The organism is Flavobacterium oncorhynchi (genome assembly GCF_002217355.1).
In the GTDB taxonomy this organism is placed as follows: Bacteria; Bacteroidota; Bacteroidia; order Flavobacteriales; family Flavobacteriaceae; genus Flavobacterium; species Flavobacterium oncorhynchi.
On sequence record NZ_MUHA01000024.1, the window covers coordinates 173014 to 218718 of the forward strand.

The following is a 45705-nucleotide window of genomic DNA, read 5'->3' on the forward strand; positions in this document are numbered from 1 at the left end:
GAATCTAACAAATATGGAAAAGGAAAATGGACTGTGAAAGACAATATGATTACCTTTTCTACCAACAAAAAAGAAGATCTTAACGAAAAATACACCTTAGATTTTAATACTTCGAAAGCGAGATTTGTAACCAAAAATCCTAGAGATAAAACAGACCAAATTGTTAAAACAAAACTTCAATTTTTAGATTCGCAAATTCCGTGGATGAAAAAAATCGATATTTTTAAGATATAACAACATACAAGAGCAAATGCTTATCAAGAAAGCTGCAGGAAATTATTTTCTGCAGCTTTTTTTTAGTTTATTAACAAAAAAAATCAATCTTTGCGAATGAGATTGTAAATTCATAAAAAATCAAGTTCCAGCAAGTAACTTTCTAACACCTATTTTAATTATGGAAACAAATTTTGAAGCAGGAATAAATATCGCAATTAAAATTCCGAAGCAAAAATACGATCAAACTGTAGCTTTTTATCGCGACATTTTAAAACTAGAAGTAAAAGAAGTGGCAATAACAAATCCGACCGTTTCAAAAACACATTCGGTTAAATTTGGTCACAATGTCATTTGGCTGGATTGTGTGGATAATTACACCCATTCTGAAACTTGGCTGCAATTAACCGTTCCCGATGTCGATAAAGCGACGGATTATTTAAAGCAAAATGGCGTAGAAACCTGCGACGAAATTGAGGAAATTCCAAAAGACATGCATTGGATTATGGATCCAGCAGGCACGGTTTTTAATTTGCAGAAAAACTCAAATCGTGAATAACTAAAAAAACAATTTTACAAGCATCACAACTACTACTAAAAGCAAACGCTAAAAAAAATCTAATCTATAAACCACGAAAAAAAAATAACCTATTAACATGACAAAATCTGATACCGAAATTTTAAAGACCAAACAACATTTTGAAATCCTAGACGGCTTAAGAGGAATTGCGGCTTTGGCAATCGTAGTTTTTCATTTTATGGAAATCGTTTATCCGCCCAAAGAAAATTTTATTGCGCACGGTTTTTTAGCCGTTGACTTTTTCTTTTGTCTCTCAGGATTTGTTATCGCCTACGCTTATCACGATCGTATTGGCAAAATGGGAGTTAAGGAGTTCTTTAAATCTAGGTTAATACGATTACATCCGTTAGTTATTTTTGGTGCTGTATTGGGTTTCCTTGCCTTTCTTTTTGATCCCTTCAGCGGTCATTCGGCAACTTATGATACTGGCAGATTAATTTTGTTATTTATTACTTCGCTGCTTTTAATTCCTTTTCCTGTAATGCCAGATCGTTATTTCAATATATTTGGTTTAAATGCGCCCGCATGGTCTTTGTTTTGGGAATATATTGCTAATATTCTTTATGCGCTTTTCCTGCATAAATTAAGCCGTAAATGGCTTTTTTTACTAACTCTTTTAGCTGCTGCAGGAATTTGTTTTGTTAGTTATCGCGCAGGAGGTTCGTTGATGGGCGGATGGAGCGGAGAAACTTTTTGGGATGGCTGCGCTCGTATTTCGTTTTCTTTTTTAGCAGGAATGCTCATTTACCGATCAAACTGGATTATTAAATCAAAACTTGGATTTATTGGGTTGTCTGTATTATTGCTGTTAACATTTGTAATGCCGTTTTCTGGTTGGAACTGGCTTACAGAACCTTTGGTAGTTTTACTGTATTTTCCTTTATTGATTGCATTAGGCGCTGGAGCTTCATTAACAGAAGGTTTTAGAAAAATTTGTGTTTTCTTCGGAAAAATATCTTATCCTTTATACATGACGCATTATGCCGTAATGTGGATTTTTGCAGGTTATTACACCAAATACAAACCCGCAGTTGGCGAGCTGACTTTGATTATAATTGCAGGAACAGCACTTTTGCTTGGTTTCGCTTATTTGACTATGGTTTTGTATGATACTCCAATTAGAAAATATCTTACTGATAGAAGAAAGAAAGTGTAATTAGAAAACTTTATACCTCTTCAGCAAAGAAATATAAGTTTTAATACAAGCGCGAAATTTTCACGCAAAGCCGCTGAGACGCCAAGTTTTTTTTTATAAATTCATTGAACAAAAACTTGGCGTTTTTACAGCTAAATACTCATTTCAAATGAACGACTTCTATTATAATTTTCTTTTGCCAGAAGAGCCGCTTGCAGACTTTGTAGAAAACATTGGTATGTTCTGCAATCCGTCAGATAAAGCAAAAGAAGTCGTTTTAATGCCAGACGGAAGAGTTGATTTGTTTTTTCTGCAATCCGATCAAGCGCCTTTTCAGATTATATTAATCGGGTTGGAAACAATACCCGAAGAACGAGTTATTCCGCCTCACACACTTGCGTTTAAAGTAAGTTTTAAACCGCTTGGTGTCGAGTATCTTTTGCAGACTTCGATTGCCGATATTTTAAACAGCGCCAAAGAACTTCCAAAAGACTTTTGGAATATTAATCCCGATGATTTGAAAGATTTTGAAGCTTTTCAGCAAAAAATAACAGCGCAGTTAAAAGAACTTTTGCCTCAAACAATAGACGAAAGAAAACGGCAGATTTTTGAACTTATTTATGCTTCAAACGGCGAAATAAAAGTAAAAGAACTTTCAGAAAAAATAGCTTGGAGCAGCCGAGAAATAAACCGATATTTTAATAAACAATTTGGACTTTCCTTAAATGCTTTTTGCAAAATTCTACGTTTCAAAGCTTCGTTACAGCATATTGCAAAAGGCAGACTTTTTCCCGAATTAAACTTTACCGATCAAACTCATTTTATAAAAGAAATTAAAAAATTCTCAGGCGTTGTTCCCAGCGAGCTCTTAAAAAATAAAGATGACCGATTTATACTATTATCGGTCCTGAAACAACAATAATTTTGCCTCGTATTACTAAAACTATACGAGATGTTACTACAAAATAAACAAGTAGCCATTATTGGCGGCGGTCCCGGCGGACTAACATTGGCAAGACTTTTACAGCTGCAAAACGTGAATGTAAAGGTTTATGAAAGGGATTTGAATAAAAATGCAAGAGTACAAGGTTCGCTGCTCGATTTACACAACGATTCTGGACTTGCCGCGATTCGAAAAGCTGATTTATTTGATGAGTTTAAAAACAATTTTCTTCCCGGTGCCGATAAAACTCTAATCGTAAACGAACAGGCTGCTATATTTTTTAGCGATCATGATACCAATCGTGATGAAGATTTTGACAATGAATATTTTCGTCCTGAAATTGATCGCGGTGCTTTACGAAAAATACTGCTCGAGTCTTTACAACCCGAAACAGTAGTTTGGAACAGTCATTTTGATTCGATGGAAAAACAGAATAACGGCTGGCTGCTGCATTTTAAAAATGGTTCGTCAGTTTATGCAGATGTTGTTATTGGTTCTGATGGGGCAAATTCTAAAATACGTCCTTATATTACAACTATCAAACCTATTTACTCTGGCATAACTATGCTCGAAGGCAATGTTTACGATTCTCAAAAAGCAGTTCCTAACATTGATTCGTTATGCAAAGGCGGAAAAATTATGGCTTTTGGAAATAACAAAAATATATTACTTGGGCAAAAAGGCGGCGGTGATCTTGGTTTTTACGCGAGTTTTAGAGCCAATGAAAACTGGACTGCAGACAGCGGTTTAGATTATTCAGACAAAATACAAATACTAAATTGGTTCAAAAATGAATATCCAGAATGGAGCACGATTTGGTATGAATTATTCGAGAACGTTACAACGCCATTTATTCCGAGACCTATTTATTGCATGCCTTTAAATCAAACTTGGGAAGCTTTGCCAAATGCCACGATTATTGGAGATGCTGCTCACGTAATGCCTCCTTTTGCTGGCGAAGGCGCTAATATGGCGATGCTTGATGCTTTGGAATTAAGCGAATGTTTAACTTCTAATAAATACAATACCTTGCAAGAAGCCATTTCGTTTTATGAATTGAATATGCGTAAAAGAGCTTCTAAAGCGGCGCAAGAATCTCTTGAAAATGGTGATAAAATGCATTCAGAAAATGCCTTGAAAATGATGTTGGATTTTTTTGTGAGGGACTAAGAGACTAAGATGCTAAGGTTCTGAGGTACTAAGATGTTGGAACTCTTAATTCTCTTGTATTTTTGCTGGATCAAACCGTTTTAAATTCTACTATTGCTAATAATCTTGTCAATTCCGAGGAACAAGGAATCACACTCGGGATTTGACAAAAATTGTCGATTTAGATTGTGGAGTTCCTTGTGTGATCTCTCCTTCGTCGAGATGACATAAAATGAAATAAAAAAAATACCAATACGTGATTTAAAAAAACTTTGTCCCTTTGTTCCTAAGAACCTTTGCGCCTTTCTTATAAAAAATTCTTAATTTGCGCCTTCAAATAAGAAGGAGAAAAATGAAGGTCTGTATTGCTGAGAAACCAAGTGTAGCACGTGAAATCGCATCCGTTTTGGGTGCCAATACCAAACACGATGGGTATTACGAAGGCAATGGTTACGCTGTGACTTATACTTTTGGACATTTATGCACCTTAAAAGAACCTAACGATTATAAACCGCACTGGAAAAGCTGGGATTTGAACAATTTACCAATGCTTCCTGATAAATTTGAAACCAAAGTAGTTCAGAATTCAGGAATCCAAAAGCAGTTTAAAATTATAAAAAGCCTTTTTGACAAAGCCGAATTGGTTATAAACTGCGGAGATGCCGGGCAAGAAGGAGAATTAATTCAGCGCTGGGTGATGAACGAAGCAAATTACAAAGGTGAAATACAACGTCTGTGGATTTCATCTCTTACTACCGAAGCGATAAAAGAAGGCTTTGACAACTTAAAACCTTCTGAAAACTACGATAATTTATTCTACGCTGGATTTTCAAGAGCGATTGGCGATTGGTTACTTGGTATGAATGCTACTCGTTTGTATACCGTAAAACATGGCGGTTACAAACAAGTTTTGTCTATCGGGCGTGTGCAAACGCCGACATTAGCAATGGTTGTAGATCGATTTAAAGAGATCGAAAACTTTAAACCGCAGCCCTATTGGGAATTACAGACTTTATATAGAGAAACGCTTTTTAGTTATGAAGAAGGTCGTTTTCTGAAAAAAGAAGATGGTGAAATTTTAGCCGAGAAAGTCAAAGAGAGTGATTTTGAAATTGTTTCTGTTGATAAAAAGAACGGAAACGAATATGCACCAAAACTTTTTGATTTAACTGGTTTACAAGTGTATTGCAATCAAAAATTTGGATTTTCGGCAGAAGAAACACTTAAAATTGCACAATCTTTATACGAACAAAAAGCCATTACCTACCCAAGAGTTGATACGACTTTTCTGCCTGGAGATATTTATCCGAAAGTAACGGGTATTTTACAAAAATTAACGCATTACGCAGAACTGACACAGCCGCTTTTAGGCAAAAAAATAAAGAAATCGCCTAAGGTTTTCAACGATAAAAAAGTAACAGATCACCACGCTATTATTCCAACTGGAATAGAAATTAATCTGCAATACAATCAACAGCAAGTTTATGATATTGTTACAAAGCGTTTTATTGCCGTTTTCTATGATGATTGTTTAGTTGCAAATACGACTGTTATTGGAAAAGCTGCCGATGTTACTTTTAAAGCAACAGGGAAAGAAATCTTAAAAAAAGGATTTAGAGTTGTTTTTGAAGATCCAAACGCAAAAGAAAAAGAGGCCGATTTACTGCCAAGTTTTGTTGTGGGCGAAAAAGGACCGCACGAACCTTCGTTTCTGCAAAAGGAAACCAAACCGCCGAATCATTTTACCGAAGCAACTTTACTGCGCGCCATGGAAACCGCAGGAAAACAAGTTGACGATGAAGATTTGCGCGAATTGATGAAAGAAAACGGTATTGGTCGTCCGTCAACACGAGCGAATATTATCGAAACACTTTTTAAACGTCAATATATTGTTCGAAATAAAAAGCAGGTTTTACCCACAACAACAGGAATTCAGTTGATTGATACAATTCAGAATGAATTAATAAAATCGGCTGAGCTTACGGGTTCTTGGGAAAAACAACTGAAAGACATTGAAAAAGGCAGTTTTACCGCTTCGGCCTTTATAAAAAACATGAAACGCATGGTTGAAGCTTTAGTCTATGAAGTACGAAGCGAAACCAAACATGCCAATATTTCGCACGCAGCAACAATCCAGAAACCTGTTGTTAAAGCAGAAAAAAAGAAAGCTGCAGGAATTTTGTCTGAAACCTGCCCGAAATGTAAAAAAGGGAATTTCATCAAAGGAAAATCCGCTTTTGGATGCAGCGACTATAAATCTGGCTGCGATTTTGTCCTGCCTAATGTTTTTGCCGATAAAAAAATTACCGAAAGTCAATACTTGCGACTGCTTCAAAAAGGGTCAACCGTAAATATAAAAGGCTTTAAAACAGATTCTGGAACGGTTGAAGGTTTGATTCGTTTTGAAGAAAATTTCAAACTTAAACTAGAACCTAAAAAAACTCAAGCTAAACAGACAACAAATGAATCATCTGATTCTTTAACCTGTCCGAAATGTAAAAAAGGAACAATCTTAAAAGGAAAAACGGCCTACGGCTGTGCTGAATACAAATCGGGTTGTGATTTTAAAGTCACTTTTGATGAAGTACGCACCAAGCTGAAAGATCAAAAACCTACTAAAGAATTGGTTTATTCTATTTTGAAGGAAAGCGTTTAGTTTTTTTTCTTGCCACTGATTAATGGGATTAAAATGATTCTTTGCTTTGCTTTGCTTTGCGTGTTTGTTGCCACTAATTACACGAATTTGCACGAATTGATTTTTATGCAGTTTTTGGCAGATTTAATTTTCATCCTGTATTATATAAAATCTAAGCTGTTGCGTGTAATCTTTTTAACACATAGGAACATAGGCTCTAGTTTGTTAAAAAAGGCGTTTCACTTAGTAAAAATGCACAAAGTATCTCTATGTGAAAGAAATGTGTTTCTTTTTACATTCTTTCTTAGCTATAAAATCTATGTTTCTATGTGTTTAAATAAAACTGTTTAGAAATGCCAAAAACATTTCCAATTTTTCAAAGTTTAATTAGTGAAAATTCGTGTAATTCTTGGCAAACTTTTTTTTCATACTTTAGTGCAATCAAAACTCATAAATATGTTTCAGAAAATTACTCTATTAGCACTTGTAATAACAGCTGTTTCTTGTCAAAAAAAGGAATCTGTAGAAAAAGATAAAATCAAAATTGCCGACTGGCTAATTGGCAATTGGGAAAACAAATCGACTGACGGTGTTCTTACTGAAAACTGGCAAAAATTAAACGACAGTACTTTCAGCGCTTCTTCTTATTTTATAAAAGGCAAAGACACTATCCATTTTGAGTCTATTATTCTAGCTCAGCTTGGAGAAACTTTAACGTATAAAGCAACTGTAAAAGGGCAAAATGACGACAAACCAGTTTCTTTTGCATCAACTTTAGAGTCTGATAAACAATTGGTTTTTGAAAATGCCAAGCACGATTATCCTCAAAAAATCACTTATACGAAAGGTGCAGATAATACTTTAACCGCCGAAATTTCTGGAAACTTGAATGGAAAACCAAGTTCTGAGAAGTTTGTAATGACTAAAAAGTAGATTTTTTGAATGTTTACAATTGTCCTAACTTTTTTCGGCATTATTATCCTATTGGGTATCATCTTGCATATAAAATATTCGATTATTCCAAAATCATTTATACCTCTTGAAAGCAAAATAGTTCGCTTTGAAGAAAGGATAAAATGGCGTGATGCTGTAGGAAGTCCAAGCAATCCAGAAGTATCATCAACTTACTATGTGCCAATTATAGAATATACTTTTAATGAAAATATATATATTTATGAGGGTAAGATTCCGATAATGCTTGAAACTTACAATTTTGATCGTAAAATAGTTTTATACATTAACCCAAAAAAGCCATCTGATGTCAGACATAAAATTAAACACTATTGGGAATGAACTATGGAATGGCTACAGCAAGCACAATGAAATTCGAGCTTTTTTAATCAATCTAATTCAAAGTGGAATTACTTCTTTCATTTTTAAATATAATCGAATAGAAGAAACAATGAGCACGACTTTCGATTTTAGGTTTTATTGTATAGAAAATCAGGTTGAAAAAGAGCTATTCTACATTAATTGCAGCTCTACCAGAAAGACTTTGCTTTCTTTCTTGGAAATCCTTAATCATATTAATGAAAACTATAAAATTGATTTAGTAAATGAATTCGCTAATGATGGTTATTTTTATGATAGCGAGAAGCAAGAAATCATAAGACTTATATATCCCTAATTTTCAACAAAAAAGAATCAATAAAAAAACTTAGAACCTCAGCACCTTCAAAAAAAATCTACTCGTTCTCCCCTATCTTATTGACCATAAAAATCATCAGTATTCCTAAAAGTGCCATTACTAAAAAAGCCCATTTCATACTTAGATATTCAGAGATAAAACCAACCATTGGCGGCACTAATAAAAACCCTAAATAACCAATAGTAGATATAGAAGTTAATGCTGAACCGCTGCTTAATGTTGATGATCTTCCGGCAATACTAAACACAAGCGGAACTACGCAGGATACTCCAAAACCAATTAAAACATAACCAAAAATAGTTGGATAAGCATATGGCAGTATAAAGCAGATCCCAAATCCTACTGTGATTAAAACGCCGCTGTAAAATAGAATTCGTTTGGTACCAAATTTCATTACGCCATAATCGCCAAACAAACGTCCTAAGGTTACTGCTGTTGCAAAAAAGACAAATGCGGCACTGGTTAACTTTGGCGAAGCTTTTAGTATGTTTTCGAAATAAATTCCGCTCCAATCGTACATTGTATTTTCACAGGCCATTGAAACAAAGCAAATCAAGGCAAATTTTACCAGATTTTTTTCGGGCATCGAAAAGAACTTCTTTTTTACTGGAACTGGTTCATTATGAATACTCATTGGATAAAAACAAGCTGTAAGTGCCATCATAAAAACGCTTACTCCTAATAAATGGTGTGATGGCGCAATTTGCTGCGTTACCATAACGTAGCCTAAACCCGCACCTGTAAAAACGGCAATACTCCAAACGGCATGAAAACGAGTTATGATCGATTTAGGATATAATTTTTGAACCTCCAGAGATTGTGCATTTATGGATAAATTGAAAATATTACGCGAAGCTCCAAAAATTAAAAGTACAAAAACCAGCTGCCATACAAACGCAACCAATCCTGGAAGCGACAATACTATATTAAACATGATTGCTCCTAAAAGCATAATATACCGGCTGCTGTATTTGTTCAACAATTTTCCTGTAAAAGGCATTGTCAGCATTAATCCAATTGGAAATGCGAACAAAACCGCACCAAATTCGGCTTCAGATAAATGCAATTGTGCTTGTATATGCGGAATTCTAGAAACCCAAGAAGAATATCCAAAACCTGATAGGAAAAAAAATACAGTATTGGCTATACGATATCCTCTAGGTGTGTTTTGAATTTTTTTAAAGAATGGTAAAATCATGAAGGCTTTTTTCAGATTGCAAAATTAGGGCTTTTTAAAAGGAACTGCGACCCTTTTTGCTTTTTCTATTTGCAAAATACCAATTCAACTGTTTTAGGTTCAAAAATAGAACAACAACTTTCTATTTTAATAATAAATAATGGCTTTAAATACATAAAAAGCAAAAATACTAAGAGGCATATTATTTACAAATACAATGCAAAATCAAGGTTTTAACAAATCAAACAAGAATTAGCTTTAAAGATTTTTATTTTTATTTTTAATTGTTCTAAATAAACTTTAAGTTTGTACCATTATCATACTTAACAAATTAATCTTGATCATATGAAATCAAATACTTTAAAAACAATAACATTTTTATTTTTAGCCTTTTTTGCGGCACCTCAACTTTTTGCACACGCGCTTTGGATTGAAACTAAAGCTGCAGGAACAAAAGGAAAAGCACAAGAAATCTCGGTTTACTTTGGAGAATTTTCAGATAATGACATTACGAAAGCTGACAAATGGTTTTCTGATTTAAAAGATTTCAGTTTAGTATTGGTTTCTCCTTCAAAAAAAGAAACAAAACTTACTGCAAAAGCTTTAGACAATAAATATCAAGCCTTTTTTACTCCTGATGAAGACGGAGTTTATACTGTTGTAATGCATCATAAGGTAAAAGATGTTTACGGAACTATGGTTCTTGATTATAACTCTAGCGCAACTGTTGTGGTTGGAAATAAAACTGCTGGAAATTCTGCTTCTGCCAACAAAAATGTAATCAGCGTATTTAGCGAAAATGCTGATAGTACAAAAAAAGACTCAAAAATAAATGGTGTGGCTTTATATGATGGTACAGCTGCAAAGGAGCAAAAAATTAAGGTTATCGCTCCAAATGGCTGGGAAAAAGAATTATGGACAAATGATAAAGGCGAGTTTTCGTTTACGCCAATCTGGTCTGGAAATTACATGGTAGAATTTGCTTATACTGAAAAAGCTGCTGGTGAACACAATGGCAAAAAATACGATGAAATCTGGAAAATGGCTACTTACTTAATCACGGTTAAATAATTTTCAATCTTTTTTTTAGATTAAATCACGAAGTTAATCTTCATGAAACCTTGTTCTTCTGAGCAAGGTTTTTTTTAGTGTTAAACTGTAAACATTAAAATAACATTAGAACAACCTTATAATAAAATTAAATCAACATTAAAACATCTTAAGTAAATCTTAAGACAAAACTAAGAATAGTTTAAGCAATAAAACACCTCTAAAAATTTTGTTAAAGGCTTTATGCAGTCTTATATTTGCAAAAAATTATTTTTATTAAATCTAAATAAGTAAAATGAAATATAACTTACTACTCGCTTTATCCTTGATTAGTTTAGCGTCTTATAGTCAAGATTATTCAAGTGCCGACAATACCACAACTCTTAATGATACGGTAAAAAATAAAAAAGGAGAAATTCTTAATGAAGTTTTAATAACAACTAATAAACCTAAAAAACCTATTGAAGCTGCTCGCTCTGGTATTAAAGTAATGGACTTGCCTCAAAGTGTTCAAATTATTGGCAGTGATATCATTGCACAACAGCAAGCTATTAGATTGAGTGAAGTTGTTAAAAACATGAACGGTGTTTATGTAGGTTCTGCTCGTGGTGGTGCTCAAGAATCATTCTTTTCAAGAGGTTACGATATGGGTGCAAACAATATGTTTAAAAACGGATTCCGTTTTAGCAGCGGCTCTATGCCAGAAGTTTCTTCATTAGAAAAAGTAGAATTTTTAAAAGGTAGTGCTGCTTTATTATACGGAAACGTTGCTCCAGGTGGAATTTTAAACATGGTAACTAAAACTCCTCAATTTACTAAAGGCGGTGAAGTTTCTATGCAAATAGGAAGTTTCTCTTACTACAAACCTTCTATTGATATTTACGGACCTTTAAATAGTTATATTGCTTACCGTTTTACAGGTTCTTACGAAAACTCAGAGAGTTTTAGAGATGTTGTAAAAAATGAGCGTTACTACTTAAATCCATCGTTTTTATTTAAGTTGAGCGACAAAACTCAAATTACACTTCAAGGTGATTATTTAAGCTACGACTGGACTCCAGATTTTGGAACGGGAATAATTGGAAAAGAAATTGCTGATGTACCAAGAAACAAATATTTAGGAGCACTTTGGTCTTACGGAAAAACGAATCAAACTAGTGTTTCGGCTTTAGTTAACCATAATTTTAATGACAACTGGAAACTTAATTTCAATACGTCATTCCAAAATTACAAAAGAACTTCTAAAGGAACTGAGCGTGTATCTATCGACACAACAATTCCAAATTATGTAAATGGTGATTATATTCGTCCATTAGGGCAAAATCAAAACTTTGAGCAAATCATTGGTGAGCAATTAAGCTTACAAGGGATTTTTCATACTGGAAAAGTTAAACACCAAATTTTTACAGGTGTAGATTTAGAAAACTCATTCACTCAAGCTTACACTTATGCTTTTGACGAAAAAGCGGTAAAAGATGCTAAAGGAAAATACATTGTTAATGCATACGACCGTGTAAACATTTACGATCTTACTTATGACGGACAGCGTATGGATATTCCAAATGCAAATGCTACAAGACTTGTAAATACAGATTCAAACCGTTTTGGAATTTACGCTCAGGATTTAATTTCTATTTCAGAGCAATTTAAAGTTTTAGCAGGATTACGTTGGTCATGGCAAGAAACTCAAGCTGAAACAACTGATTATACAAAAGCTACAATAACTAAAGGACAAAAATTAACAGATGCGGCTTTTTCTCCTAAAGTTGGTTTAGTTTATCAGCCTACAAAAAACACTTCATTATTTGCAAGTTATGCGAACTCATTTACGCCAAATACAGGAACAACTGTTGATGGTGAAGCTATCAAACCATCTATCATTGACCAATATGAGGTAGGTATTAAAAAAGATTTCTGGAGAGGTTTATTAAGTACAAACGTTACACTTTATCAAATCACAAACAGTAACTTAGCTCAAACTGCTGAATTTAAAGCTGACGGAACTCCTAATACGGATACAAACGTAAAAGTATTAAGTGGTGAGACTAAAAGTAAAGGTATTGAAATCGATGTTACAGCAAGACCAGTTGACGGTTTAAACATTATTGCTGGATACAGCTACAATGATATGCGTTACAGCAAAACTTCAGGTTTAAACGGTAGTTTTATTGAAGGTGACCGTTTGGCTAGAACTCCTGCAAACACTGCAAACTTAAGCTTCTTTTACACGCTTCAAGATGGTTTATTAAAAGGTGTTTCTTTTGGAGCAATCGGAAATTACATTGGTAAGAGAATTGGAGGATGGAACAATTTAGTTGTAATTGATCCTAAAACTGGAGTACAAACTATAAACGACAGAGAAATTCCTTTAGAAGGCTACACTACAATTGATGTATCTGCTGGATATACTTGGAGAAAAATCTCAATTTTATGTAAATTATCAAACATTACAAACGAGTTGAATTATACAGTTCACGAAAACTATAGTGTGAATCCAATCGCACCACGTCAAATTATGACAAGTTTACGTTACAAGTTCTAAAAATTTGAATTAGATTATAATGAACCAAAGCTTTTTCCGCCTTTTCATTTTTTGAAAAACGGAAAGAGTTTTGGTTTTTTAATACACAAACCTTATCTATCATTAGATAAGGTTTTTTATTTCAATAAAAGGAAATATTCTAATTGTATTACTTTTGCTGAGCGGACACCTCATATTCCAAAAAACAAAAAATCCAAATATGTCAGATTTCAAGAAAAATCAATTGCAGAAAAGTTTAGGTCTAAGTTTTAATATAGCAGTGTTAATTGGAGGAACTATTGGAGTTGGTATTTTACGAACACCTGGAACAATTGCCGAAATGCTAAGTAATTACTGGCTTATAATTGCTTCATGGCTTTTTGGAGGTCTATATGTTTTATTGGGTGCCAATTCGTATGCAGAACTTGCAACTATGTTACCAAAAGCCGGCGGTTCTTATAATTATATAAAAAGAGCTTTTGGAGAATATGCAGGTTTTTTGTCTGGATGGTTCGATTATATTACCAATGTTATTCCGCCCGCTTTTTATTGCATTGTCATCAGCGAATATATTATTATTTTATTTCCTGAACTTGCAAATTACGCCACAGTAATGGCAATTTCATTATTGCTTGCTTTTGTATTAATACACTTGAGCGGCGTAAAAAACGGAAGTGTTATTCAGCAGATTACAAGCTTGCTTAAAGTGATCTGTTTTGTTGCTTTAGTAGTCGCCTGCTTTATGTATTCTGGCATTGAAACTACACCGATAAAAACGGATAGTTCTTTTTTTCAAATTGGGTTAATCTTTGGTTTCTTCAAATCTTTACAACTTATCATTGGTACTTACAATGGCTGGAACAGCGTTTGCTTTTTTGCTGAAGAAAATGATGATCCAAGCAAAAACATTCCTAGATCATTATACAGCGGAGTTTTACTTGTTATGTCAATTTATGTTTTGGTAAATGCAGCATTTTTTCATGTTCTGCCAATAGAAACTTTAGCCAAATCAAATCTCGCTGCTGCCGATGTTGCTAAAATTCTTTTTGGAGAAAACGGCGCTCTTATCGTTACAATAATTTCCATTTTTTCTTTAATCAGCATTCTGAATGCTTTTATGATGATTCCGCCAAGGATTCTTTACGGACTAAGTCGTGACGGATTTTTTATTGAAAAAGGAACACAGGTAAACAAAGGCGGAACTCCTATTGTTGCACTTTTAGTTTCATCACTTTTCAGTTTATTTTTAATATGCATCGGTTCATTTGAAGTGTTGTTTTCCTTCGCCGCTTTTATCTCGATTATTGTTTGGGGATTGGCTTATTTTTCACTTTTAAAGTTAAGAACTCAAGAACCTGATCTTCCACGACCTTACCGTTCTTTTTGGTATCCGTGGACAACGATAATTGCGATTATAATCTCAATTGCTTTATTAATAGGATTTATTTACAGCGATCCTAAAAGCTTTATAATCATTTTAGGAATTACGGCAGTTTCTTATCCTTTGTTTTTGGTTTTGAGAAAAAAATTATAAAGTAATATTTCTGCTGACATACTGCTGTCACTCAATGTGATTTAATTTGCTGTACAAAACATAAAAAAGATGAGCAAACTAGATTTAACAAAAACGGATAAAATATATTACAAAGCTAAAACCAGTCCAGAAATACTTCATATAGAAAAAACAAATTATATATCGATTACAGGAAAGGGAGATCCTTCGGGAAAAGAGTTTTCGGAAAAAATTCAGGCTTTATATGGTACCGCTTATATTCTCAAATTCATGCTTAAAGCTGTAAACAATGATTTTGTTGTTCCAAAACTAGAGGCTTTATGGAGTTTTGATACTGAAAAATACGCTGCCATTTCGATGGATGAAGCACCGCTAAAAATACCTCGATCAGAGTGGAATTATCGAATTATGATTAGAATGCCGGATTTTGTATCTAATAAACAAATTGAAGATGCTATTATTATTGCGGTCAATAAAAAACAAATAGACTTAGCTAAGTTTATTGAATTTCATGAAATGGCAGAAGGTAAAGTCATTCAGATTCTTCATATTGGTCCTTTTGAAGATGAACCGCAGACTTTGAAAAAAATTCAAAAGTTCAGCATCGAAAACAATCTGCAGCAAAATGGGCTGCACCATGAAATTTATTTATCAGACTTTCGTAAAACTGCTCCCGAGAAATTAAAGACTTTATTAAGAGAACCTGTAAAATGACTTTTTTTTGATAGCCACGAATTACACGAATTATTTGCAATCAGATTATAACCCAATATTTTCATCCAGAAGAACTTGCGATCTCTACAAGCAGCTCGACAAAGTTTGATTATTACAAAGTTTGTCATTTCGACTGAAAGGAGAAATCACACAAGAAGCTCAACAAAGATTGACGACTTTCGAAACGAATTTACATGTGTGATTTCTCCTTTCAGTCGAAATGACAAAACACAAAAAAAGCTGCCCAAATGGACAGCTTTTAAAAAGTAACTCTGATTCTTATTTCAAACCAGCCAAACTCTGCTCGATTGTAGCAATTTTTGCTAAAGCATCGGCTTGTTTTTGTTTCTCTATGTTTAGGACTTTTTCTGGAGCTCCGTTTACGAATTTTTCGTTTGAAAGTTTCGCTTCTACAGATTTCAAGAATCCTTTTGTATAGTTTAATTCTTCTGTCAGTTTTGCAATTTCTGCTTCAACATCAATATTTCCTGTAATCGGAATGAAATATTCATTTGATTTTACACGGAAAGACAAAGCACCATCCACTTTTTCAGATACATATTCAAAAGCAGAAACATTTCCTAATTTCGTTATAACTGAATCAAAATAAGTAGAAACATTTTCGCTGTTAATTCCTTTTAATTCGATACTGTCTTTAAATGGAATATTTTTGTCTTTACGAATAGTTCTAATTCCAGAAATTACTTCAATTGAATTTTCAAAATCAGCAACTAATTTAGCATCAAAAGGTTTTAATTCTGGCCAAGTCGAAACAATTAAAGCTTCTTCAGGAGTTCTTTCAGCAATTAACTGCCAAATTTCTTCCGTCAAGAAAGGCATAAAAGGATGCAATAACTTCAAGTTACTTTCAAGCATTTCGATCGCTTTAGCGAAAGTTACGCTGTCAATTGGCTGCTGATAAGCTGGTTTGATCATTTCTAAGAACCAAGAACAGAAATCATCCCAAACTAATTTATAAATAGCCATAAGAGAATCTGAAATTCTGTATTTCTCAAAATTATCTTCAATGTCAACTAAAGTCTGCTGTAATTTCGCTTCATACCATTCGATTGCCACTTTTGACGATTCTGGCTGAGCGATAGTTTCTGAAACTTCCCAACCTTTAATCAATTTGAAAGCATTCCAAATTTTATTTGAAAACCCTTTTCCTTGATTACACAATTCTTCGTCAAACATAATGTCGTTTCCTGCAGAAGCACTTAAAAGTAATCCTACACGAACTCCATCAGCTCCAAAAGCATCGATCAAATCTAAAGGATCAGGAGAATTCCCTAATGATTTAGACATTTTACGACGTTGTTTATCACGAACTAAACCTGTTAAATATACGTTTGTAAATGGTTTTTCACCTGCATATTCGTAACCTGCAATGATCATTCTTGCAACCCAGAAAAATAAAATATCCGGACCTGTAACTAAGTCGTTTGTTGGATAGTAATATTTATAATCTGCACTTTCCGGATCCATGATTCCGCCAAAAACGGACATCGGCCAAAGCCAAGATGAAAACCATGTATCTAAAGCATCAACATCTTGTTTTAAGTCAGATGTTGTAAGTGAGTTGTTAGATGTTCTTTCTTTAGCTAAAACTAAAGCATCTTCAATATTTTCTGCTACTACGAAATCTTCTTTTCCGTCTCCGTAATAGTAAGCCGGAATTTGCTGTCCCCACCATAATTGACGAGAAATATTCCAATCACGAATATTGTTTAACCAATGTGCGTAAGTGTTTTCGAAACGTTTTGGATGTAATTTAATATCTCCCGTTTCTAAAACCGATTTAATCGCTGGTTTTACTAAATCTTCCATTTTCAAAAACCATTGATCAGATAATCTTGGTTCGATTACGGCTTTGGTTCTTTCAGAGGTTCCAACTTTATTTAAATGGATTTCGGTTTTTGCCAAAGCTCCAATTTCTTCTAATTCTTTCGCGATTTCGGTACGAACTACAAAACGATCTTTTCCTTGATAATGTAATCCGAAGCTGTTTAATGTAGCATCTTCGTTAAAAATATCAACGATTTCAAGATTGTGTTTTTCTCCTAACGTTTTATCGTTCATATCGTGCGCAGGTGTTACTTTCAAACATCCTGTTCCGAATTCTACATCTACATATTCGTCTTCGATAATTGGAATTACTCTGCCACAAATTGGAACGATAGCCTTTTTACCTTTTAAATGAGTAAAACGCTCGTCGTTCGGGTTGATACAGATTGCAGTATCTCCAAAAATAGTTTCTGGGCGTGTAGTTGCAATAGTCAAGAAATCTTCTGAACCTTCAATTTTATATTTTAAGAAAAATAATTTTCCTTGTTGTTCTTCGTAAATAACTTCTTCGTCAGACAAAGTCGTTTTTGCTTCTGGATCCCAGTTTACCATTCGGTAACCTCTGTAGATTAATCCTTTGTTGTATAAATCTACAAACGATTTAATTACAGATGCTGACATATCTGGATCCATTGTAAATTTGGTACGTTCCCAATCGCATGAGGCACCTAATTTCTTAAGCTGCTCCAAGATTGTTCCGCCATATTTATCTGTCCATTCCCAAGCGTGTTTTAGGAATTCTTCACGAGTTAAATCATTTTTATTGATTCCTTCTGCTTTTAATTTTGCTACAACTTTTGCTTCAGTAGCAATCGATGCGTGATCCGTTCCCGGAACCCAGCAAGCGTTGAAACCTTTTAAACGTGCTCTACGAATTAAAACATCCTGAATAGTATTATTCAACATATGTCCCATATGCAAGACACCAGTGACGTTTGGAGGAGGAATTACAATAGTATACGGTGTTCTATGATCTGGTTCTGAATGAAAATAATTATTTTTCATCCAATACTCATACCATTTGTTCTCAATCGTCTTAGCGTCAAATTGTGCTGGAATTGTCATTTAAATAGGTTGTTTAATCGTTAATTTGTTTAACTGTTGAATCGTTTAATTGTTTAACTGTTTTATTTTGCTGCGGGTATTTACATACCATTAATCGATTAAACGAATTAACGTTTAAACAATTAAACAAAAAAATGGTTCAATTTTTGTAATTATAACTGACAGCAAAAGTAAATAATTAAAGACACTATAAAAAGCGAATTATTAATTTGTGTGTTAATTAAAAGAATGTATATTTACTTACAATTAAAAATAATTTCAAAATGAAAAATGTTGCCTCTTTTATTGCAGTCGTATTGTTTAGCGCAATAGGCTATGCACAAAATGGCCCAAAGATTGAATTTGCAGCCTTAGACAATACGATTGATTATGGAAAAATTTCAAAAAGTGATAATGGAGTACGCTCCTTTGAATTCACTAATACCGGCGATGCACCGCTTTTAATTATTGGCGCAGAATCGACAGTTAGTTCTATCGTTGTTACTAAACCTGCTGCGGCAGTAATGCCAGGAAAAAAAGGTAAAATCGATGTTAAATACAACATGGTTTCTGGCCCTATTCGTAAAACAATTACGGTTGAAACAAATGCGGTGAACTATCCTGACGGCCGAGTTGCCCTTAAAATTAAGGGAGAAGTTTTATAAAAAATAATACCTAAAAATAGTAAAAGCCGTTTCTTTAATTAGAAACGGCTTTTTTTTATGATGAATAAAGTCTCCTTCGTCGAAATGACAAGATTGTGACTACTTGTCTGTTTTCTCAGCACATTCTGCAATTTCGAATTTATATTTTACTTTTTCAAAATCAATTGGTTTGTCTTTTACTATATAAGTTACACCCATTGTCGTCTGCATTGTACCATTTCCTAAAATAAGCTGTTTGTCTCGTTTTAATAATGCCATTGGGTTTTTGAATGTCGTATTTTTATTAACGTTGTCTCTAAAAGTATAATCTACGAATAATGTATCACCGTGAAATTCACCAGCAACTTCTCCAGTTCTTACTGTCGAAGGAGCTACTTTCATAATCATATCACCAGATAATTTCCCGTTTTTTAAAGTATTCAATTTTAAATCTATGGTATCTTTCTCGTATATCGCTTTATAACATTCAGTACTTACAACTTTTTCTCCTTCGGCTTTTGCAGCTTCGGCTTCTTTTTGTTTTTCTTCATTTCTACAGCTCTGAAATCCAATACAGATTACAAGCAGACAAGGCAAAACTAGATTTTTCATGTTTCAATATTTTAATCAAGGTTATTGTATAAAATTAATAAAAAAGAAATCAACTGAAAGAATTTTACAGAATTTTCGAATTTATAAATTCTTAATTACAAATTCAGATCTTCTATTTAATTCATGCTCTTCTTCTGAACAGGCTTCATCTGTTTTACATTTTACAATTGGAACGGATTCTCCGTATCCTTTTGCCTGAATTCTTTTTGAATTGATTCCTGACTCGATTATAAATTCTCTGGTCGAATTGGCTCTTTTTTGAGATAAATCTTCATTATATTTCAAATTTCCTCGCGAGTCTGTATGTGATCCAATTTCAACAACCATATTTGGATATTTCTTCATCAATTCTACAACTCTGTTCAAAACTACTTTAGATTCTTTTCGGATGTACCATAAATCGTAATCAAAATAAATAGGATCTGTTTTAATGACCAATCTGTCTTTATTATCTTTTACAACATCTTTTTCCTGAGCTAAAATTTGTTTTACTTTTTCATTCTTTTTCACTTCGGCCACAGCAATTGCTGCTTCTTTTTCTTTTTTCTCCCTTTGTTTTAATTCGATTGCGGCAAGTGCTGTTTTTTTCTTATTCTCTTCTTCTATAATAAGCTCTTGTTTTCTTTTATTTTCTGCAATCTGTTTTTCTTCTTTTTTCATAACTTCCAAAGATTTTAGAGCTAAAGAAGCATCATTTGTTTTATCTCTTGTTTTATCTAAAGTCAAGATTTTAGAAGCAGTGGTATAATTTTCTTTAGAAGCGCTAACTTTATATGAAGATTCACAAGAAACTGTAAAACTAAATTTTCCATCTACCGAAGTTGTAATTGTATTCAAGTGTTTATTTTCTGCATCTTGCAAAATTACAGTTGCATTTTCTAAAGCTAGTTTTGTATCGACATCTGTAATAATTCCTGCAATAAACTGTTTGCAGTCTTCTACGATTAAATCTTTAATTTCTTTAAACCAATAAATATCGTCACTTCCTTTTCCTCCTTCTCTATTCGAAGCAAAATATCCTTCTTTATTGTTATCAATATTAAAAGCAAAATCATCTAGATTTGAATTTAACGGTAATCCAATATTTATTGGTTTAGTATATTCATTGCCAATAATATCTGCTGCAAAAACATCAAGCGATCCGTAACCTAAATGCCCATCTGAAGAAAAATAAAGTTTATTATCTGATGATGCAAAAGGAAATTGTTCTCTTTTATTTGTATTAATTACTGGTCCAAGATTCTTTGGAGTATCAAATGCGCCTTTGTTTATATTTACAGAATAAATATCAAAAGATCCTAAAGTTCCAGGCATATCTGATGCAAAATACAGTACTTTTTCATCAGCACTCAAAGCTGGATGTTCTACTGAATAGTTCGGACTGTTGAATGGAAGCGATGTAATATTTGTCCATTTCCCATCAACTAATTCTGCTTTAAAAATCTGAAGATTTGAAATTTTATTCTCGTCTCTCTTTTTCTTTCTGTTTTTAGAATTATTTCGGGTAAAATAAATGGTTTTGCCATCTTTTGTAAAAACAGCATTAGATTCATGCATTCCTGTTCGTAATGCGTCCGCAAAATAATGCGTCAGCGAATCTGCTGCATTGCTGTTTTTCAAAGGAATTGTTACCAAATTTAAATAAGTTTCATTATCCCATTTGTATTTTTTATCAAATAAACCAGGTTTTAATTTAACGGCTGCAAATACTAGATTCTCACCATATTTTACAGCTCCAAACTCAGAATTCGGGGTATTCAGGGCTAGATTTTTAATTTCAAATCGCTTTCCTATTGCGGTAACGTTTTCTAGTATTTTCAACTCTTTTTCGAAAGCAGCAAGATCTTCCGTATTAGTAGATTTTGCATAATATTCCTTTAAAAAAGTATTCGCTTCATCGTAATTATTAGTTGCTTTTAATGTTTGTGCATATCTAAAATAATATACTCGATCTAAATTATTGTTATAGTTTTTGATCAATAAACGATAATAGCGTTGTGCTTTTACTAAGTCATTAGTATAAAAATAAGAATCGGCTAAGTTTTTAATAACCTCTTGCGATGGTTTTTCCTCGGCTAATTTCTCATATAAAATAATAGATTCGCTGTAATACGTTTTCTCAAAAAAGCGTTTTGCTCTGCTTAATTCTTGATCTTGGGCATTTATAAACTGTATTGAAAATACGAATATAATAACGAGTAGTTTTTTCATATTTTTCATTTTAAAAGAATCTTGGTGATTTGTCATATCCTTTTCCTAATAAGTCCAGATCAAATAGAAGCATGATTTCGTGGGTTCCAGAATTAAACTGCCCTAAATTCGACAATGTATAATCGTAAGCATAACCCACTCTCAATGAAGGTGTGACATTGATATTGAACAACGCACTTACTGAATCATCTATTCTATAGGCTGCACCAAATTCAAATTTCTCGTTATACAAAACGTTGGCTGTAATATCCAATGTAATTGGGGCTCCTGCCACAAATTTGGACATAAATGCGGGTTTTAATTTCAATCTGTCGTTAACTTGAAAAACATAACCTGCAGTCAAAAAAGTATGTATCGCTTCTGAACCAAAAGCGTTTATTCCAGATTTTTCTTCAACATATTTTGATTTTAATAAATTAGGAACTGACAATCCTACGTATAAATTGTCTCTGAAATAATATGCTCCTACACCAATGTTAGGTTTAGTGGCGTTTATGTTTTCTGCGAAAGCAAAATCAGTTTGAGGATCTGCAAATCGAAATCCATTAAAGTTCGTCTGCATAGACGAAAATCCTGCTTTAAGTCCAAGCGACAATTTATTTTTTCCTCCTAAATTTAAAACATAAGCAAAGTCAGCATAAACATTGTTTTCTTTTTTAGCACCATCGCCAATATCATCTGAAACAAATGATATACCTGCTTCAACTTTATCGGTTATTGCACTATGTGCAAAAAAGGTAAATGTTTTTGGGGCTCCAACTGCTCCAACCCACTGTGTTCTGTAAAGTCCGCCAAAATTCATCATTGCAGGAACACCTGTTGCATATGCTGGATTTACGATACTCATATTGTACATATAATGCGTATATTCTGGATCTTGCTGTGCTGAAACGGATGTTATATATAGAAAACTAATAAGAAGTATTATTTTTTTCATTTGAAAACTAGGTTAAAGAATGTAAAAAGAAATTATCGATTTAGGTAAAGACGTCCTTGTTTAGGAGGTTTATTATCTTTATTGAAATTGATAATATAAAAATAGACTCCGTTAGCTGCTATTCCATCTCCAAAACCAGCCGATTCAGAATTTCTTCCATCCCAATTGGGTTTATTTATATTTCCTTTAAACATTACATTTCCATATCTATTGAAAATTTCAAGTGAATAATCTGGGTACAAAAATTCAATATCAGGAATCCTAAAAGTATCATTTACATTATCTCCATTTGGCGAAAATCCGTCAGGAATAAAAAAATCAAATTCCTTAGCATCACAATCTTTTAATGAGACTGCTACTTCTAAATAATTATCCGAAATACAATCTGTAATTGTCGACAAATCATATCCGTAATAAACAGCATTATGAACTAATAAAGTCGTTGATTTTAATAGGTTTCCGTTTTCTTTCGCATCATACCAAGTAACGGTTGATGACACATTTGTCGCTTTTGATAAATCTGAAATAGTTGGATTTTTTAAGCCGCAAAAATCTGCTCCTCCCGAATTTAAAACTGGTGCCGGCGTGTCGTTTACTACAATTGAAACTGCAGTTGGCGCCGATGTACAATTTGCAGAAGAAGTTTCTCTTACATAAAGATTTTCTGTTTTTAAAACATACGTATCTGCAAGCGGTGTTGCCGCTGTTTGAGAAACGTACCATTTATATTGAGATCCTCGCGGCGTTAAATTTGTAATAGTCGCACCATCAACTTTACAAAATGTCTGCAGATTATTTACTGTTGGAGCCGACGGAATAGGATTTACAAAAAAACCATCTGATACATTATTCAAACTAACATCGCATAAAGTCGTATTATTCATCAAATTACTTGCTGAAATTACCGTAGTACCTGTATTAGCTAATAAATTTACTGGAATAAAAAAGTCAGCATTTCCGTTTACAACATTTAAAACCACGGTTTGCAATATTGAAGAATTACTATCAGAAAGCATATAAGAAAGTGTCGCAGTAGTTAGATTTCCTAATCCTGAAACAGCCACTGGAACGGGTTCATTAAAACATTTGTCATTAGCCAATACTTTTACAGTAATTGCAGCTGGCAATGGATTAATAGTCAAATTACCTGCTACATTTGCTATTTTAGTACAACCTGTATTTAATTTTGTAATTCTAACAATAACTAGTTGTGAAACACCACTTTTGACATTTAAACCTGCCGGAATTTCAAATTGTGATTTACCTCCTGCAACTGTTATTGCAGCGGTTTGCCCAAGTGCAAAATTATCTCCTGTTATGTTATAAATAATCTCATAATTACCATCTGCTAACTGAGCGGCATTTGATATTTGCACAAAAGCTTTTTTATTCTGACAGGTTGGAGTTGTAGTTAACAAAGCTCCATCTAAGCGCGGCAGCGGATTAATTTTTAAATCATAAGTCAAATTACCAATAATATTAGTACAGGCTTTTTTGCTGGTCGCTGCAACGATGTTAGTAATTGCAATAGTAAAAGTTCCAACCTGTTTAAAATAGGCAGATTTTATTGGAAACCTAATTTCTCCATTTACAAAATTAGCAGCCACACTTTCTGATCCGCCATTTGGTCCTGAAACCGTAAAATCTATGTTATAAGTTCCGTTAGGAATAACTGAAGTTCCTTGTGTAATTTTGGCTGAATAAACAGCATCAGCGATTCTATCTTCGCAAATATCTGATTCCACCACAAGTTTAGCATCTGAAAAATCAAGTCTTTTTTCAATTCTAATAATAGCCGAGACTGATTTTGACGGGCAAATTTTATTATCTAAAGGTGTAACCGTATAAACATATTGAAATTCTCCTTCTCCATAAGTTTCAAACAACTGCTCTAAATTAACATTATGATCACCTGCAGAAGTTACGTCTGGGCCATTCCATTTGCCTCCCAAATCATGATCTGTAATTAAACTATACAAATCAAAATCTGCGTAGGCAGCTAAACCATCACTTCCGCATAACAATAAATCTTTTGCAGTTCCTGCTTTTGGTGCTCTATAAATTTTAACAAATACTGTAGCGGTCTTTTCAGTACAAGTTCCTATTTGCGGCATTGTATACGTAAATTGGTAAACTCCTATTTTTCCTTTTACAGGATATGCTGCATCTACATACTCATTATTAGTATCATCATGCCATCTTCCATTTTCATGCGGACTTAAAAACTTCCCGTCAAAAGCCTGAAAAAGAGTAAAGTCTTTATCATCATCACAAACCGATATATTAGATGGAACGCCGGCATATCCTCCGACCACAACAGTAACTGTTGATGAATTATCAGTACAACCAGAAATGCCTTCTATTTTGTAAGTATAGCGATAAATTCTGCTATTCCGAATCTCTTGTACATTTAATACGCCAGTTGCCGTATTTAATCCTCCGGAGCCATTATCGTCGGTCCAAATTCCTCCTGGAGCTGCGCTGCCAAGCAGATTAAATAAGGAAATAGTTTTACTTGCTGGATCTGGAGTATCACATACTTGAAAAAAAGCATCACTTCCTGCACATTGTGCATATATTTTTGAAGGCAAAACAAGTAAAAAAACAAAAAACAGTGGTATTTGTAAGAATTTAACGTAGTTTTTGGTCATGTATTATTATTTTGGTTAAACATACAAATAATAAAACACTTGCCAAAAAAAACATAAAATTCTGATTAATTTTAGGTTTCTATATAATGTTATTTCATCTCAAAAGTAAAATTACAACTCATCTTCGAGCCTAAATCGAAACTTTAAAACAAGACTATTTCTCTCGACTTCTAGGTTAATAAATATATCTTCCTCTGATTTTAAAAGCTGATTTATCTGCTGTAAAGTAAACTTATATGGTCTATCTCCATTAATACTTATTATAATATCTCCTTTTTGAAGTCCGCACTTTTCAGCCGCCGAGTTTTTCCGAATATTAACAATCTCAAAAACCGGTTTCAGTAAAAATTTATATCTAAAATTTCCGCCGCCGCCGTTTTCATTTTTTTCGATATCACTTACTGTCGAAGCAAGCTGAACTGTTTCTAGATGCACTGTTTCCTGAACCCATTGCAAACCATTATGCTGAACAGTAATTCCACTTTTATTATAAGTAAAAGGCTCGGCGAATTTATTGTTCTTTTTAAGATATATCTTTCGGTCTGTATAATCCATTACCAAAGTAAACCTTTTTAAAATCTCTCCGCCTACAGATCCAACTCTTCCCGGAACCATCTTTACATTTCGAATAGATGTAGAATCAGGAAAAGCAACAATTGGTTTTTTAAAATTAAAATCGGCAATCGAAAAACTCTTAATTCTAGCCCGATGACCTTCAATATCTCCGCTAAATCCTTTTCCTAAAAAATCAGGAAAATTCTTTTCTGGAAGCTTAATTTTATTGTTTTCAAAAACCCAAAAAGCATCACTATTGCCAATATCAATAAGCAGTTTCGCAGGAATATTAATGCTGTCTAAAACAGCCGAAGCATTAATATAGGGTTTAGATCTTTCTATTGTAATTGGAATTGCTTCAAATTTTGTGTCCAGCTTTTTCTGAATCTCTTTTTTGTTGTCATAAACCGTAATTTTCTTTCTTACGTAATTCACTTCAACAATGTTGTTTTTAAAAAACTTATAGCCAATAATTCCATTAACAGGAATACCAATATGCGAAGACAAATTAAATCCTTGATCTAAAATAACATACAACATGTGATTTTCTGATTTTAATCCATGTGTTTCTAATGTATTATTGGTTGATTTAAGTCCTTCTATTTCTTCTTCGGCGCCAAGTCCTCTAAGTTTTATTTTCTGGACATTATTAAATTTAACTTCCTGCATTTCATCCATACTGAAAAGAATAGTTTCTTCAACACCGGAATCTAAAAGGAAATTAAGTTCTATTCCGTTTACTTTAATCGGAATAAAAATGAGGTTATTTATCAATTGAAAGGGAACAACTACCTTTTTACTATTGTTTTGAATTATGAAATTATCTTGAGCCAGCAGGTTAAAAGATAAGAATAACCCAAAAAACAACATAATATATTTTTTCATTGACAATATTTTATTATAAAATTACTAAATATATTTATAATTGTTACATTTTCATAAGTACTTGTATTGTTTACGTTAAATTCGAAAAAAAAATGCAAATTTGCACTTCAATAATAAATCTCATGCCAACAATTTCTAACAAAGGCAGAAACATGCCCGAATCTCCGATACGCAAGCTTGCTCCTTATGCTGATTTAGCAAAGCAAAAAGGACACAAAGTGTATCATTTAAACATTGGTCAACCGGATATCAAGACACCCGAAGTGGCCATCGAGGCGGTAAAAAATATTGACAGAACTATTATAGAATACAGCCCATCTGCTGGATATGAAAGTTACAGAAAAAAATTAGCAAAATTTTACCAACGCCAAAATGTAAACGTTAACTCAGAAGACATCATTGTAACTACTGGTGGCTCTGAAGCCTTATTGTTTGCGTTGGCCACAATTACAGATCCGGGAGATGAAATCATCATTCCAGAACCTTTTTATGCTAATTATCATGCATTTGCTTCTTCTACAAGTGCAACAGTAGTGCCGCTTGTTTCGACTATTGAAACGGCATTTGCTTTGCCAAGTATCGAGGAAGTTGAAAAGTTGATTACTCCAAAAACGAAAGCCATTTTAATTTGTAATCCAGGCAATCCAACAGGCTATTTATATTCAGAAACTGAAATTAAACAATTAGCAAGTTTAATTAAAAAATACGATCTCTATTTAATTGCTGATGAGGTTTATCGTGAGTTTTTATATGATGGAGATGACATTCACTATTCTGTAATGAATCTTGAAGATGTACAACAAAATGTAATTATGGTCGATTCAGTTTCAAAACGCTACAGTATGTGCGGCGCAAGAATTGGCTGTTTGGTCACTAAAAATAAAGAAGTACTGGCAACGGTAATGAAATTTGCTCAGGCACGTTTAAGTCCGCCAACTATTGAACAAATTGCCTGCGAAGCTGCGATTGACACTCCGCAAAGTTATTTTGACGAAGTTATCTCTGAATACAAGGAACGTCGTAATACTTTAATCCATGAATTAAATAAAATCGAAGGCGTAATGGTTACCAAACCTAAAGGTGCTTTTTACTGCATTGCTCAATTGCCAATTGACAACGCCGATGATTTTGCTCAATGGCTTTTAGAAAGCTATGATTTAAACGGTGAAACGGTTATGGTTGCTCCTGCTGCCGGATTTTATTCTACTCCGGGAATGGGATTGAATCAGGTAAGAATAGCTTATGTACTAAATAAAAAAGATTTAATTACTGCTGTAAATATTTTAAAAGAAGCTCTTTTAGTTTACAACAAAAAATAAAATCATAAAATACATTCCTTTTAAAAGACAATAACCATCTAAGTTATTGTCTTTTATGTTTTAACACCATACTGATTTAGTCTTTATTTAAACTATATCTTAAAAGGATCGATTAAATAATAAAAACCATAGAAAAGGTTTCCTATTTATTAATTATCTTTACCGCCTTAAAAAGATATACCCATTATAATAGTAGTTTTTAATGATAAACAACGAAGATTTTTTAGACGAAATAGGTGACAGTCATTTCAGCAGTAATGCAAAAAACCCTCTAAGAGAGGATGCTTTCGACTTAAGCGATGACGAAAAAATAGAAAAAATTAAAAAAGATGTTGAAAACATTCTCCAAACTCTTGGAATGGATTTGACAGATGACAGCATAAAAGGTACTCCAAACCGAGTTGCAAAAATGTTTGTAAAAGAAATTTTTGGAGGTCTTAATCCTTCAAAACAACCAAAAGCTTCAACTTTTGATAATAATTACAAATACGGTGAAATGCTTGTTGAGAAAAACATCACTGTTTATTCTACCTGCGAACACCATTTACTGCCAATTATAGGGCGCGCTCATGTTGCTTATATTTCAAACGGAAGAGTTATTGGTTTATCAAAAATGAATCGTATTGTTGAATATTATGCAAAAAGACCTCAGGTTCAAGAGCGTTTAACAATGCAGATTGTTCAAGAACTTCAAAAAGCTTTAGGAACAGAAGATGTTGCCTGCGTTATTGATGCTAAACATCTTTGCGTAAACTCAAGAGGAATCAAAGACATCGAAAGCAGCACTGTAACGTCTGAATTTGGTGGGAAATTTAAAGATCCTCAAACAAAAAGAGAATTTCTTGACTACATTAAACTAGAAACTCAGTTTTAAATATTTGTTAAATCGTTTATTTGCTAAATCGCTATATCATTTTTTTTGAATTTCAGATTTGACAAATAAACGGTGAAACGATTAAACAAATAACAAATAAACAGCAATATCAAATATGCCATTATATAACAGTCAACCCTTAAAAATATACAATTCACTTTCGGGTGAAAAAGAAAATTTCAAACCAATCCATGAAGGAAATGTTGGAATGTATGTTTGCGGACCAACGGTTTATAGTAATGTACATTTAGGAAACGTAAGGACTTTTATGTCTTTTGACGTTATTTTCAGGTATTTTCTACATCTTGATTACAAAGTTCGTTATGTTCGTAACATTACTGATGTCGGTCATATTGTAGATGATGTTGATGAAGGCGAAGATAAAATTGCTAAAAAAGCACGTTTAGAGCAATTAGAACCTATGGAAATTGTACAGCGATATACTGTTGATTTTCATAATATTCTAAAAGCTTTTAACTTTTTACCTCCAAGTATTGAGCCAACTGCAACTGGTCACATCATTGAACAGATTGAAATCATCAAGAAAATTATTGATAAAGGAATTGGTTATGAAGCCAATGGATCTGTTTATTTTGATGTTGTTAAATATAATGAAACCAACAATTACGGTATCTTAAGCGGCAGAAATATCGAAGATATGCTTGCTAATACTCGTGATCTTGATGGACAGTCAGATAAGAGAAACCCACAGGATTTTGCTCTTTGGAAAAAAGCAGAACCAGAACATATTATGAGATGGCCTTCGCCTTGGAGCGATGGTTTTCCTGGCTGGCATTTAGAATGTACAGCAATGAGTACCAAATATCTTGGAAATCACTTTGACATTCACGGCGGCGGAATGGATTTAAAATTCCCTCATCACGAATGTGAAATTGCTCAAAATGAAGCCTGCACTGGTCAGTCACCAGTAAATTATTGGATGCACGCTAATATGCTTACCTTAAATGGTAAGAAAATGGCAAAATCTACAGGAAATAATATTTTACCGGGAGAGATCTTAAGCGGAGAAAACAATATTCTAAGTAAACCTTTTTCAGCATCTGTAACACGTTTTTCCATGTTACAAGCACATTACAGAAGTATTCTTGACTTTTCTGATGATGCAATTGTGGCTGCCGAAAAAGGATACAAAAGATTAATGGAAGCTGTTGATTCTTTATCAGAAATCAAAGTCAGCACAACAAGCTCGTTAAATATTGCTTCTTGGAGACAATTGTGCTATGATGCGATGAATGACGATTTTAACACTCCAATTTTAATTGCACAATTATTTGAAGCTGTTCGATATATTAACCTGCTTAAAGAAGGAAAAGAAACCATTTCTGAAGATGATTTAAAGACATTAACATCTACTGTCAACGGTTTTGTTTTTGATGTTTTAGGCTTAAGTAATGAAAAAGGTACTGACGGTAATAATGATAAATTAGAAGGTACCGTAAATATGCTTATCGGTATGAGAAATCAAGCTCGTGCAGATAAAAACTTTGCTCTTTCTGACCAAATTCGTGACCAATTGATTGCTTTAGGCATTCAATTAAAGGACGGAAAAGAAGGTACTTCTTTTAATATTTAAAAACGAAGTGTTCAGTAATCAGTTTAAAGTGTTCAGATTTAAACTGATTACTAAATATTGATCACTGATTACTAATAATCATTGATTACTAAAAATATGTTTTCAAAAATTCTAATATATCCGTTTGTATTATTGGTACGCTTTTATCAAACAGCGATATCGCCTTTTACGCCTGCTGCATGCCGATTTGAACCAACGTGTTCTACATACATGATTCAGGCATTACAAATGCACGGATTGTTTTATGGCGGATATTTAGGAATGAAACGAATTTTAAGCTGTCATCCGTGGGGAAGATCAGGTTATGACCCGGTTCCTGAGAAAAAATGCTCGCACAAACATTAACTTTAAATAAAGACTAACTCTGTTTTAAATATTTATTTTTACAAAAAACAAAAACTCTTAACATATGACACATGCCTTAAATATCATTTGGAATCCTTCAGAGGGAATAGATTTAGGATTCTTTATGATTCGTTATTACAGTTTAATGTTTGTAATTGCTTTTGGTTTAGGATGGTTTATCATGAAAAAGATTTTCGAACGCGAAAATGAACCAATTGACAAACTAGATTCATTATTTGTGTGGACTGTTTTAGCTACTTTAATTGGAGCACGTTTAGGTCATGTATTATTCTACGATTGGGAATATTTTAGAAATCATTTACTTGAAATCTTTTTACCTGTTAAATTTGAACCTAAGTTTGAGTTTACAGGATTTCAAGGTTTAGCAAGTCACGGTGCGGCAATTTCGATTATTATTGCCATGTACTATTACAGCAAAAAGATTCTAAAACGTCCATTATTATGGATTTTAGACCGTGTTGTTATTCCAGTTGCGAGCGGCGCTATTTTTGTTCGTTTAGGAAACTTCATGAATTCTGAAATCATCGGTCATGAAACTACATCTCCTTTTGGAATTCGTTTTTTACACGACCAATTCAGCAAAGGTGAAGCTGTAAATGCTACACAAATCGCAAATCCAAAAGACGCTTACACTGCGATTGCAACAGATCCAAAATTTGCTAATTTATTAGCACAAGTACCTGCAAAACACCCAACGCAATTGTACGAAGCATTTTGCTATGTATTTGTATTTGCAATCTTATTTTTCTTGTACTGGAAAACTAATGCAAGACTTAAATCAGGATATTTATTCGGATTATTTCTAGTACTTTTATTTGTTGTACGTTTTGTAGTTGAGTTCGTAAAAGAAAGCCAAGGCGGTTTTGAGAACGAATTAGGCCTTTTCTCAACAGGACAATGGCTAAGCATACCTTTTATCATAATTGGTCTATTCTTCGTTATTAGAGCACAAAGAAATCCTTTAGCAGCTTCGTAATTAAACATAAAATATTTTATAACAAAAAGTCCAGTATCTAATAAATACTGGACTTTTTATTTATAGCAGCCACAGAAACCAATCTCTAAATTTCTTTATTACAACTCGTTTTATTTCTGCTCAGCTTCGCATTCAAATACATCTACACTCATATCATACTCAAATTATAGTTTCTTTCTTTTTCTAAGAAGAAGCAAACAAAGAAACAATTACAAAAGCAAAACCTCATTGTTTTTACGCCTCAGACGCAAAGTATATTACTTTTACCAAAACAACCTATTCTCTAGTTCCCAACTTACATCGTAATCCACAATTAAGAACAAGAAGAAGTCACGATCAATCTTTTAATTTTAAGCACTGTAAACATCAAAAAATAATTTACTAAAATCTAAAATTATATCCTAGAACAGCAAAAAAAAAGATCCAGCTTTCACTGGATCTTTTTTAATATAATTGAAGCGATTAATTACGCTTTATTATGCTTGTCTTCGATTGTATGTTTTTCATCATTTGAAATCGTATCTACCAATACTGGAGTTGCAATAAATAATGAAGAATATGTTCCTACAATAATACCAATTAACATTGCAAAGATAAATCCTCTAATAGATTCTCCACCAAAGATAAACATCGTTAATAATACAATGATCATCATTAATGACGTATTCAATGTTCTTGATAATGTCGTATTAATAGAAGCGTTTACAATATCTTCAAAACTTCCTTTACGGTTTCCGATGATGAACTCTCTAACCCTGTCAAATACAATTACAGTATCATTCATTGAGTATCCAATTACAGTAAGAATCGCAGCAATAAAGTGCTGATCCATTTCCATATGGAAAGGCATGAATTTATAACATAAAGAGTAAACTCCTAATACAAAGATAACGTCATGCGCTACAGCTGCAATCGCACCTAATGAATATTGCCATTTACGGAAAGAAACCATTAAGTATAAGAAGATAACTGCCATCGCACCAAGAACTGCCCAGTATGAGTTAGTTTTAATATCTTCAGAGATAGATGCTCCAACTTTAGAAGCTTGTAAAACTCCAATTTTCTTACCATCAAAAGAGTTGATGAATTTATCGTAAGAAGTGTTTGGGTAATACTTTTGTAATGCAGCATATAATTTTTGATTTACTTCTTCATCAATAGCTACACCATCTTCTTTAATTTTGTATTTAGTTGTGATTTTCAATTGATCATCATCACCTAAAATTTTAGCCTCAACCGGAGTTCCAAAAGCGGCAGATAATTCATCTGAAACTACTGTTGCATCGATTGGTTTTTCAAATTTAACTTGGAATGTTCTTCCTCCAACAAAATCAACACCTTCATCTAATCCGTTAACAAAGAAGATAGAAGTTAAACTTACAATTACAACAATTGAAGAGAAGATGTAAGTGAATTTTTTAACTTTAATAAAGTCAAAGTGGAAATTAGTAAACCAGTTTTTAGTAATATTTGTACAGAAAGTTAAATCAGCTTTTCCTGCAATGTTTTTGTCGATAAAAATTCTCGCAATAAAGATTGACGTAAACAATGATGTTACGATACCAATAAGTAATGTTAATGCGAAACCTTTAATTGGTCCTGTACCAAAGATAAACAAGATTGCTCCAGTTAAAACGTGCGTAACGTTTGCATCGATAATAGAACGCATTGCACCGTGCCATCCGTAAGAAGCTAGTACAGCTTCAGACAATGATTTACCATCACGTAATTCTTCTTTTGCTCTTTCGTAAATAATAATGTTAGCATCTACTGCAGTACCCAATGTTAATACGATACCTGCAATACCTGGTAATGTAAGTACAAAACCAAAACTTGCCATAATTCCGAATAAGAATAATAAGTTTAATAATAAAGCTAAGTTAGCATACCAGCCTGCTTTACCATAATAGAATACCATCCAAACACAAACTAATAAAAATCCTAATACAGCTGAAATTGTTCCAGCATCAATTGCTGCTTGACCTAAAGATGGTCCAACTACAGTAGATTGTACAATATCAGCAGATGCAGGTAATTTACCAGCATTTAATACGTTTGCTAAATCTTTAGTTTCAGCAACATCAAAAGAACCTGTAATTTCAGATCTTCCACCAGCAATTGGTCCACTTGTAACACCAGGCGCAGAATAAACGATGTTATCTAAAACAATAGCAATATAACCTTTTTGAGAAAAAGCTCTTCCTGTTAATTCTTCCCAAACTTTAGCACCTTGACTGTTCATTTGCATAGAAACAGCTGGTTTACCCATTTGATCAAAAGTATCTTTTGCATCAGTTACAACTCCACCGCTCATTGCAGGAACGTTATCTCTGTTTCCTTTTAAAGCGTATAATTCTACCGCTTCAACATCTTTTGCTTTCGCATCTTTTATAGTAGTTGGTTTGCTCCAAACAAATTTTGCATTGTGTTGGTCAGCAGCCAATAAAATTCTAATTTCTGGTCTTTTAAAATAACCATTGATAGCAGCAGTATCTTTAGTAGCAAAATATCCTAAAACTGGACCACCACCTTGAACGATCATTTTATCAAATAAAGGATTGTTTCCTTTTTTAGTATCAAGTGAATCTTTAGAATTATCTGTTAATAAAGCATTCAATGAATCTTTAGCTACAGCTTTAGTTTCTACCTTCTTAACTTCAGTCTTTTTTAAAGCTTCGTTTGCAGCAACTAAGAAGTTACCAACTTCTTCGATTTTGTAAGTTTCCCAAAACTCTAATTGAGCTTTTCCACCTAATAATTTTTTAATTCTATCAACATCTTTAGCACCTGGAAGCTCTACTAAGATTCTTCCTGTTTCTCCTAATTTTTGAATGTTTGGTTGTGTTACACCAAATTTGTCGATACGCTCTCTTAATACTTTGTAAGCACTTTCAACAGACTCATCAACTTTTCTTTTGATTACTTTTTGAACTTGAGCATCTGTCATTTGAAAATCAACACCGCCATCACCTTGCAAACTTCTGTTTGCAAAAATATCAGGTGAAGCTAACTTTACAGTTCCCTTTGAATTTGCTTCAAAAGCTTCAAAAAATTTATTTAAATAGGTCTTATTTCCTTCTACATTTGCACTTGCATCTGCTAAAGATTTATTAAATACTGGATTTTTAGAGTTGTTTGCTAATCCTTTTAAAACATCTTTAATAGAAATTTGAAGAATTACGTTGATTCCTCCTTCTAAGTCAAGACCTTTGTTAAGTTGTTTGTTTTTTACTTCGTTATAAGTAAAATCCGTAAACCCAAGATTGAAAACTTTTTCTTTACCAATAGAATCTAAATATTTTAGCTCTTTATCAGGATTATCTCCTGCAAAAGCTTTAGCTTCACTTTTGACATTATTTGCCACAAAAGTGAATGATAGTTGGTAAATACTTACCAATGCAAATAGAATTGCGAAAAATTTAATAAGTCCTTTATTCTGCATTATTACTAAAAATTAATTATGTTTTATTGTTTGTTTTTGGTTCTAAATTCCCTAAAAATAAGCCCTGACATGAGATTTTAAAACTAAAAAATCGAGATCACGAATTACAACATTTTTTTTAAACCGAGCAAATATATAATTCTCGAAATGATTAAGCAATTTATTTATTAATTAATCTCAAAAAAAAGACTGCAAAAGTGCAGCCTTTTCCTTTTTTTATCAAATTCTTTATACTAAAATCGACTTTAAAGCGTCATTCATGCTGCGAACCGCATCTGCACTTTTAGCAAACAAAGCTTTCTCTTGATCATTTAATTTAATATCAACAATCTCTTCAACTCCATTTTTACCAATTATACACGGAACTCCTATACAAATGTCGTTTTGCCCATACTCGCCTTCTACAAAGACAGAACAAGCAATCATTTTTTTCTGGTCGTTTAAAATACTGTCTACTAAATACGCTACAGAAGCTCCCGGCGCATACCAAGCTGATGTTCCTAAAAGCCCTGTAAGAGTTGCTCCTCCAACCATTGTATCAGCAGCAACTTTTTGCAATACTTCTTCTGAAAGAAATTGTGAAACAGGAATCCCGTTATAAGACGCTAAACGTGTTAATGGAATCATAGTAGTATCACCGTGTCCGCCAATTACCATAGCAGAAACATCATTTGCAGGTTTATCTAATGCAAGAGAAAGGTAAGTTCTAAAACGAGAGCTGTCTAATGCACCACCCATACCTATAATTCTATTCTTTGGCAAACCTGTTGCTTTTAAAGCTAAATAAGTCATAGTATCCATAGGATTTGAAACTACAACTATTATTGTATTTGGAGAATGTTTTAATACATTTTCAGCAACTGTTTTTACAATTCCGGCATTTATACCTATTAATTCTTCTCTGGTCATTCCAGGCTTTCTTGGAATTCCTGACGTAATTACAACTACATCACTTCCTGCAGTTTTAGAATAGTCATTGGTTACACCAGATACTTTGGTATTAAAACCAGTATTAGTGGCGCATTGCATAATATCCAAAGCTTTACCCTCAGCAAAACCTTCTTTAATATCCAACAATACTACTTCACTTGCAATTCCTCTATACGAGATAACATCTGCACATGTAGCTCCAACATTTCCTGCTCCTACAATAGTAACTTTCATATTTTTTACTTTATCGGTTATTAATCTGTTTATTTATAAATCAACAATTCGTTTAATCGTTTAAGTAAATTTAAACAATTAAACGAATTGAAGGTTCTATTCTGTTTTATTATGCATCAATATTTGCGTAAACTGCATTTTTCTCGATAAATTCTCTACGCGGCGGTACTTCATCCCCCATTAACATTGAGAAAACTCGATCAGCTTCAGCTAAACTATCAATGGTTACTTGACGCAGTGTTCTAAAGTTTGGATCCATAGTTGTTTCCCATAACTGCTCTGCGTTCATCTCTCCAAGACCTTTATAACGTTGGATAGCAGCACTTCCTCCCATTCTTTCATTCGCCTGATCACGTTGAACATCGTTCCAAGCATATTCTTTCTTTTGTCCTTTTTTAACTAAGTACAAAGGTGGTGCTGCAATATATACGTGTCCTTCTTCAATAAGCTCCTTCATGAAACGGAAGAAGAATGTTAATATTAAGGTAGAGATGTGACTACCATCGACATCGGCATCACACATGATGATTACTTTGTGGTATCTTAGTTTTTCAAGATTTAATGCTTTACTGTCTTCTGCAGTTCCAACTGTAACACCTAAAGCTGTGAAGATATTACGAATCTCTTCGTTTTCAAATACTTTATGATGCATCGCTTTCTCCACATTCAAGATTTTACCACGTAATGGTAAAATCGCCTGAAAGTTACGATCACGTCCTTGTTTTGCTGTTCCACCAGCCGAATCTCCCTCGACTAGATAAACCTCACATCTTGCTGGATCTTGTTCTGAACAGTCAGATAATTTTCCTGGTAATCCACCGCCGCCCATTACAGTTTTACGCTGTACCATTTCACGCGCTTTTTTCGCTGCGTGACGTGCCTGAGCTGCTAAAATTACTTTTTGGATAATTACTTTTGCATCATTTGGATTTTCTTCCAAATAATTTTCTAACATTTCTCCAACAGCTTGAGAAACTGGAGAAACTACTTCTCTATTTCCAAGTTTTGTTTTCGTTTGTCCTTCGAATTGAGGCTCAGCAACTTTTACCGAAATAATAGCTGTTAATCCTTCACGGAAGTCATCTCCAGCGATTTCAAATTTCAATTTATCCAACATTCCAGAAGCATCTGCATATTTTTTAAGTGTTCTTGTTAAACCACTTCTAAAACCTTGCAGGTGAGTTCCTCCTTCGTGTGTATTAATATTATTTACGTAAGAAAAAATATTCTCTGTATAACTTGTATTATAAATCAAGGCAACCTCAACTGGAATTTCACCTTTATCGTGATCCATGCTGATTACGTGAGAAATAATTGGCTCACGATTACCATCTAAATAACGAATATATTCTTTAAGTCCTTCTGTAGAATGGAATACTTCGCTTTTAAACTCGCCTTTATCGTCAACTTCTCTTTTGTCTGTAAACGTAATTGTGATTCCTTTATTCAAAAAAGAAAGCTCACGCATACGAGCCGACAAAGTATCATAAGAGAACTCTGTAGTTTGTGTAAAAATGGTATTATCAGGGTAAAATGTCTGACGTGTACCTCTTTTTTCAGTTTCTCCTATTTGTTTAACTGGATATAAAGATTTTCCTCTTTCGTATTCTTGTTCGTAAATTTTACCTTCTCTAAAAACTGTCGATTTCATATGAACCGAAAGTGCGTTTACTACAGAAACCCCAACACCGTGAAGACCTCCAGAAACCTTATAAGAATCTTTATCAAATTTACCTCCGGCACCAATTTTAGTCATTACAACCTCTAGTGCAGAAACTCCTTCTTTTTTATGCAAATCAACAGGAATACCACGTCCGTTATCCTCAACTGTTACAGAACCATCTTCGTTTATTGCAACACTAATAGCATCACAATGTCCTCCCATCGCCTCATCAATTGAGTTATCGACAACTTCATAAACCAAATGGTGCAGCCCTCGAACCCCTACATCTCCAATATACATCGATGGACGCATTCTTACGTGCTCCATTCCTTCTAATGCCTGAATACTATCTGCTGAATAATTGTTCTTCTTGATTTCTTCGCTCATATAATTTATTCTAAAAAATGTATTTATTGTCTAACACGCAAATATATAAAAACGCGGACTATATACCCATAAAATTCCGACTTAAAGCACTTAAGTTATCAACACAATTGTTTAAAAAATCAAAAAATAACTTCTAAATTCCAAAATTTAGCCGCTAAAAAAAATAAAACCAAAAAAATCTTCATTTTTTTCAAATCCCAATATTTCAAATTCCAAACCCCAAAACTAAAAACAGCATAAAAGCAAAATCCGAAATAACAATTTAATGTTATTTCGGATTCTTTAATTGATCCCAAATTAGAATTTGAATTTTATAAAATTGAAGATTTTATCCTTTATTATTTCTTGTTAAAGTCTCCCGCATAAATTGAGGTCATTTTATCCAAGCTTATATATTTTTTCAAAACAGCATTAATTTCTTCCACTTTTAAAGCTTTTACTTTACTTTCAAGCGTATCATAATCCTCAAGCGGTGTTCCGTATTGAAGATAAGCATTTGTTAACGCCATTAAAGTCACATCATTTCCTAATCTGGTTTTTCTTTCGTTAAGCCAGCTTGTTAAAATTGACTTTAATTCCTCGGCACTAAAACCATCTTTTAATGCTTTTGAAATTTCTTCTTTAGCCGCAGTTTCAACTGCATTTTTTTTCGTTGGATTTAAAAAAGCATAATATAGCCAATATGCTGCATCATTTGTAGTTGGAATATTTATAAACGATCCCGCTCCATAACTAATTCCTTCTTTCTCTCTTAATCGCATTGGAATTCTAGCTGTTAAAAAACCGCCGCTTCCTAACATTTCATTTGCCATAACAAATGCTGGATAATCAGGACTTTTTAAGTTCATTTTAAAACTTATTTTTCCTATTGCAACAGCATTTTCTTTATCAGGCGTAATAAACTCTTTGTCTAACTTTTTAGTTTCAAAAAAAGTAGGCTGTGCCATCACGTATTTTGATTTAGAATTCCATTTTCCAAATGTATTCTCTAAAATTTCCGCTGTAGTTTTTGCATCCAAATCTCCAACTACACTTCCAAATCCATTGTTTCCTCCTAGAATATTGTTATAAAAATCAACAATTTCTGATTGTTTTATCTTTTTATAAGCATCAATTTGTTCCTGAACTGTTGATGTATAAAAAATACTTTCTTTGGAATATTCTTCTGTTTGTTTTGAAACTTGTACAAAAGCAACAGCCTGAGGATCATTTAAACTAGATTCTAGATAAGTATTGTATTCATTGATTGTTTTTGTCAACTCATTTTGAGGGAAAGTTGAATTCACCAGCAAATCACCCAAAATTTCCATAACTTCTTTGAAGCTTTCTTTGTAAGTATTAACGTTTACAGACAAATTCTGCCCAGAATAACTAAAATTTAAGCTAGACTTTAGCTGATCTAATCGATCACTTATTTGTTCTTTTGTTTTGGTTTTAGTCCCTGTTTTTAGCAATTGAGCAAGGATCGCTCCAGTATCTGTTTTTCCTGCTAAATCTTTTTCATTACTTACAGGAAATTTAAAACTAGCTTGGACTTTTCCGCCTTTTATTTCTTTTTTAATAAGTCCATATTTTGCTCCATTACTTAATTTTCCTTCAACAAAATTTTGTTTTAAGTTTTTTATAGAAGCTTCAAAAGCTGCCGTTTCTTTCTCTAAAGCTTTTCCTTTATAGTCTTTTGTAAAAGCAACTAACTGCTCATCTGTGTACTCTGAAGGTTTAACTCTTTGCTCATCTTTTGATGGAATAAATATTCCGATTGTTCTATTATTACTTCTAAAATATCTTTCTGCAACTCTTTGAATATCTTCTTTAGTAAGATTTTCGATTGCATCTCTGTATAAAAAACCCAATCTATAATCACCTGCACCAATAATTTCAGTAAGATTTATAGCAAATGAAATTGTGTTATTTTTTACACCTTCAATTTGTTTAATAAGCTTCGCTTTAGCTCTGCTTACATCTTCATCTGTATATTTTGTAGAAGCTATTTTATCTAACTCAGTTCTTACCAAATCTCTTGTTGCTACTACATCTTTATCATTAGGAACTGCAACTCCAAAATACATAAAACTAGCGTCTCTAGTAGTTGGCTGCCAGAAATATATACTAGATACTTTTTGAGTTTCTACCAACGCTTTATACAAATATCCTGAAGGATCTGCAGTCAAAATTTCACCTAAAGCATCAATCGCTGCATAATCTTTATCGACATAAGCTGCTGTGTGATACAAAGCTCCAACATTTTTACTATCACCAGCTCTTTTAAGTTCTACATATTTTTCACCATCTTGTGCTGGTTCAATCGTATAGGTTTTATTTAGAACTCTTTTAGGTTTGGCAATTGCTCCAAAATATTGTCCGATATATTGCAGTGCTTTTTTCTCGTCAAATTTACCCGCTATAATCAGAGTTGCATTATCCGGCTGATAATATTTCTCGTAAAAAACTCTAAGCGTATTGGCTTTTACTCTTTCTATATCTTCTTTACTTCCAATAGTACTATTTCCGTAATTATGCCAAAGGTAAGCTGTAGATAAAATTCTTTCTTGTAAAACACCGTCAGGATTGTTTTCCCCGATTTCAAATTCGTTTCGAACTACCGAAAACTCTTTATCTAGATCAGTTTGCAAAATGGTAGCATTTATCATTCTGTCCGCTTCCATTTCAACACTCCATTTTAAGTTTTCATCGGTTGATGGAAAAACTTCATAATAATTAGTACGATCTAACCAAGTAGTTCCGTTTGCGCTTCCTCCTTTATCGGAAAGCATTTTCTTAATATCACCTAGATTTTTTGTGCTTTTAAAAAGCATATGCTCTAATAAATGCGCCATTCCTTTTTCGCCGTAACCTTCATGTCTAGATCCTACATTATAGACAATATTTACAACCATATTGCTTTGCGAGGCATCTGGAATCAGCAGCACTCTTAGTCCATTATTCAAAGAATATTCCTTTACACCTTCAACATTTTTAATGTATTTCGGCGTTTCAATCTTTTGTGCATTAACAGGACTCATGGAGGCAAATGCACAATACAACGCTCCACTTAGTAATAGTTTTCTCATAGGTAATAGTTAGTGATTAAAAAAGCAGTAATTTTTTTGGTAATCAAATATAGTATTTTTCCTAACTAAGGCAAATTGAAATTAACTTAGTTTTAGCATTTTATCTTTGAGCTAAACTTCTAACTAACTGCGCAATAAAACTTCTCAATTCTAAACAAAAAAAATCCGAAACTCACCTTTAAAATGTAGTTTCGGATTTTATACTTTATATTTTTAATCAACTTAAAATAGACTTCTAACTTTAGATTGCCAATCCTGATTTTACAGTTTCAACATCATCAGAAATGTGCGCTGCATTTGCTCTTCCGCTTGGATCAAGATTGTCCTGCCATTTCGGAATCCATTTTCTAACGGTTTGTCCCGCACTAACCTGTGGATAGTATTTATGGAATATTGACCTGTAATAATAAGCTTCTTTTGTTGTTGGTGTATTGTATGGGAACTCAGCAGCTGCACCAGCCAATTGTTCATCTGTAACTTGAGACGAACAATATTCTATAAGTTCATCAACCCAGCGATACCCAACTCCATCAGAAAATTGTTCTTTCTGTCTCCATAAAACGCTCTCTGGTAAATATGGATCTTCTGGTGTATCAAAAGCTTTACGTAAAATGTATTTTTCAATTCCATCGTACATTTTAGGCTGTTTTTCTTCTGTTTTAATTCGAATTGCAGCATCTAAAAAATGAGAATCCAAAAACGGAATTCTTGCTTCTATTCCGTTTGCCATTGTTGTCTTATCTGCACGAAGTAAATCTGCTGTAAATAACTTTTGAACTCTTTCGATTGTTTCGTCTTGAAATTCATCTGCCGAAGGCGCATTTCTAAAATACAAATGACCTCCAAAAATTTCATCAGCACCTTCTCCTGAAAATATTATTTTTATTCCTTTTTCGCTGATAACTTTCGACAATAAATACATTGGAACTCCGGAACGTACTGAAATAATATCATATGTTTCTATATGATATATTACTTTTTCTAATGCTTCTACTCCTTCTGCAACAGTAAAATGAATCTCATGATGATCTGTTCCTAAAAATTCAGCTGCTTTTCGAGCTTTTTTATTATCTGGTGAATCAGCATCTAAACCAATAGAAAATGTTGGCAGTTTTTTGCCTTTTTCGTTAAAGAAACGTGAGGCAATCGAGGATATTAAAGAAGAGTCTAAACCTCCTGATAATATAGCACCAACCTGCACATTACCCATCAAACGTTTACGAACAGATTCTACCAATGTATTGCGAATCAAATCTAAATCAAGAGATTTATTAGCCTTTGATCGATCTTCATATTCTGGATTATAATATTTTACAAAACCTTTCTTTGCTGTATAATAATGTCCCGGAGGGAATGTTGAGAATGATTTGCATTGGTCTGCGATCGATTTCATTTCTGAAGCGAAATATATTCTTCCTCTTTCATCTAAACCATAATACAAAGGTTTAACACCAATTGGATCACGTCCGGCAATATAATTATCACCGTCGATAATCACAAAAGCAAAATCACCATCTAACTTATTACAAAAATCATATCCAAATTCTTCATACAAATGCACGATAACCTCAGAATCTGAATTTGTTCTGAATGTATGCTCTTTTAAAATCGTATTTTTTAATTCCTGATAATTGTAAATTTCACCATCATGAACCATCCAGGCTTTTTTAGTTCCCTGAATAGGCTGTTTCCCTGACTGCAAATCTATAATGGATAAACTTTCATGACAAAGTATACTGCCATTCTCCATAATCTGTAAATCACTCTCATCGGGACCACGATATGACATTCTTTTAGAAAGCTCTTTTACAAGCTGCGGGTCTTTTCCTTTGCCTATAACGGCTAATAATCCAGACATACTATTCTATTTTTTATTACATTCTCTTCAATGAAAATTCAAATTGAATCCAACATTAAAAAATCATTAAAATTTCTATTAAAAGCAAAGCTAAATATTAATTCTTTCTTTTCTAATTTTTTAGTATTAAAAAATGCTTCGATTTTATTTTATTTTGATAAATATCAAATATAAAACGAAAGCTAAATCAATTTTCCATTTTTCACTCTTAAAAAACTAAAAATCAAACAATTTAACATTCTTAGACAAGAAAAACGTCCTCGGGAAGAGAACGTCTTTCATCAAAATATACTAATTCTAAAATAAACTTTTTTATGCTTTAGCATAAGCATCATCATGAACACTTGCAACTGCTCTTCCAGAAGGATCGTTCATGTTTTTAAATGCTTCATCCCATTCTAAAGCGATTTTTGTACTACAAGCTACACTTGCTTCTTGAGGCACACATAATGCTGCTGCGTCACTTGGAAAGTGCTCTGCAAAAATAGAACGATAGTAGTACTCTTCTTTTGAAGTTGGCGTTTGCAATGGGAACTTGTATTTTGCATTTGCCAATTGTTCATCCGAAACTTCTCTTCCTACCACTTCTTTCAAAGTATCAATCCAGCTGTATCCTACTCCATCAGAAAACTGCTCTTTTTGTCTCCATGCAACACTTTCTGGAAGCATATCTTCAAAAGCTTTACGAACCACCCATTTTTCCATCGGATGTTCTTTGTTGATCATTTTATCTTGCGGGTTGATGCGCATTGCAACATCCATAAATTCTTTATCTAAGAAAGGCACACGACCTTCAATTCCCCACGCCGCTAAACTTTTGTTAGCACGCAAACAGTCGTACATATGAAGTTTTCCTAATTTACGAACGTTTTCTTCGTGAAATTCTCTAGCGTTTGGTGCTTTGTGGAAATATAAATACCCTCCAAATAACTCATCTGCACCTTCACCAGACAATACCATTTTAATTCCCATTGATTTAATAACTCTTGCCATTAACCACATAGGAGTTGAAGCTCTTACAGTTGTTACATCATAAGTCTCTAGGTTGTAAATTACATCACGAACTGCATCTAAACCTTCTTGAATAGTAAATTTAATTTCGTGGTGAATAGTTCCAATATGATCTGCTACTTTTCTTGCAGCAGCTAAATCTGGAGAACCTTCTAAACCAACCGAGAAAGAGTGTAATTGCGGATACCAAGCATCTGTAGTATCATCTGACTCAATTCTTTTTTGTGCAAATTTTTTGGCTACAGCCGAAGTAATAGACGAATCTAAACCTCCTGAGAGTAAAACACCATAAGGAACATCACTCATTAATTGTCTGTGAACCGCAGCTTCTAATGCTTTTTTAATTTCTGGAATACTAGTCTCGTTATCTTTTACTGCATCATATTCTGTCCAGTCTCTTTTGTACCATTGTACAAATTCACCGTCTTTACTAGTCATATAATGTCCAGGAGGAAATAACTCAATTTTTGTACAATATCCTTCTAAAGCTTTTAATTCAGAAGCTACGTAAAAAGTTCCGTGCTGATCCCAACCAATGTACAAAGGAATAATTCCCATATGGTCACGAGCAATAAAATACTCATCTTTATCAACATCATAAATTGCAAATCCGAAGATTCCGTTCATTTCATCTATAAAATGAGGGCCTTTTTCTTTGTAAAGAGCCAAGATCACTTCACAGTCACTTTCAGTCTGAAAGTTATATTTTCCTTCAAATTGCTTACGCAGCTCTCTGTGGTTGTAGATTTCACCATTTGCAGCCAAAACCAATTTTTTATCTTCTGTAAATAATGGTTGTTTTCCTGAAGCTGGATCTACAATAGCCAGACGCTCATGAGAAAGAATTGCTTTATCATTGCTGTAAATTCCGCTCCAGTCCGGTCCGCGGTGACGAATGATTTTAGACATTTCTAATACTTGAGGTCTTAAAGTCTCGGCTTTTTGTTTTAGATCAAAGGCACATACAATTCCACACATAATCTTATATTTTTATTTTTAAATTTTAATTTGATAAGGCAAAGATGCGATATCAGTTACAATTGAAAAACACAAACACTTAATTCGATTACAATTTGAAACCATAAAACAAATTTTACATGTAAAATGTAAAATTTTAGCACAAAAAAAAGGGCTAAACTTATAATTTTTAATTTTAGAGATAAAACATGAGTAAAATTTAAAGTTTTAAAGAAATCTTTAAATTAAATATTTATATCTTTAAAAAACATTAAAAATATACCAAAGCATAAAGAAGTTTTAAAAAGGAAAAAGAATTTTTCTCATTATTGTCATTTCGACTGAAAGGAGAAATCGC

The 45705-nt window shown here is 33.3% G+C and carries 32 protein-coding genes (1 of these 32 only partly in view); 19 read left to right on the forward strand and 13 right to left on the reverse strand.

The annotated features are described in order from the left end of the window. The 9 genes from B0A75_RS15600 to B0A75_RS15640 form a co-directional block, all read left to right on the forward strand. Window positions 1-234, forward strand: the 3' portion of a protein-coding gene (locus B0A75_RS15600) for a hypothetical protein (RefSeq protein WP_089055211.1). Its footprint begins 198 nt before the window's first position; only the last 234 of its 432 coding nucleotides appear in the window; its start codon lies off the left edge, out of view; its stop codon occupies window positions 232-234. 160 nt (window positions 235-394) lie between these two features. Then, the gene (locus B0A75_RS15605) at window positions 395-772 is read left to right on the forward strand and encodes a VOC family protein (protein WP_089055212.1); all 378 of its coding nucleotides are present in this window, start codon (window positions 395-397) and stop codon (window positions 770-772) included. 97 nt (window positions 773-869) lie between these two features. Continuing rightward, window positions 870-1949 carry an acyltransferase family protein gene (locus tag B0A75_RS15610; RefSeq protein WP_089055213.1) on the forward strand — a complete coding sequence of 360 codons (1080 nt, stop codon included), beginning with the start codon at window positions 870-872 and terminating at the stop codon, window positions 1947-1949. 148 nt (window positions 1950-2097) lie between these two features. Beyond that, a complete protein-coding gene (locus tag B0A75_RS15615) occupies window positions 2098-2850 on the forward strand; it encodes a helix-turn-helix domain-containing protein (protein ID WP_089055214.1) in 753 nt (250 codons plus the stop codon). Between the two features lie 30 nt (window positions 2851-2880). Further along, window positions 2881-4041 carry an FAD-dependent oxidoreductase gene (locus tag B0A75_RS15620; RefSeq protein WP_089055215.1) on the forward strand — a complete coding sequence of 387 codons (1161 nt, stop codon included), beginning with the start codon at window positions 2881-2883 and terminating at the stop codon, window positions 4039-4041. Between the two features lie 331 nt (window positions 4042-4372). Next, window positions 4373-6676 carry a type IA DNA topoisomerase gene (locus B0A75_RS15625; protein WP_089055216.1) on the forward strand — a complete coding sequence of 768 codons (2304 nt, stop codon included), beginning with the start codon at window positions 4373-4375 and terminating at the stop codon, window positions 6674-6676. Between the two features lie 435 nt (window positions 6677-7111). Next, the gene (locus B0A75_RS15630; RefSeq protein ID WP_089055217.1) at window positions 7112-7588 is read left to right on the forward strand and encodes a DUF6265 family protein; all 477 of its coding nucleotides are present in this window, start codon (window positions 7112-7114) and stop codon (window positions 7586-7588) included. Window positions 7589-7597: 9 nt separating this feature from the next. After that, the gene (locus tag B0A75_RS15635) at window positions 7598-7948 is read left to right on the forward strand and encodes a hypothetical protein (RefSeq protein ID WP_089055218.1); all 351 of its coding nucleotides are present in this window, start codon (window positions 7598-7600) and stop codon (window positions 7946-7948) included. Further along, window positions 7914-8282, forward strand: a complete 369-nt coding sequence (locus B0A75_RS15640) for a hypothetical protein (RefSeq protein WP_089055219.1) — start codon at window positions 7914-7916, stop codon at window positions 8280-8282. Before B0A75_RS15635 ends, B0A75_RS15640 begins: the two co-directional genes overlap by 35 nt. 58 nt (window positions 8283-8340) lie before the next feature. On the opposite strand, the gene B0A75_RS15645 is transcribed toward B0A75_RS15640, so the two are convergent. Next, the gene (locus B0A75_RS15645; protein ID WP_089055220.1) at window positions 8341-9501 is read right to left on the reverse strand and encodes an MFS transporter; all 1161 of its coding nucleotides are present in this window, start codon (window positions 9499-9501) and stop codon (window positions 8341-8343) included. 324 nt (window positions 9502-9825) lie between these two features. Here B0A75_RS15645 and B0A75_RS15650 point away from each other — a divergent pair, with 324 nt between their 5' ends. The 4 genes from B0A75_RS15650 to B0A75_RS15665 all read left to right on the forward strand — a co-directional run bounded on the left by B0A75_RS15650 (window position 9826) and on the right by B0A75_RS15665 (window position 15278). After that, on the forward strand, window positions 9826-10551 hold the full coding sequence (locus tag B0A75_RS15650; protein ID WP_089055221.1) for a DUF4198 domain-containing protein: 726 nt from the start codon (window positions 9826-9828) through the stop codon (window positions 10549-10551). Between the two features lie 274 nt (window positions 10552-10825). Continuing rightward, the gene (locus tag B0A75_RS15655) at window positions 10826-13072 is read left to right on the forward strand and encodes a TonB-dependent siderophore receptor (protein WP_089055222.1); all 2247 of its coding nucleotides are present in this window, start codon (window positions 10826-10828) and stop codon (window positions 13070-13072) included. Between the two features lie 199 nt (window positions 13073-13271). After that, window positions 13272-14585, forward strand: coding sequence for an APC family permease (locus B0A75_RS15660; RefSeq protein ID WP_089055223.1), 1314 nt, complete (start codon window positions 13272-13274; stop codon window positions 14583-14585). 69 nt (window positions 14586-14654) lie between these two features. Beyond that, complete coding sequence (locus B0A75_RS15665; RefSeq protein ID WP_089055224.1) at window positions 14655-15278, forward strand: GyrI-like domain-containing protein; 624 nt, start codon at window positions 14655-14657, stop codon at window positions 15276-15278. A 279-nt stretch (window positions 15279-15557) separates the two neighbouring features. Here B0A75_RS15665 and B0A75_RS15670 read toward each other — a convergent pair whose 3' ends face one another. Next, window positions 15558-18191, reverse strand: a complete 2634-nt coding sequence (locus tag B0A75_RS15670) for a valine--tRNA ligase (protein ID WP_089055225.1) — start codon at window positions 18189-18191, stop codon at window positions 15558-15560. Between the two features lie 263 nt (window positions 18192-18454). Here B0A75_RS15670 and B0A75_RS15675 point away from each other — a divergent pair, with 263 nt between their 5' ends. Continuing rightward, window positions 18455-18835, forward strand: a complete 381-nt coding sequence (locus tag B0A75_RS15675) for a DUF1573 domain-containing protein (RefSeq protein ID WP_089055226.1) — start codon at window positions 18455-18457, stop codon at window positions 18833-18835. 99 nt (window positions 18836-18934) lie between these two features. Here the strand turns inward: B0A75_RS15675 and B0A75_RS15680 are convergent, their stop codons facing one another. From B0A75_RS15680 to B0A75_RS15700, 5 genes are all read right to left on the reverse strand, one after another. Further along, a complete protein-coding gene (locus B0A75_RS15680) occupies window positions 18935-19426 on the reverse strand; it encodes a hypothetical protein (protein ID WP_089055227.1) in 492 nt (163 codons plus the stop codon). A gap of 81 nt (window positions 19427-19507) precedes the next feature. Then, complete coding sequence (locus B0A75_RS15685) at window positions 19508-21637, reverse strand: OmpA family protein (protein ID WP_089055250.1); 2130 nt, start codon at window positions 21635-21637, stop codon at window positions 19508-19510. Window positions 21638-21647: 10 nt separating this feature from the next. Then, window positions 21648-22574, reverse strand: coding sequence for a PorP/SprF family type IX secretion system membrane protein (locus tag B0A75_RS15690; RefSeq protein WP_089055228.1), 927 nt, complete (start codon window positions 22572-22574; stop codon window positions 21648-21650). Window positions 22575-22606: 32 nt separating this feature from the next. Further along, on the reverse strand, window positions 22607-25225 hold the full coding sequence (locus B0A75_RS15695; RefSeq protein WP_089055229.1) for a gliding motility-associated C-terminal domain-containing protein: 2619 nt from the start codon (window positions 25223-25225) through the stop codon (window positions 22607-22609). A gap of 111 nt (window positions 25226-25336) precedes the next feature. Beyond that, a complete protein-coding gene (locus tag B0A75_RS15700) occupies window positions 25337-26665 on the reverse strand; it encodes a PDZ domain-containing protein (RefSeq protein ID WP_089055230.1) in 1329 nt (442 codons plus the stop codon). A 122-nt stretch (window positions 26666-26787) separates the two neighbouring features. Between B0A75_RS15700 and B0A75_RS15705 the strand changes: the two genes are divergently transcribed. The 5 genes from B0A75_RS15705 to lgt all read left to right on the forward strand — a co-directional run bounded on the left by B0A75_RS15705 (window position 26788) and on the right by lgt (window position 31794). Beyond that, window positions 26788-27984 carry a pyridoxal phosphate-dependent aminotransferase gene (locus tag B0A75_RS15705; protein WP_089055231.1) on the forward strand — a complete coding sequence of 399 codons (1197 nt, stop codon included), beginning with the start codon at window positions 26788-26790 and terminating at the stop codon, window positions 27982-27984. A 202-nt stretch (window positions 27985-28186) separates the two neighbouring features. Continuing rightward, the gene (gene folE / locus B0A75_RS15710; protein ID WP_089055232.1) at window positions 28187-28858 is read left to right on the forward strand and encodes a GTP cyclohydrolase I FolE; all 672 of its coding nucleotides are present in this window, start codon (window positions 28187-28189) and stop codon (window positions 28856-28858) included. A 115-nt stretch (window positions 28859-28973) separates the two neighbouring features. Continuing rightward, window positions 28974-30452: a cysteine--tRNA ligase gene (gene cysS, locus B0A75_RS15715; protein ID WP_089055233.1), complete on the forward strand. Its 1479-nt coding sequence runs from the start codon at window positions 28974-28976 to the stop codon at window positions 30450-30452. A gap of 96 nt (window positions 30453-30548) precedes the next feature. Further along, the gene (gene yidD / locus B0A75_RS15720) at window positions 30549-30797 is read left to right on the forward strand and encodes a membrane protein insertion efficiency factor YidD (RefSeq protein WP_089055234.1); all 249 of its coding nucleotides are present in this window, start codon (window positions 30549-30551) and stop codon (window positions 30795-30797) included. 64 nt (window positions 30798-30861) lie between these two features. Then, window positions 30862-31794, forward strand: a complete 933-nt coding sequence (gene lgt, locus B0A75_RS15725; RefSeq protein WP_089055235.1) for a prolipoprotein diacylglyceryl transferase — start codon at window positions 30862-30864, stop codon at window positions 31792-31794. Window positions 31795-32260: 466 nt separating this feature from the next. On the opposite strand, the gene secDF is transcribed toward lgt, so the two are convergent. The 6 genes from secDF to asnB (B0A75_RS15755) all read right to left on the reverse strand — a co-directional run bounded on the left by secDF (window position 32261) and on the right by asnB (B0A75_RS15755) (window position 45368). Then, window positions 32261-35236, reverse strand: a complete 2976-nt coding sequence (secDF, locus tag B0A75_RS15730; protein ID WP_089055236.1) for a protein translocase subunit SecDF — start codon at window positions 35234-35236, stop codon at window positions 32261-32263. Between the two features lie 228 nt (window positions 35237-35464). Next, window positions 35465-36400 carry a malate dehydrogenase gene (gene mdh / locus B0A75_RS15735; RefSeq protein WP_089055237.1) on the reverse strand — a complete coding sequence of 312 codons (936 nt, stop codon included), beginning with the start codon at window positions 36398-36400 and terminating at the stop codon, window positions 35465-35467. 109 nt (window positions 36401-36509) lie between these two features. Further along, window positions 36510-38450, reverse strand: a complete 1941-nt coding sequence (gyrB, locus tag B0A75_RS15740; RefSeq protein ID WP_089055238.1) for a DNA topoisomerase (ATP-hydrolyzing) subunit B — start codon at window positions 38448-38450, stop codon at window positions 36510-36512. Window positions 38451-38788: 338 nt separating this feature from the next. Next, complete coding sequence (locus B0A75_RS15745; RefSeq protein ID WP_089055239.1) at window positions 38789-41521, reverse strand: M16 family metallopeptidase; 2733 nt, start codon at window positions 41519-41521, stop codon at window positions 38789-38791. Window positions 41522-41762: 241 nt separating this feature from the next. Continuing rightward, window positions 41763-43379 carry an asparagine synthase B gene (gene asnB / locus B0A75_RS15750; RefSeq protein ID WP_089055240.1) on the reverse strand — a complete coding sequence of 539 codons (1617 nt, stop codon included), beginning with the start codon at window positions 43377-43379 and terminating at the stop codon, window positions 41763-41765. A gap of 312 nt (window positions 43380-43691) precedes the next feature. Then, window positions 43692-45368, reverse strand: coding sequence for an asparagine synthase B (gene asnB / locus B0A75_RS15755; protein ID WP_089055241.1), 1677 nt, complete (start codon window positions 45366-45368; stop codon window positions 43692-43694). Window positions 45369-45705: the final 337 nt, after the last annotated feature.

Bases quoted from the DNA above. Each gene is read 5' to 3' on its own strand.
- B0A75_RS15605 (WP_089055212.1), top strand. From the start codon at position 395: ATGGAAACAAATTTTGAAGCAGGAATAAATATCGCAATTAAAATTCCG.
- B0A75_RS15610 (WP_089055213.1), top strand. From the start codon at position 870: ATGACAAAATCTGATACCGAAATTTTAAAGACCAAACAACATTTTGAA.
- B0A75_RS15615 (WP_089055214.1), top strand. From the start codon at position 2,098: ATGAACGACTTCTATTATAATTTTCTTTTGCCAGAAGAGCCGCTTGCA.
- B0A75_RS15620 (WP_089055215.1), top strand. From the start codon at position 2,881: ATGTTACTACAAAATAAACAAGTAGCCATTATTGGCGGCGGTCCCGGC.
- B0A75_RS15625 (WP_089055216.1), top strand. From the start codon at position 4,373: ATGAAGGTCTGTATTGCTGAGAAACCAAGTGTAGCACGTGAAATCGCA.
- B0A75_RS15630 (WP_089055217.1), top strand. From the start codon at position 7,112: ATGTTTCAGAAAATTACTCTATTAGCACTTGTAATAACAGCTGTTTCT.
- B0A75_RS15635 (WP_089055218.1), top strand. From the start codon at position 7,598: ATGTTTACAATTGTCCTAACTTTTTTCGGCATTATTATCCTATTGGGT.
- B0A75_RS15640 (WP_089055219.1), top strand. From the start codon at position 7,914: ATGTCAGACATAAAATTAAACACTATTGGGAATGAACTATGGAATGGC.
- B0A75_RS15645 (WP_089055220.1), bottom strand. From the start codon at position 9,501: ATGATTTTACCATTCTTTAAAAAAATTCAAAACACACCTAGAGGATAT.
- B0A75_RS15650 (WP_089055221.1), top strand. From the start codon at position 9,826: ATGAAATCAAATACTTTAAAAACAATAACATTTTTATTTTTAGCCTTT.
- B0A75_RS15655 (WP_089055222.1), top strand. From the start codon at position 10,826: ATGAAATATAACTTACTACTCGCTTTATCCTTGATTAGTTTAGCGTCT.
- B0A75_RS15660 (WP_089055223.1), top strand. From the start codon at position 13,272: ATGTCAGATTTCAAGAAAAATCAATTGCAGAAAAGTTTAGGTCTAAGT.
- B0A75_RS15665 (WP_089055224.1), top strand. From the start codon at position 14,655: ATGAGCAAACTAGATTTAACAAAAACGGATAAAATATATTACAAAGCT.
- B0A75_RS15670 (WP_089055225.1), bottom strand. From the start codon at position 18,191: ATGACAATTCCAGCACAATTTGACGCTAAGACGATTGAGAACAAATGG.
- B0A75_RS15675 (WP_089055226.1), top strand. From the start codon at position 18,455: ATGAAAAATGTTGCCTCTTTTATTGCAGTCGTATTGTTTAGCGCAATA.
- B0A75_RS15680 (WP_089055227.1), bottom strand. From the start codon at position 19,426: ATGAAAAATCTAGTTTTGCCTTGTCTGCTTGTAATCTGTATTGGATTT.
- B0A75_RS15685 (WP_089055250.1), bottom strand. From the start codon at position 21,637: ATGAAAAAACTACTCGTTATTATATTCGTATTTTCAATACAGTTTATA.
- B0A75_RS15690 (WP_089055228.1), bottom strand. From the start codon at position 22,574: ATGAAAAAAATAATACTTCTTATTAGTTTTCTATATATAACATCCGTT.
- B0A75_RS15695 (WP_089055229.1), bottom strand. From the start codon at position 25,225: ATGACCAAAAACTACGTTAAATTCTTACAAATACCACTGTTTTTTGTT.
- B0A75_RS15700 (WP_089055230.1), bottom strand. From the start codon at position 26,665: ATGAAAAAATATATTATGTTGTTTTTTGGGTTATTCTTATCTTTTAAC.
- B0A75_RS15705 (WP_089055231.1), top strand. From the start codon at position 26,788: ATGCCAACAATTTCTAACAAAGGCAGAAACATGCCCGAATCTCCGATA.
- folE (WP_089055232.1), top strand. From the start codon at position 28,187: ATGATAAACAACGAAGATTTTTTAGACGAAATAGGTGACAGTCATTTC.
- cysS (WP_089055233.1), top strand. From the start codon at position 28,974: ATGCCATTATATAACAGTCAACCCTTAAAAATATACAATTCACTTTCG.
- yidD (WP_089055234.1), top strand. From the start codon at position 30,549: ATGTTTTCAAAAATTCTAATATATCCGTTTGTATTATTGGTACGCTTT.
- lgt (WP_089055235.1), top strand. From the start codon at position 30,862: ATGACACATGCCTTAAATATCATTTGGAATCCTTCAGAGGGAATAGAT.
- secDF (WP_089055236.1), bottom strand. From the start codon at position 35,236: ATGCAGAATAAAGGACTTATTAAATTTTTCGCAATTCTATTTGCATTG.
- mdh (WP_089055237.1), bottom strand. From the start codon at position 36,400: ATGAAAGTTACTATTGTAGGAGCAGGAAATGTTGGAGCTACATGTGCA.
- gyrB (WP_089055238.1), bottom strand. From the start codon at position 38,450: ATGAGCGAAGAAATCAAGAAGAACAATTATTCAGCAGATAGTATTCAG.
- B0A75_RS15745 (WP_089055239.1), bottom strand. From the start codon at position 41,521: ATGAGAAAACTATTACTAAGTGGAGCGTTGTATTGTGCATTTGCCTCC.
- asnB (WP_089055240.1), bottom strand. From the start codon at position 43,379: ATGTCTGGATTATTAGCCGTTATAGGCAAAGGAAAAGACCCGCAGCTT.
- asnB (WP_089055241.1), bottom strand. From the start codon at position 45,368: ATGTGTGGAATTGTATGTGCCTTTGATCTAAAACAAAAAGCCGAGACT.